The 55,352-nt window shown below is 62.4% G+C and carries 53 protein-coding genes, 1 tRNA gene and 1 pseudogene (1 of these 55 only partly in view); 33 read left to right on the top strand and 22 right to left on the bottom strand.

Annotated features, from left to right (window positions below; genetic code table 11):
• Positions 1-55: 55 nt before the first annotated feature.
• The 3 genes from FQ664_RS09630 to FQ664_RS09620 all read left to right on the top strand — a co-directional run bounded on the left by FQ664_RS09630 (position 56) and on the right by FQ664_RS09620 (position 2,096).
• The gene (locus tag FQ664_RS09630; protein ID WP_144171721.1) at positions 56-1,009 is read left to right on the top strand and encodes a LysR family transcriptional regulator; all 954 of its coding nucleotides are present in this window, start codon (positions 56-58) and stop codon (positions 1,007-1,009) included.
• Between the two features lie 58 nt (positions 1,010-1,067).
• Complete coding sequence (locus FQ664_RS09625; RefSeq protein WP_144171720.1) at positions 1,068-1,526, top strand: MarR family winged helix-turn-helix transcriptional regulator; 459 nt, start codon at positions 1,068-1,070, stop codon at positions 1,524-1,526.
• Between the two features lie 141 nt (positions 1,527-1,667).
• On the top strand, positions 1,668-2,096 hold the full coding sequence (locus FQ664_RS09620) for an organic hydroperoxide resistance protein (protein ID WP_144171719.1): 429 nt from the start codon (positions 1,668-1,670) through the stop codon (positions 2,094-2,096).
• A 218-nt stretch (positions 2,097-2,314) separates the two neighbouring features.
• On the opposite strand, the gene efp is transcribed toward FQ664_RS09620, so the two are convergent.
• Positions 2,315-2,884 carry an elongation factor P gene (gene efp, locus FQ664_RS09615; protein WP_013971530.1) on the bottom strand — a complete coding sequence of 190 codons (570 nt, stop codon included), beginning with the start codon at positions 2,882-2,884 and terminating at the stop codon, positions 2,315-2,317.
• A 48-nt stretch (positions 2,885-2,932) separates the two neighbouring features.
• Complete coding sequence (earP, locus tag FQ664_RS09610; protein WP_144171718.1) at positions 2,933-4,060, bottom strand: elongation factor P maturation arginine rhamnosyltransferase EarP; 1,128 nt, start codon at positions 4,058-4,060, stop codon at positions 2,933-2,935.
• Positions 4,061-4,191: 131 nt separating this feature from the next.
• Between earP and FQ664_RS09605 the strand changes: the two genes are divergently transcribed.
• Entirely contained in the window at positions 4,192-4,590 is a 399-nt protein-coding gene (locus FQ664_RS09605; protein ID WP_144171717.1) for a hypothetical protein, read from the top strand.
• Between the two features lie 2 nt (positions 4,591-4,592).
• Entirely contained in the window at positions 4,593-5,063 is a 471-nt protein-coding gene (locus tag FQ664_RS09600) for a GreA/GreB family elongation factor (protein WP_144171716.1), read from the top strand.
• A 114-nt stretch (positions 5,064-5,177) separates the two neighbouring features.
• On the opposite strand, the gene FQ664_RS09595 is transcribed toward FQ664_RS09600, so the two are convergent.
• A complete protein-coding gene (locus FQ664_RS09595) occupies positions 5,178-6,116 on the bottom strand; it encodes a LysR family transcriptional regulator (protein WP_144171715.1) in 939 nt (312 codons plus the stop codon).
• A 118-nt stretch (positions 6,117-6,234) separates the two neighbouring features.
• On the opposite strand from FQ664_RS09595, the gene FQ664_RS09590 reads away from it, so the two are divergent.
• The 4 genes from FQ664_RS09590 (at position 6,235) to FQ664_RS09570 (ending at position 11,292) form a co-directional block, all read left to right on the top strand.
• On the top strand, positions 6,235-6,984 hold the full coding sequence (locus FQ664_RS09590; RefSeq protein ID WP_144171714.1) for a 3-oxoacyl-ACP reductase family protein: 750 nt from the start codon (positions 6,235-6,237) through the stop codon (positions 6,982-6,984).
• A 236-nt stretch (positions 6,985-7,220) separates the two neighbouring features.
• Entirely contained in the window at positions 7,221-8,408 is a 1,188-nt protein-coding gene (locus tag FQ664_RS09580; protein WP_144171713.1) for an MFS transporter, read from the top strand.
• A 159-nt stretch (positions 8,409-8,567) separates the two neighbouring features.
• Complete coding sequence (locus tag FQ664_RS09575; RefSeq protein WP_144171712.1) at positions 8,568-8,948, top strand: hypothetical protein; 381 nt, start codon at positions 8,568-8,570, stop codon at positions 8,946-8,948.
• A gap of 202 nt (positions 8,949-9,150) precedes the next feature.
• Positions 9,151-11,292, top strand: coding sequence for a TonB-dependent siderophore receptor (locus tag FQ664_RS09570; RefSeq protein WP_144171711.1), 2,142 nt, complete (start codon positions 9,151-9,153; stop codon positions 11,290-11,292).
• 182 nt (positions 11,293-11,474) lie between these two features.
• Here FQ664_RS09570 and FQ664_RS09565 read toward each other — a convergent pair.
• Positions 11,475-11,564, bottom strand: a tRNA-Ser gene (locus FQ664_RS09565).
• A gap of 198 nt (positions 11,565-11,762) precedes the next feature.
• On the opposite strand from FQ664_RS09565, the gene FQ664_RS09560 reads away from it, so the two are divergent.
• The 3 genes from FQ664_RS09560 (at position 11,763) to FQ664_RS09550 (ending at position 14,388) form a co-directional block, all read left to right on the top strand.
• A complete protein-coding gene (locus FQ664_RS09560) occupies positions 11,763-12,452 on the top strand; it encodes a crotonase/enoyl-CoA hydratase family protein (protein WP_144171710.1) in 690 nt (229 codons plus the stop codon).
• 180 nt (positions 12,453-12,632) lie between these two features.
• Positions 12,633-13,352, top strand: a complete 720-nt coding sequence (locus FQ664_RS09555) for a lysophospholipid acyltransferase family protein (protein ID WP_144171709.1) — start codon at positions 12,633-12,635, stop codon at positions 13,350-13,352.
• Positions 13,353-13,416: 64 nt separating this feature from the next.
• The gene (locus FQ664_RS09550) at positions 13,417-14,388 is read left to right on the top strand and encodes a magnesium and cobalt transport protein CorA (RefSeq protein WP_144171708.1); all 972 of its coding nucleotides are present in this window, start codon (positions 13,417-13,419) and stop codon (positions 14,386-14,388) included.
• A 130-nt stretch (positions 14,389-14,518) separates the two neighbouring features.
• Here the strand turns inward: FQ664_RS09550 and FQ664_RS09545 are convergent, their stop codons facing one another.
• A complete protein-coding gene (locus tag FQ664_RS09545) occupies positions 14,519-15,250 on the bottom strand; it encodes an amidotransferase (RefSeq protein WP_144171707.1) in 732 nt (243 codons plus the stop codon).
• Positions 15,251-15,469: 219 nt separating this feature from the next.
• Between FQ664_RS09545 and FQ664_RS09540 the strand changes: the two genes are divergently transcribed.
• Positions 15,470-15,712, top strand: coding sequence for a hypothetical protein (locus tag FQ664_RS09540; protein ID WP_128637193.1), 243 nt, complete (start codon positions 15,470-15,472; stop codon positions 15,710-15,712).
• 66 nt (positions 15,713-15,778) lie between these two features.
• Positions 15,779-16,579 (top strand): cytochrome c, encoded by an 801-nt coding sequence (locus tag FQ664_RS09535; protein WP_144171706.1) that lies wholly within the window; start codon positions 15,779-15,781, stop codon positions 16,577-16,579.
• 114 nt (positions 16,580-16,693) lie between these two features.
• On the opposite strand, the gene FQ664_RS09530 is transcribed toward FQ664_RS09535, so the two are convergent.
• The 4 genes from FQ664_RS09530 to FQ664_RS09515 form a co-directional block, all read right to left on the bottom strand.
• Positions 16,694-17,026 (bottom strand): ribonuclease E inhibitor RraB, encoded by a 333-nt coding sequence (locus FQ664_RS09530; protein WP_003260395.1) that lies wholly within the window; start codon positions 17,024-17,026, stop codon positions 16,694-16,696.
• Between the two features lie 176 nt (positions 17,027-17,202).
• A complete protein-coding gene (locus FQ664_RS09525) occupies positions 17,203-17,439 on the bottom strand; it encodes a hypothetical protein (RefSeq protein ID WP_144171705.1) in 237 nt (78 codons plus the stop codon).
• 201 nt (positions 17,440-17,640) lie between these two features.
• A complete protein-coding gene (locus FQ664_RS09520; RefSeq protein ID WP_144171704.1) occupies positions 17,641-19,716 on the bottom strand; it encodes an LTA synthase family protein in 2,076 nt (691 codons plus the stop codon).
• 159 nt (positions 19,717-19,875) lie between these two features.
• A complete protein-coding gene (locus tag FQ664_RS09515) occupies positions 19,876-20,067 on the bottom strand; it encodes a PLDc N-terminal domain-containing protein (RefSeq protein ID WP_012271091.1) in 192 nt (63 codons plus the stop codon).
• Between the two features lie 125 nt (positions 20,068-20,192).
• Here FQ664_RS09515 and FQ664_RS09510 point away from each other — a divergent pair, with 125 nt between their 5' ends.
• On the top strand, positions 20,193-21,131 hold the full coding sequence (locus tag FQ664_RS09510; RefSeq protein ID WP_178090973.1) for a ZIP family metal transporter: 939 nt from the start codon (positions 20,193-20,195) through the stop codon (positions 21,129-21,131).
• Positions 21,132-21,192: 61 nt separating this feature from the next.
• Here FQ664_RS09510 and FQ664_RS09505 read toward each other — a convergent pair whose 3' ends face one another.
• The gene (locus FQ664_RS09505) at positions 21,193-21,723 is read right to left on the bottom strand and encodes a hypothetical protein (RefSeq protein ID WP_144171703.1); all 531 of its coding nucleotides are present in this window, start codon (positions 21,721-21,723) and stop codon (positions 21,193-21,195) included.
• Positions 21,724-21,783: 60 nt separating this feature from the next.
• On the bottom strand, positions 21,784-22,308 hold the full coding sequence (locus FQ664_RS09500) for an ankyrin repeat domain-containing protein (protein WP_144171702.1): 525 nt from the start codon (positions 22,306-22,308) through the stop codon (positions 21,784-21,786).
• A gap of 265 nt (positions 22,309-22,573) precedes the next feature.
• Between FQ664_RS09500 and FQ664_RS09495 the strand changes: the two genes are divergently transcribed.
• Complete coding sequence (locus FQ664_RS09495) at positions 22,574-22,846, top strand: DUF3509 domain-containing protein (protein WP_144171701.1); 273 nt, start codon at positions 22,574-22,576, stop codon at positions 22,844-22,846.
• Positions 22,847-23,198: 352 nt separating this feature from the next.
• On the opposite strand, the gene FQ664_RS09490 is transcribed toward FQ664_RS09495, so the two are convergent.
• From FQ664_RS09490 to aroC, 3 genes are all read right to left on the bottom strand, one after another.
• Positions 23,199-23,735: an oxidase gene (locus tag FQ664_RS09490; protein ID WP_144171700.1), complete on the bottom strand. Its 537-nt coding sequence runs from the start codon at positions 23,733-23,735 to the stop codon at positions 23,199-23,201.
• Complete coding sequence (locus FQ664_RS09485; RefSeq protein WP_144171699.1) at positions 23,735-24,889, bottom strand: MFS transporter; 1,155 nt, start codon at positions 24,887-24,889, stop codon at positions 23,735-23,737. The genes FQ664_RS09490 and FQ664_RS09485 overlap by 1 nt, the downstream gene beginning before the upstream one ends.
• Positions 24,890-25,021: 132 nt before the next feature.
• A complete protein-coding gene (gene aroC, locus FQ664_RS09480; RefSeq protein WP_144171698.1) occupies positions 25,022-26,113 on the bottom strand; it encodes a chorismate synthase in 1,092 nt (363 codons plus the stop codon).
• A 236-nt stretch (positions 26,114-26,349) separates the two neighbouring features.
• Between aroC and FQ664_RS09475 the strand changes: the two genes are divergently transcribed.
• The gene (locus tag FQ664_RS09475; protein WP_144171697.1) at positions 26,350-27,309 is read left to right on the top strand and encodes an alpha/beta hydrolase; all 960 of its coding nucleotides are present in this window, start codon (positions 26,350-26,352) and stop codon (positions 27,307-27,309) included.
• Between the two features lie 105 nt (positions 27,310-27,414).
• Positions 27,415-28,197 carry a hypothetical protein gene (locus tag FQ664_RS09470; protein ID WP_144171696.1) on the top strand — a complete coding sequence of 261 codons (783 nt, stop codon included), beginning with the start codon at positions 27,415-27,417 and terminating at the stop codon, positions 28,195-28,197.
• A gap of 109 nt (positions 28,198-28,306) precedes the next feature.
• Here the strand turns inward: FQ664_RS09470 and prmB are convergent, their stop codons facing one another.
• The gene (gene prmB / locus FQ664_RS09465; protein WP_015269350.1) at positions 28,307-29,215 is read right to left on the bottom strand and encodes a 50S ribosomal protein L3 N(5)-glutamine methyltransferase; all 909 of its coding nucleotides are present in this window, start codon (positions 29,213-29,215) and stop codon (positions 28,307-28,309) included.
• A gap of 180 nt (positions 29,216-29,395) precedes the next feature.
• Here prmB and FQ664_RS09460 point away from each other — a divergent pair, with 180 nt between their 5' ends.
• The 5 genes from FQ664_RS09460 (at position 29,396) to FQ664_RS09440 (ending at position 32,175) form a co-directional block, all read left to right on the top strand.
• Positions 29,396-29,986 (top strand): cysteine hydrolase family protein, encoded by a 591-nt coding sequence (locus tag FQ664_RS09460; RefSeq protein WP_025338152.1) that lies wholly within the window; start codon positions 29,396-29,398, stop codon positions 29,984-29,986.
• 86 nt (positions 29,987-30,072) lie between these two features.
• A complete protein-coding gene (locus FQ664_RS09455) occupies positions 30,073-30,393 on the top strand; it encodes a hypothetical protein (protein WP_144171695.1) in 321 nt (106 codons plus the stop codon).
• A 173-nt stretch (positions 30,394-30,566) separates the two neighbouring features.
• Complete coding sequence (locus tag FQ664_RS09450; protein WP_144171694.1) at positions 30,567-31,127, top strand: Smr/MutS family protein; 561 nt, start codon at positions 30,567-30,569, stop codon at positions 31,125-31,127.
• Positions 31,128-31,197: 70 nt separating this feature from the next.
• Positions 31,198-31,743: a GTP cyclohydrolase I FolE gene (folE, locus tag FQ664_RS09445; protein ID WP_024086498.1), complete on the top strand. Its 546-nt coding sequence runs from the start codon at positions 31,198-31,200 to the stop codon at positions 31,741-31,743.
• A 60-nt stretch (positions 31,744-31,803) separates the two neighbouring features.
• Positions 31,804-32,175 carry a glutaredoxin family protein gene (locus tag FQ664_RS09440; protein ID WP_144171693.1) on the top strand — a complete coding sequence of 124 codons (372 nt, stop codon included), beginning with the start codon at positions 31,804-31,806 and terminating at the stop codon, positions 32,173-32,175.
• 131 nt (positions 32,176-32,306) lie between these two features.
• Here the strand turns inward: FQ664_RS09440 and FQ664_RS09430 are convergent, their stop codons facing one another.
• Positions 32,307-32,909, bottom strand: a complete 603-nt coding sequence (locus FQ664_RS09430; RefSeq protein ID WP_144171692.1) for a glutathione S-transferase family protein — start codon at positions 32,907-32,909, stop codon at positions 32,307-32,309.
• A 145-nt stretch (positions 32,910-33,054) separates the two neighbouring features.
• On the opposite strand from FQ664_RS09430, the gene FQ664_RS09425 reads away from it, so the two are divergent.
• Positions 33,055-34,245, top strand: a complete 1,191-nt coding sequence (locus tag FQ664_RS09425; RefSeq protein ID WP_144171691.1) for a benzoate/H(+) symporter BenE family transporter — start codon at positions 33,055-33,057, stop codon at positions 34,243-34,245.
• Between the two features lie 142 nt (positions 34,246-34,387).
• On the opposite strand, the gene FQ664_RS28225 is transcribed toward FQ664_RS09425, so the two are convergent.
• The 3 genes and pseudogenes from FQ664_RS28225 to FQ664_RS09415 form a co-directional block, all read right to left on the bottom strand.
• Positions 34,388-35,251, bottom strand: coding sequence for a methyl-accepting chemotaxis protein (locus FQ664_RS28225; protein WP_474707141.1), 864 nt, complete (start codon positions 35,249-35,251; stop codon positions 34,388-34,390).
• Positions 35,249-35,446, bottom strand: a pseudogene (locus tag FQ664_RS28220) (HAMP domain-containing protein); the annotation flags it as partial. The gene FQ664_RS28225 and the pseudogene FQ664_RS28220, both read right to left, overlap by 3 nt.
• A gap of 998 nt (positions 35,447-36,444) precedes the next feature.
• Positions 36,445-37,842 (bottom strand): aminotransferase-like domain-containing protein, encoded by a 1,398-nt coding sequence (locus FQ664_RS09415; protein WP_144171689.1) that lies wholly within the window; start codon positions 37,840-37,842, stop codon positions 36,445-36,447.
• 227 nt (positions 37,843-38,069) lie between these two features.
• On the opposite strand from FQ664_RS09415, the gene FQ664_RS09410 reads away from it, so the two are divergent.
• Positions 38,070-39,245, top strand: coding sequence for an MFS transporter (locus tag FQ664_RS09410; RefSeq protein WP_144171688.1), 1,176 nt, complete (start codon positions 38,070-38,072; stop codon positions 39,243-39,245).
• Between the two features lie 59 nt (positions 39,246-39,304).
• Here the strand turns inward: FQ664_RS09410 and FQ664_RS09405 are convergent, their stop codons facing one another.
• Complete coding sequence (locus tag FQ664_RS09405) at positions 39,305-40,066, bottom strand: SDR family oxidoreductase (RefSeq protein ID WP_144171687.1); 762 nt, start codon at positions 40,064-40,066, stop codon at positions 39,305-39,307.
• Between the two features lie 174 nt (positions 40,067-40,240).
• Between FQ664_RS09405 and FQ664_RS09400 the strand changes: the two genes are divergently transcribed.
• The gene (locus tag FQ664_RS09400) at positions 40,241-41,242 is read left to right on the top strand and encodes an NADP-dependent oxidoreductase (RefSeq protein ID WP_144171686.1); all 1,002 of its coding nucleotides are present in this window, start codon (positions 40,241-40,243) and stop codon (positions 41,240-41,242) included.
• Between the two features lie 270 nt (positions 41,243-41,512).
• Here FQ664_RS09400 and pyrF read toward each other — a convergent pair whose 3' ends face one another.
• Positions 41,513-42,214 carry an orotidine-5'-phosphate decarboxylase gene (gene pyrF / locus FQ664_RS09390; RefSeq protein WP_144171685.1) on the bottom strand — a complete coding sequence of 234 codons (702 nt, stop codon included), beginning with the start codon at positions 42,212-42,214 and terminating at the stop codon, positions 41,513-41,515.
• A 181-nt stretch (positions 42,215-42,395) separates the two neighbouring features.
• On the opposite strand from pyrF, the gene FQ664_RS09385 reads away from it, so the two are divergent.
• Complete coding sequence (locus FQ664_RS09385; RefSeq protein WP_010952850.1) at positions 42,396-42,563, top strand: DUF2897 family protein; 168 nt, start codon at positions 42,396-42,398, stop codon at positions 42,561-42,563.
• A gap of 99 nt (positions 42,564-42,662) precedes the next feature.
• Here FQ664_RS09385 and FQ664_RS09380 read toward each other — a convergent pair whose 3' ends face one another.
• The gene (locus tag FQ664_RS09380; RefSeq protein ID WP_085590160.1) at positions 42,663-42,998 is read right to left on the bottom strand and encodes a ComEA family DNA-binding protein; all 336 of its coding nucleotides are present in this window, start codon (positions 42,996-42,998) and stop codon (positions 42,663-42,665) included.
• Positions 42,999-43,687: 689 nt separating this feature from the next.
• Here FQ664_RS09380 and wecB point away from each other — a divergent pair.
• The 6 genes in view from wecB to FQ664_RS09350 are tightly spaced (at most 42 nt apart) and all read left to right on the top strand, a layout consistent with a single transcriptional unit that may run on beyond the window.
• Complete coding sequence (gene wecB / locus FQ664_RS09375) at positions 43,688-44,830, top strand: non-hydrolyzing UDP-N-acetylglucosamine 2-epimerase (RefSeq protein ID WP_144171684.1); 1,143 nt, start codon at positions 43,688-43,690, stop codon at positions 44,828-44,830.
• Positions 44,827-46,089 carry a UDP-N-acetyl-D-mannosamine dehydrogenase gene (gene wecC, locus FQ664_RS09370; protein ID WP_144171683.1) on the top strand — a complete coding sequence of 421 codons (1,263 nt, stop codon included), beginning with the start codon at positions 44,827-44,829 and terminating at the stop codon, positions 46,087-46,089. Before wecB ends, wecC begins: the two co-directional genes overlap by 4 nt.
• A gap of 13 nt (positions 46,090-46,102) precedes the next feature.
• Positions 46,103-52,378, top strand: coding sequence for a methyltransferase domain-containing protein (locus FQ664_RS09365; RefSeq protein WP_144171682.1), 6,276 nt, complete (start codon positions 46,103-46,105; stop codon positions 52,376-52,378).
• A 4-nt stretch (positions 52,379-52,382) separates the two neighbouring features.
• Positions 52,383-54,185, top strand: coding sequence for a DUF6270 domain-containing protein (locus tag FQ664_RS09360; RefSeq protein ID WP_256675910.1), 1,803 nt, complete (start codon positions 52,383-52,385; stop codon positions 54,183-54,185).
• Between the two features lie 12 nt (positions 54,186-54,197).
• A complete protein-coding gene (locus FQ664_RS09355) occupies positions 54,198-54,611 on the top strand; it encodes a hypothetical protein (protein WP_144171681.1) in 414 nt (137 codons plus the stop codon).
• A gap of 42 nt (positions 54,612-54,653) precedes the next feature.
• Positions 54,654-55,352 carry the 5' portion of a hypothetical protein gene (locus FQ664_RS09350; RefSeq protein ID WP_144171680.1) on the top strand. It continues 1,041 nt past the right edge of the window, so 699 of the gene's 1,740 nt are visible here — the first part of the coding sequence; its start codon is at positions 54,654-54,656; the stop codon falls past the right edge of the window.

Genomic DNA, 55,352 nt, shown 5'->3' with positions numbered 1-55,352 from the left:
GGAAACGCACAGCAGCGCACAATGGCTGTGCGTTTTTCGCAAAAGCAAGGCAGCCATGAACCCCGATACCCTGACCGACCAGCTAAGCCTGTTCCTCGACGTGCTGGAAACCGGCAGCTTTTCTGCCGCCGCCCGCCGCCACCCGTTGACCCCGTCCGCCGTGGCCCGGCGTATCGACAACCTGGAAAACGCCGTGGGCAGCCGCCTGTTCACCCGCAGCACCCACGCCGTGCGCGCCACCCCCGCAGGCAATGCCTTTGCCGAACGGGCCAGGCGCATCATCGAGGAACTGCGCCTGGCCCGCGCCGAAGCGGTGTCGCTGAGCAATGCCCCCGAAGGCCTGATCCGCATCGACGCCCCCGCCGCATTCGGCCGCCGCCACCTGGCCCCGGCCATCGCCGACTTCCTGGTGGCCTACCCGGGCCTGGATGTGCAACTGCGCCTGATCGACAGCTTCGTCGACCTGCAGGGCAGCCACCTGGGCGAGGTCGACCTGGTGCTGCGTGCCGGCCCCCTGGCCGACACCCGGCTGGTCGCCACGCCACTGGCCTACATGGTGCGCATCGCCTGTGCCAGCCCGGCGTACCTGGCCAGCCGCGGCATACCCACCTGCCCCAGCGAACTGCCCGGGCACGATGGCCTGGACTGGGACGGCCTGGCGCCACCATTCGCCTGGCGCTTCACCGTGGCCGGGCAAACCCGCCTGTATCGCCCCTCGCGCATGCGCATGGCCGCCAACAACGCCGAAACCCTACTGTTCGGCGCCCTCGCCGGCTTAGGCATTGCCCACCTGCCCACCTGGCTGATCAGCGAATACCTGCTGCGCGGCGAACTGATCCCGTTGTTTTGCGATGGCGGCTTGCCCGCAGCCGAAACCAGCGGTATCTACGCGCTACGCCTGGAACATGAAACGAACTCTCGCAGCCGTTTGCTGCTCGAATTCCTCAAGAGCCGCTTCAGCCCGATTCCACCCTGGGACCTGGCCTTGCGCAGTGAACTGCGCGAGTAATGCGCGCACTAATGATCAGCGTGCCAGACTTTCCCATTGATTACCTTCAAGGACCTGCATGAACGCCGACACCCAAGCCTCCTCCTGTGACGAGCTACTGCTGGACAACCAGGTCTGCTTCGCCCTGCACTCCACCTCGTTGCTGATGACCAAGGTCTACAAACCGCTGCTGCAGGCCCTGGGCCTGACCTATCCGCAGTACCTGGCCATGCTCGTGCTGTGGGAGCGCGACGGCCTGACCGTGGGCGAGATCAGCCAGCACCTGCTAACCGACCCCGGCTCGTTGACGCCGCTGCTCAAGCGCCTGGAAAGCGAGGGCCTGCTGCAGCGCAACCGCAGTCGCGAGGACGAACGGGTAGTGCTGGTGCAGTTGACCGACAAGGGCCGTGCCTTGCAACAGCAGGCCAGGGAGGTGCCACCATGCATCCTCAAGGCCAGTGGACGCAGCCTGGAACAGCTGCAACAGCTGCAGGCCGACTTGCTGGCGCTGCGCGACAACCTGCAGAAAAACCTCTGACAGCTATGCTGTGCAATGGCCGCTCGGATGAGCGGTGACGATTTATCTTGCGCACTAACTAATTGCGCGCTAATTTAAATCCCACACCAACCCGCGCCCTCCTCCAGACGGGAAGCGCACAGCACATTAGCGAGGCTCAAGATGCAAAAAGTCACTCCGCTGTACATCGCAGAAGCTACCTCCACCGGTGGGCGCGACGGCAAATCCCGCTCCAGTGACGGCAAACTGGTGGTCAACCTGAGCACCCCCAAGGAACTGGGCGGCGCCGGCGGTGACGGCACCAACCCCGAGCAGATGTTCGCCGCCGGTTACTCGGCATGCTTCATCGGCGCCTTGAAGTTCGTGGCCGAGCAAGAGAAAAAAGCCCTGCCGGCGGATGCCTCGATCACCGCGAAGGTGGGCATCGGCCAGATTCCGGGTGGTTTCGGCCTGGACATCGACCTGCACATCAACCTGCCGGGCCTGGCCCAGGCCGATGCCGAAGGGCTGGTGGAAAAGGCGCACAAGGTGTGCCCGTATTCCAACGCCACCCGCGGCAATGTGGATGTACGCCTGCATGTAACCGTATAAGGCTTGCGCGATCCCCTGTGGGAGCGGCCTTGCGTCGCGAATGGGGCGCGAAGCGGCCCCGGAATCTCGGGTACACCTTGATATCGCCGGGGCCGCTTTGCGGCCCTTTCGCGACGCAAGGCCGCTCCCACAAAAGCAAGAGCAAGCACCGAGAACTGCAAAAACGCAGGCATAAAAAACCCGGCCAAGGCCGGGTTTTTTGCGTTTCACAAGAAGGATTACTTCTTGGAACGGCCTTTGAAGCTGTTGTCGCGAGTGTCGATATCGATCCACTCGTCGATCTGGATGAAGTCGGCAACCGAGATCTCGGTACCGTTCTTCAGCTTGGCAGGCTTCATGACCTTGCCCGAGGTGTCGCCGCGTGCAGCGTTCTCGGTGTAGACAACCTGGCGGCTGATGGTGGTCGGCAGTTCAACCGATACCAGACGGCCTTCGAAGAACACGGCTTCGCAGACGTCTTCCATGCCTTCTTCGATGTACGGCAGAACGGCTTCGATGTCCTCGGCGTTCAGTTCGTACATGGTGTAGTCGGTGGTGTCCATGAAGGTGTATTCATCACCGTTGATGAACGACAGGGTCGCTTCTTTGCGATCCAGGATCACGTCGTCCAGCTTGTCGTCCGCACCGTAGACGGTTTCGGTCTTGTAGCCGGTCAGCAGGTTCTTCAGCTTGGTCTTCATGATCGCGCTGTTACGGCCCGACTTGGTGAACTCAGCTTTTTGAACCAGCCACGGGTCGTTGTCGATCCGCAGGACGGTACCGGGTTTCAGTTCTTTACCAGTTTTCATTACGAAGTATCCGAATCTGGATGGATTTATAAAAATCGAGGCCGCGTATCATAGCGAATTTCGGTAAAAGTGTACTAGCGCTGTGGCAAGGTCCGGCTGAGCGGCCTGTCGCGCTGCCCAAAGCCGGGCATGCTGCCGCAGTTCTGGCCAGTGCTGGCGGGCAGCCTGCCACGCCAGGCCCATGTCGCGGTCCATGTTCCAGGCACGCCAAAGGCCAAGCAGGGCGGCATCGGCATCATCTGACAACCCGTGTCGATAATGCGCGAGAAACGCTTCGAGCTTTTCCCAATGGGCATTCTCGTCCTGCACGTAGATGTGCCACAGCATCGGCTGCCCGGCCCACTGCGCGCGCACGAACGAGTCTTCGCCGCGCACGGCGTTGAAATCGCAGCTCCACAGCAACCGGTCGTAGTCGTCCTGGCTGACGAAAGGTAGTACCTGCACGGTCAGCGCTCCTCGCTTGCGCACGCTGCCCACTTGCAGCGCCGCCTCGCCAAGCCACTGGCTGAGCCCCGCGATAACGCGCCCTTGCGGCACCAGCAGGTGACAAGGTTGCTCACCTGAGGCCAAGGCATCGAGCCAGTTGCCCAGTTGCGGGTTTTCGTAGGCGAACAGGGAAATCAGCAACGTTCCCGCTTCAGGGTTTACGCCAAGCCCCTGCAAGAAAGCCTGCCGTGCGCCCTGCTGGAACGCATCACGCCGCGCCAGCAGCGAGCCCTCGCGCAACAGGCCACCGGTTTTTTCGGTAAAGCCGGGAAAGAAAAATACCTTGCGCAAGCCATTGGGCTGCGGCGAAGGCAAGCCATGGCAACCCTCCACCCAGTCCTCGGCACTGAGGTATTCGAGGTTCAGCCACAGCGGCGGCGTGGCGCGAGCACGCATTGCCTCCACATAAGGTGCCGGCAGCTGGCAGGCGAAGGCACCGATTACCACATCAGTCGGCGCCACCGGCAACCAGGTCACCGGCCACTGGCGCACATCCACACCGTGCTGCCACTGCTGCACGGCGGTGGCATCGGCCCCTGGGCACATGGGCGTGAAGGCATTGAGGTCATCCACCCACAGGCGCACTGCCAGCCCGTGCTCGGCCACCAACTGCCGGGCGAGGCGCCAGGTCACGCCTATATCGCCGTAGTTGTCGACGACGCTGCAGAAGATGTCCCAGGTGGCTTTCATGTGCCCTGCCCTCGCCCGGCGGAAAAATCGCGCATTCTGCGCATAAATTGTCGTCGACAAAAGCACCTGCGCGGAAAAATGCCCAGGTGCATGCGACAATGCACCCCGACCCACCCTGCCAGGAGGCTGCCATGCCGCGCCACCGTGAACTGAAGATCACCCTCAAGCCGTTACCGTTGATCCTGTGCGTTGCCTTTGGCCTGTGGCTGGGCGCCGTGGCCATCGCCGCCAGCCTGTGGCTGGCCCTGCAACTGTGGCCACAGCAGGTACAGCCACTGGCCCAGGCCGTGGTCCCCAGCGCGTACCGGCCTGCCACGCCGCCAGCACCAGCCCCTGCGGCGGATGCCCAGGCGGAGATGTTCGAGCGCTACAAGGACATCCTGCACAAGCAGGAACTGCAACAGGCCGCCGAGACCGCCCAGGGCAACCCGCGCAACCTCAACAGCCCCAAGTGCCAGTTCTGGCTGCAGCAGAACCGCACGGCGCCCACTGACAAAAGCCAGGCCAACGTGCTGGAGTTCTGCTACTGACCATGGACAAGCCCCACCTGCTGGCGCAGATCGTCGCCACCCTCGAGCATGACCTGGATGTGCTGACCCGCGCGGCGCAAACCGCGTATGAAGCCGCCACAGCCGAAGAGAACATCGCCGAGAACAAGTACGACACCCTGGGCCTGGAAGCCTCGTACCTGGCCACCGGCCAGGCCCGCCGCAGCGCCGAGATTCGCCTGGCGCTGCTGACCTACCAGCAACTGCTGCTGCGCGATTATGACCCGGCGCGCGGGGTGCAGGTGAGCAACCTGGTGACGCTGGAGGATGAGGATGGCGGGCAACGCCGGCTGTTCCTCGGGCCCGAGGCGGCAGGCTTGAAGATTGGCGAAGGGGATGGGCTGGTGACGGTGATTACCCCGCGTTCGCCGCTGGGGCAGCAGTTGCTGGGCAAGAAAGTTGATGATGAAGTGAGCCTGGGGGCACAGGCATTGTTCATTGTCGATGTTGCCTGAACCGGCCTTTTCGCGGGTGAACCCGCTCCCACAGCCCCCCCACAATCTTCAGGCCTGGGGTATTCCTGTGGGAGCGGGTTCACCCGCGAAAAGGCCGGTTCAGGCAACACACCCCTAACGGGCTTGCAAAGCATCGAACCGCCCCGCCAACCCCTGCTCTTCGAACTGCTCCACCACAAAGTCGATAAACGCCCGGGTCTTGCCCGGCAGTAGCTTGTGCTCGGCGAAATACAGGCTGATATGCCCATCGTCCACATACCAGTCCGGTAGCACCCGCCGCAGGCGCCCGCCCGCCAGGTACGGCACGGCAAACGGCAGGCTTACCAGGGCAATCCCCAACCCCTGCTCGGCCACCGCGCAAGCCGCATCCGAATCGCTCATGGTCATCGCCTGGCGCAACTGCAATGGCTGCTGCACCTGCCAACGGCTGGTCAACGGCCATGAGCGCACCCGCCCGGTCTGCGGCGAGCGGATCAGGATACCGTCATGCCGTTGCAGTACCTGTGGTTCGTCAATCGGCGCGTGGCGGCCCAGGTACGCCGGCGCCGCCACCAGCACCCGGTGCGCCGGGGTCAGCTTGCGCGCCACCACTCCTGGCGGCAGTTCGAAGCCACCGCCAATCGCCGCATCGAAGCCCTGGCCGATCAGGTCGACCTGGCGGTTGTCGAAATGCCAGTCCGGGGTAATGGCCGGGTAGCGACGCAGGAACTCACCCAGCAATGGCAACACATACAAACGCCCGAACACCGTGCCCATGCTCACCCGCAACAACCCGGCCGGCTGGCCTTCGCTGCTGGCCAGGTTAGCCACGGCGTACTGGATGGTACGGAAGCTGTCACTGACTTCACCCAGAAATCGCTGCCCCGCCTCGGTCAGGGTCAGCTTGCGGGTACTACGCTGGAACAACCGCACCCCCAGGCGCGCCTCCAGTTGGGCAACATGCTTGCCCACGGCAGCCGGGGTAATGCTGAGGCGCCTGGCGGCCTCGGCAAAGCTGCCGACTTCGGCACTGCGGATGAAGCACTCCAACGCGTTGAACGATTCCATGGCCATGATTGGCAACCAAAGGTTTACTCTGCTGATAGTGATTGCCATCTTATCAGCAGGTAATCAAGCGCCGATACTGCGCCCATCCAAGGCATTCCGGCCTGGCTTCCAGCAGGAGATCAGCATGTCCAAGCAACACACCCTCGAAGGCAAAGTCGCCTTGGTACAAGGCGGTTCCCGCGGTATCGGCGCAGCCATCGTACGACGCCTGGCCCGCGAAGGCGCACAGGTGGCCTTCACCTATGTCAGCTCCATCGGCCCGGCGCAGGCGCTGGTTCAGGAAATTACCGACAACGGCGGCAAAGCCCTGGCCCTGCGCGCCGACAGTGCCGACGCGGCTGCCGTGCAACTGGCCGTGGATGACACCGTGAAGGCCTTCGGCCGGCTGGATATCCTGGTCAACAACGCCGGTGTGCTGGCGGTAGCGCCGGTGACCGAATTCGACCTGGCCGACTTCGACCACATGCTGGCGGTGAACGTGCGCAGCGTATTCGTCGCCAGCCAGGCCGCGGCACGCTATATGGGCCAAGGCGGGCGCATCATCAACATTGGCAGCACCAACGCCGAGCGTATGCCGTTTGCCGGTGGCGCCCCCTATGCCATGAGCAAGTCGGCGCTGGTCGGCCTGACCCGCGGCATGGCTCGTGACCTAGGGCCGAAAGGCATTACCGTGAACAACGTGCAGCCAGGGCCGGTGGACACCGACATGAACCCGGCCAGCGGCGAGTTCGCTGACAGCCTGATCCCGCTGATGGCGATCGGGCGGTATGGCGAGGCGGATGAGATTGCCAGCTTCGTGGCTTACCTGGCGGGGCCCGAAGCGGGGTATATCACCGGGGCCAGCCTGACGGTCGATGGCGGGTTTGCTGCCTGATTGACAGGTTGCCTGTGCCGGCTTCTTCGCGGGTAAACCCGCTCCCACAGGGATATCACAGGCCCCGAGCCAGTGGTGTACCTGTGGGAGCGGGTTTACCCGCGAAGAAGCCGGCACAGGCTCAACCGCGCCCTCCCGCAACACCCTCCCCTCCCTGCTCTGCCGCACAATGCATTGATGTCGTGCCCGACACGTTACGATAATCCCCCTTCACTCCTGCCCGCCACGAGAACTGCATGAACACCCCCACTCTCAGCCGCGCCCTGATCCTGCTGATGGCCACCGCCACCGGCCTGGCCGTAGCCAGCAACTACTACGCGCAACCGTTGCTGCACAGCATCGCCCAGCAGTTCGGCCTCAGCACCGCCAGTGCCGGCAGCATCGTCATTGCCGCGCAGCTCAGCTATGGCGCCGGCCTGTTGCTGCTGGCGCCGCTGGGCGACCTGTTCGAGCAGCGTCGGCTGATCACCGTGATGACCGCCATTTCCACCCTCGGCCTGGTCATCAGTGCCTGCGCACCGAGCCTGCCCTGGCTGATCCTTGGCACGGCGCTGACCGGGCTGTTCTCGGTGGTGGCGCAAATCCTCGTGCCGATGGCCGCGACCCTCAGCGAGCCGCACATGCGCGGGCGCGCGGTCGGCACGTTGATGAGCGGCCTGCTGCTGGGCATCCTGCTGGCGCGTACCGCCGCCGGTGTCATGGCCGAGCTGGGTGGCTGGCGCAGCATCTACATGCTGGCCGCGGTGCTGATGGCGATCACCGCCGTGGCGCTGTACCGCAGCCTGCCGCAACACCACAGCCATGCCGGGCTGAAATACCCGGCGCTGATCGGCTCGGTGTTCCGCCTGTTCCTCGAAGAACCGGTGCTGCGCCTGCGCTCGCTACTCGGCCTGCTGGCATTCAGCCTGTTTGCCCTGTTCTGGACGCCACTGGCGTTTCTGCTGGCGAAAGGCCCGTACCACTATTCGGATGCAGTGATAGGCCTGTTCGGCCTGGCCGGTGCGGCAGGTGCGCTGTCGGCCAACTGGGCCGGGCGCCTGGCCGACCGTGGCAAAGGCTCGCTGGGCACTACCGTGGGGCTGGTGGTGTTGCTGCTGTCGTGGGTCCCGTTGGGCTTTGCCGAGCAGTCATTGCCGGCCTTGCTGCTGGGCGTGCTGATGCTCGACCTGGCGGTGCAGCTGGTGCACGTGAGCAACCAGAATGCGGTGATTGCCCTGCAGCCCGAGGCGCGTACACGGCTGAATGCCGGGTATATCACCTGCTACTTCATTGGCGGGGCATTGGGGTCATTGCTGGGCACGCAGTTGTTCCAGCACCGGGGCTGGATGGGGATTGTGGTGGCAGGGCTGGTGATTGGCGGGCTGGCGTTGCTGGCGTGGGGGCTGGCCGAGCGCAAGCGCAAGAACGCTTTGCAGACGGCCTGAAAGATTTTTGTTGGATTCTTCGCGGGCGTGCCCGCGAAAAGGCCATTAGCCATGGCGACAATGCACCGCACGACCCTCCGTCGCATGGCCGTTGACTTGCCCGCCCGGGCAGCGCTCAGTAAACGCTGGTCAATGCCCTTTCCCTGACAGGACGACGTTATGACAAGACTCACGGTGCAATCCGGCGATTTCTTGCAAGGTGAAGGCGAGTATCGCAACGGATCGCTCACACTCAAGACCCCGCGCAGCCCCTCACCGGGCGAGCGGATTTCCCTGGCACGCATCAGCGACCTCAGGCTGGCCAGCCTGGAATCCAGCCGTAGCCTGGGCAGCGCCCTGGGCTGGGGCGTGGCCGGGGCCCTGGTGGCCGGGCCGGTGGGGCTGCTGGCCGGGCTGTGGCTGGGTGGCAAGGAGGAAGAAGCCACCTTCCTGGCTACCTTCAAGGACGGGCGCAAGCTCATGGCCATTACCGACGGCAAGACCTGGTCGAAGATCGATGACAACTGGCGACAGCACAGGCGGCCGGCCGGCAAAGGCTGACTGGATATCGCAGGGCCCGGATCGTTTTATGTTGAAGGCGGCGGTAAGATGCCGCCTTTTTCATGGCCTGTACTGGCCTCTTCGCGGGTAAACCCGCTCCCACAGGGACTGCGCCACATTCAAGGGCAGCGCTGTTCCTGTGGGAGCGGGTTTACCCGCGAAGAGGCCGGCTCAGGTGTCGCGCATCCAGGAGCCCCACCGCATGCCCCCGCGTCATCCCCGCCTGCCCCTGAGCCTGCTCAGCCTGGGCCTGGCCCTGCATTGCCCCCATGTGCTTGCCGAAGACAGCGTGATACTGGCCCCGCTGCAAGTGTCCGACACCTACGCCAACGACGGCTACCAGGCACGCCAGGCAGCAGCAGGTGGCTTCCAGCCCGCCCCCTTGCTCGACACCCCTGCCTCGGTCAGCGTATTCAGCGAGCAACTGCTGGAAGACCGCCAGGTGCGCAAGCTCAGCGAAGTGCTGCAAAGCGACGCCTCGGTGGGCGAAAGCTATGCCCCCATCGGTTACTACGAAAACTTCAACGTGCGCGGCTTCGAGCTGAATGCCGCCAGCAGCTACCGCATCAATGGCCAGACCATCGCCGGCGAGCAGAACGTGGCCCTGGAGAACAAGCAGCAGGTGGAGCTGCTCAAGGGATTGTCCGGGCTGCAGAGCGGCGTGTCGGCGCCGGGCGGCCTGGTCAACTACGTGACCAAGCGTGCCGAGGACGTGCGCAGTATCACGGTATCGACCAACGAACAGGGCGAGCGCTACCTGGCTACCGACCTGGGCGGCTGGTTCGGCAGCGAGCGGCAGTTCGGCCTGCGCTCCAACCTGGCCCATGAAGACATCCGCTCCTACGTCGACCACGCCGACGGCAAACGCGACTTCGCCTCGCTGGCCTTCGACTGGCAGATCAACCCGGATGCCACCCTGCAGCTGGATGCCGAATACCAGCACCGCGAACAGCGCTCGGTACCCGGTTACCAGTTGCTCGGGGGCAGCGAAGTGCCCCACGGCATCGACCCGGACGACCGCCTGGCCTACCAGCACTGGGCCAAGCCGGTGCAGAACGACTCGCTGAACCTGGGCGGGCGCTTCGAGTACCGTTTCAACGAGGCCTGGACCGGCACCTTGAGCGGCTCGCGCAGCAAGGTGGTGATCGATGACTACAGCTCGTTTGCCTGGGGCAGCGAAAAAGGCATGCAGTCGCACTTTAGCCCGGAAGGCGATTACGACATCTACGATTTTCGCAGCCCGGACGACACTCGTCGCATTGATGAAGCCCAGGCCATGTTCAATGGCAGGTTTGACGTAGCAAGCACCAGCCATGAGCTGACCGTGGGAACCAGCGCGCAACGTCGCACGGTGGATCAACGAACTTACTACAACGAACTTCTGGAGCATGGCGGCAACATTCACACCGGATCGATAGCCCAACCGCCCTCCGGCAGGCCCATAGGGTCAAGCGAACGACGCCTGGACAGCCGCCAGTACGGCCTGTTCGTCAGCGACCGTATCAGCCTCAACGAACAATGGCAGACCGTGCTGGGCGCTCGTGAAGTGCGCCTGGATGAAAAGACCTGGGACGAAAACGGGGTGGCCGGCCGCCATACCAGACAATACGAGTTGCTGCCCAATGCCGCACTTATCTACAAGCCGCAGCCGGATACCACCTTGTACGCCAGCTATTCCAGAGGCCTTTCAGCCGGCGGCTCGGCGCCCTGGTTTGCCAGCAACGCAGCCGAAATCCTCGCACCCACAACCTCGCACCAGCTGGAACTGGGCCTCAAGCACGACTGGCAAGGCCTGAGCTTCAGCGCCGCACTGTTCCAGATCCGCCAGGCATACCAGTACGCACGCCCGGACGGCGCAGGCCACTTCACCTACGTGCAGCAAGGCCAGCAGAAGAACACCGGCCTGGAGCTGGGCGCCAGCGGTTGGGTGACCTCGAACCTGCAGCTGCAGGCCAGCGCTGCGGCCATTCGCGCGCGGGTGCAGAACAGCGGTACCGATGCCTATGAAGGCCATCAGGCGATCAACGTGCCCAGATTCCGCGCGACGCTGCAGGCGGAATACACCCTGCCGGTACCGGGGCTGGCACTGCTGGGCGGGGCGCGTTACAGCGCCAGCAAATATGCGAGCCAGGCAGGGAATGTGGAAGTTGGCGGGTATACGGTGTTCGATGTGGGTAGCCGCTACCGCACGCGTATTGGTGGGTATGACACGGTGCTGCGGCTGACTGTGGATAACCTGTTCGACAAGCGCTATTGGCGCGATGTGGGGGACTACCTGGGGGACAACTACCTGTTCCAGGGGGCACCGCGGACGGCTCGGCTGTCGGCTTCGGTCAGCTTCTAGATTTTTCGGGCCGCTTTGCGGCCCATCGCTGGCAAGCCAGCTCCCACAGGGACGGCACAGATCTCAGGCATTGTGCGGCCCCTGTGGGAGCCGGCTTGCCGGCGATGGGTTTGCGTAGCAGCCCCAAAGGCCCAGAAACAAAAAGCCCCCGGCTTTTCAGCTCGGGGGCTCTTCGTAGAATGTGGCGGTGAAGAAGGGATTTGAACCCTTGATACGATTTCTCGTATACACACTTTCCAGGCGTGCTCCTTCGACCACTCGGACACTTCACCGTTTCTCTTCAAGCCTTGCAGCCTGTCGAGGTGCGCTAATTTAGTGAAAGAGCTTCCCTTTGGCAAGCATTTTTTTCAATTTTTTCATGCATTTGCATTAGAGCCCCGGCGAACGCTGACCGACCGGTCAGCCTTACTGCTTTACCTCGCACCTGGCGCTGGGTAACGTCGTCGCCACGCCAACAAAAGGACTCTGCCATGAGCGAGCTGATTACCTACCACGCCGAAGACGGCATCGTTACCCTGACCCTGAACAACGGCAAGGTCAACGCTATCTCGCCGGATGTCATCACCGCCTTCAACGCCGCGCTCGACCGCGCCACCGAAGAGCGTGCGGTGGTGATCATCACCGGGCAGCCGGGCATTCTGTCTGGCGGTTACGACCTGAAGGTGATGACCAGCGGCCCGAAAGAGGCAATCAGCCTGGTTACCGCCGGCTCCACCCTCGCCCGCCGCCTGCTGTCGCACCCGTTCCCGGTGGTGATCGCCTGCCCGGGTAACGCCGTGGCCAAGGGCGCCTTCCTGCTGCTGTCGGGCGACTACCGCATTGGCGTCGAAGGGCCGTACAAGGTGTGCCTGAACGAAGTGCAGATCGGCATGACCATGCACCATGCCGGCATCGAGCTGGCCCGCGACCGCCTGCGCCGCTCGGCTTTCCACCGCTCGGTGATCAATGCCGAGGTGTTTGACCCGCAGGGTGCGGTGGAGGCTGGCTTCCTCGACAAGGTGGTGCCGGCCGAGCAATTGCAGGAAGCGGCACTGGCGGCGGCGCGGGAGTTGAAGATGCTGAACATGCTGGCACACAAGAACACCAAGCTGAAGGTGCGCAAAGGGCTGCTGGAAGCCTTGGACAAGGCAATCGAGCTGGACCAGCAGCATATGGGTTGAGCGCACCAGCCCTTTCGCGGGTAAACCCGCTCCCACAGATATGTGGTAATCCTGTGGGAGCGGGTTTACCCGCGAAAGGGCCAGTACAGGCAACATATCAGCAACAGACATACACCCAGGTTTGCCCCAACCAGTGCACATCCGTACACTGGCCGGCGACTGTCTGGTGTGAGTCGTACCATGCTTTATTCATTGCGCATGTTCCTGCTGGCGCTGCATTTCCTTGTGGTTGGCACCCTGGGCCTGGTCATTGGCCTGTGCCGCCCCTTCAACCCCGACAACAGCCGCGTGTTTGCCCGCCTCTACAGCCTGCCGGCCACCTGGCTGATGCGCATCAGGGTCAAGGCCGAGGTCGGCCCGTTGTGGGACCAGCCGCCCGGCTGCGTGATCATCGCCAACCACCAGTCCAACCTCGACCTGTTCGTCCTGGGCCAGGTGGTGCCGCCACGCACCGTGGCCATCGGCAAGAAGAGCCTGGGCTGGATCCCGCTGTTCGGCCAGCTGTTCTGGCTGGGCGGCAATGTGCTGGTCGACCGCAAGAACGCCTACCAGGCACGCAAGGCCATGCAGAAGACCACCCGGGTGCTGCAGGACGACACCTCGATCTGGATTTTCCCCGAAGGCACACGCAATGCCGGCGAGCATCTGCTGGCATTCAAGAAAGGCGCGTTTCACATGGCCATCGAGGCCGGCGTACCAATCGTGCCGGTGTGCGTCAGCCGCTATGCAGGGCGCCTTGGCCTGAACAGCTGGCGCCAGCGCACGGTGATCGTGCGCTCGCTGCCACCGATCGCCACGGCAGGCATGACCCTGCAGGACCTGCCAGCGCTGATCGAACAATGCCGGGGGCAGATGCAACAGTGCATCGACCGCATGGAAGGGGAACTGGCCAAGGGCTAGGTTGCTCTTGAGCCCACTACAGCCCAAGCTGTAACCCGTGTCCAACCGGAATAAGCGAACAACCATGGGTCGAGTCGTGGCATCGGCGGTGTACAGCGCCGGCAGAAAGGTCACCAACATCAGCATCGATGAAGGCAGCGAGTGGGCGCGCAAGCCGGGGCATTTTGTGTGGATCGGCCTGGAAGAGCCCAACGCCGAGGAACTGGCCAACCTGCAGCGCCAGTTCAACCTGCACGAACTGGCCATCGAAGACGCCCTGGAAAAGCACAGCCGGCCCAAGCTGGAAACCTTCGGCGATGCCCTGTTCATCGTCACCTACTCGCCGGTGCGCCACGAAGGCAAGCTGGAGTTCATCGAAACCCACATCTTCGCCGGCAATGGCTACATCATCACTTGCCGCAACGGCCACTCCAAGTCCTACGCCCTGGTGCGCCAGCGCTGCGAGGCGCGGCCGTTGCTGCTGGAGCACGGCGAAGACTTCGTGCTGTACGCCCTGCTCGACTTCGTCACCGAGAACTACCAGCCGGTCAGCGAAGCCATTCATGGCGAGATCGAAGAGCTGGAGCAGAGCGTGCTTGGCGGCTCGCTGCAGGAGGATGATATCCGCCGCCTGCACAGCTTGCGCCGCGACATCCTGCGCCTGCGCCGCTACGTGGCGCCGCTGGTTGAGGTGAGCGAGGAACTGCAGCGCCTGAGCTTCCCGTTCATCGACAAGAACATGCGCCCGTACTTCCGTGATGTGCAGATCCACGTGACGCGGCAGATGGAAGACCTGGCCGGCATCCGTGACATCGCCAGCCAGACCATCGAGATCGGCATGCTGCTGGAGTCGTCACGGCAGAGCATCGTGCAGCGCAAGTTCGCGGCCTGGGCGGCGATCCTGGCGTTCCCCACGGCAATTGCCGGGGTTTACGGGATGAACTTCCAGAACATGCCGGAGCTGGGCTGGCATTACGGGTATTTCGGGGTGCTGGGGGTGATTGCGGCGGGGTGTTCGGGGTTGTATGCCAGCTTCAAGAAGTCTGGCTGGCTTTGAGATTGTCGGGGCCGCTTGGCCCAATCGCCGGCAAGCCAGCTCCCACAAGGACCGCACAAGTCTCAGGCCTGTGATGACCCTGTGGGAGCTGGCTTGCCGGCGATTGGGCTGCAAAGCAGCCCCCGGGCCCTCACGCCGTGTCGTGCTTGCCCACCGGCTGCTGGATAAACCGTAACATCCACTCCCCCACCAGGTCGCCCTGATGCTCGGTGGCCAGGCTGGCCACGGCCTTGTGGTACACCTCATCGCCCAGATACGCCTGGCGCGCATCGAGCAGCGCACGGGAGTAGTCGTGCACGAACTCCGGGTGCCCCTGGAAGCACAGCACCTGGTCACGAATGTGGTACGCCGCGTTCGGGCAGAAATCGCTGGAGGCGATTACCGTGGCGCCTTCCGGCAGCTCGGTCACCTGGTCCTGGTGGCTGATCAGCAGGGTCAGCTCCGACACCTCCGGGTCCATCCACGGCGCATGGGCCGCCAGCGAATAGCGGTGGATACCCACGCCCCAACCCTGCTCGGCACGCTCGGCCTTGCCACCCAGGGTCAACGCCAGCAACTGATGACCGAAACACACACCCAGCAGCTTTTCGCCACGCTCGTACAGCTTCAGCAGGTAGGCCTTGAGGGTCTGGATCCACGGGTCGGAACCAAACGAATCGGCCTTGCTGCCCGTCACCAGGTAGGCATCGAACACTTCGTCGTCGGCGGGGTAATCGCCGTTCATCACGTTGTACACACGAAACTCGGCGGCGATCGGCTGACGCGAGAAGAGCTGCTCGAACATCCTGCCGTAGCCCTGGTACTGCGCGGTCAACTCCGGTCGCAGGACATCGGTTTCAAGGATGCAGATGCGTAACGACATAGGGATAGTCCTGAACGACATGGGTGGGAATCTGCTGTAGAGACTGACGCGAAAGGCACGTACAAGCAAGTAGGCCGCACTGACGAACGGTCACATTCCGTCGGCGCCCTGCTGGCACTTGCGCCACCGTCTAGCGAGAGCATGCCAGCCGGCTGGCACTTGGCCTCATAGCCAGACGAAATCAACGGACCACAGCATTAGAACAAAGGGTTCTCAAACATGGATGACGCACACCCTACTGTTGGTTGTATATCCACTTTCAAGAGGCAGGCAGTTCAGGCGTCACGCAACGCCACTGCGATCGACCCGAAGCGCGACAGGGAAGCCAACGGGTATTCAGGAATAACAACAAGAAGGCGGTCCGCCATGTTCAGACAATCGAAAATTCGCCAAGCTGGGCTCATTCTCTTCGCCACGACTTTGCTGCTGATCCTGCCGAACCTGACACGTTTGTTCGGCTGACTGCCGCTGTGGCGCCAACAGGCAACGCACAGGTAACCTGCTGGCCTTGATGGTCGGAGATTACCCATGCGCCACTGCCTTGCACTGTTAGTGTTGATCCTGAGCCTGCCGCTGTCGGCGGCGCAACTGCAGCTTGAACTGGGCGCCACAACGCGCCAGTGGAGCAGTGCCGAACTGCTCGAGCACCCGCAGGCCCGGGACATCAGCATCGACCAGGACGTATCCTACAAGCGGCCCATGCACTATCGGGCGGTGCCGCTGGCCATACTGCTGGAAGGCGTTAGCGCCAGCGACCACCTGCAGGCGGTGGCGCTGGACGGTTTTGCCGCCGAAATGCCCGCGGCGCCACTGTTGCAGCACGGGCCGGCACAGGCCTGGCTGGCGGTAGAGGCCCCGGGCAGACCATGGCCGGCACTGGGCCAGGGCAAACCGAGTGCAGGGCCGTTCTACCTGGTGTGGACTGCGCCGCAGGCCAGCGGCATCCGCCCGGAGCAGTGGCCGTTCCAGATTTCCACGATTCGCAAGCTGGCTTCTGTCGAAACGCGTTTTCCGGCGCTCCTGCCCGACCCGCAGCTGCCGGTCGACAGCCCGGTACGCCAGGGCTTTGCCTTGTTCCAGCAGAACTGCCTGGCATGTCACCGCTTGAACGGCGCAGGGGATGCGCAGTTGGGGCCGGACCTGAATGTACCGCACAACCCGACCGAGTATTTTCAGCCGGGGTATCTACGCAAATTGATACGTGACCCGCAGAGCCTGCGGCATTGGCCGCAGGCGAAAATGCCGGGGTTTGCGGAAAGTGTGTTGAGTGAGCAAGAACTGGATGCGTTGCTGGCTTATCTGGGGCATATGGCCAAGCGCAAGCATTGAGAACCTGGGGCCGCTACGCGCCCCATCGCCGGCAAGCCAGCTCCCACAGGGACACAGGTGAGCCCAGGCCTTGTGCAGTACATGTGGGGATGGGCCGCACAGCGGCCCGCTTTTCTAAGCGATCGGCCGCTCCTGCTTGACCCCCCACCCTTCCACCTCACCACCATAAGGTGTTACCAACTGCTCGAAGGCCTCTTCGAAGTCGCCAATTCCACCGTGGGTGGCGTACATGACCTTGCTCAACTCCAGATGCCAGGCACCGTCACCCAGTTCCTTCACCTGGGCATTCAGCGATTCACCGCGAAACTGCCCGGCCGCACGGCGGGCGCCCGCTTCGTCGGGGAATATGGCGTAGAACTCGATGGGGTGGATCTGGGTGAAGTCGAAACCGCCTGCTTTCATCTGGCGCAGGACGTTGCTGCTGATATCGTCGTTCTGGCTGCTCATGAAACGTCCTCCTGAATAATGCGATGGATAGACTTTCCGTGCACTACGCACCTGCCGGCAGCGGCCGGGCAGTTCGAGCTGATGCAAGACGCGAAGGGATGCGGCGCCAACCCGCAGAATAGGCTGGCACCTTCATGCAGCGTAGTGCCTGCCAGGGCGCCACGCAAACCTGCGGTTCAGGGCGTTTCGTGGATGCTGGTGATGGTCACGCCGCTCTGCTCCTTGAGCCAGCGTGCAGTGGGGGAAACGGCGCGGTCCTGGAAGTCGTTGAGGTCCAGCTCGTCCATCACCGGGAACAGGTGCGAACGGATGGCCCGCGCGGCGTCCTCCTCGCTGGGGCACTGGTCACCGCACAGCGTCAGGGTGGTGAGCACGCCTTTCTGGTCGGCAAAGATGACTTCCCACTCTTTCATTGAACGAACCCTCTCAGTCAACGAACACCGGGTGTGTGATGCCTGAACAAGTGACCTTGGGGCGGGAAGAATGTTCAGTCTGTGCCGGCCTCTTCGCGGGTAAACCCGCTCCCACAGGGATCACAGGGTCTGAGGACGGTGATATCCCTGTGGGAGCGGGTTTACCCGCGAATGGGCCGCAAAGCGGCCCCTGTTGCAGCCTTACTTCGGCGTGCCGTGTACTACACCGGCAGTGTTATCCAGCAGGCTCTTGGTCGCCGTCTGGATGTACGCCTCCAGCTTCTTCAGCATTTCCGGCTGGTCCGGGCTTTCGATCAGCTCGGCCTTGAACTCGCTGCCCAGCTGGTAGCGGTACATGCGCGGGGTCATGTCCTTGGACTCGATCAGGATGCGGTCGCCCTGCACCAGGCCGACGATCTGTTCGCTGCCCGACGGCTTGATCATGCCCATGCCCTGGTCGCCCTCAGGCAGGTTGAGCAGGTCGCGGCCCCAGCACTGGTGACGGGCCTGGCCACCCAGGCGGCCCATGATGGTCGGCACGATGTCGACCTGGGTACCCACGGTGTGGTTGAGCGCACCGAACTTCTCCTGGATGCCCGGGGCAATCAGCAGCAGCGGCACGTTGAAGCGGCCCAGGTCCAGCTCGGTAACCTGCTGGTGGTTGCCAAAGCCGTGGTCGCCAACGATGACGAACAGGGTTTCCTTGAAGTACGGCTCCTTGCGCGCCTTCTCGAAGAACTGCCCCAGCGCCCAGTCCGAATAGCGCATGGCGGTCAGGTGCTCGTCCAGACGGCCCTGGCCGGTTACCGGTTCTACCGGCAGGTCCTTGGGCAGCGCGTACGGGGTGTGGTTGGACAGGGTCTGCAGCAGCGCGTAGATCGGCTTCTTGCCGTCGTGCTTGGCCAGCTCTTCGGCGCCACGGTCGAACATGTCCTGGTCGGACACGCCCCAGGTCGGGTCGGAGAACACTGGGTTGACGAAGTCCTTACGGCCAATGAAGGTGGTCATGCCCTGGTTGCCGAAGAACCCGGACTGGTTGTCCCAGGCAAAGTCGCCGTTATAGACGTACACGTCGTCGTAATTGCGGGCACTTAGCAAAGCCGGCAGGCCGGACAGCTTGTGGCCGCCTTCCGGGGTCTGCATCAGGTATTCGAAGCCTGGCAGGTTGGGGAAGCAGGCCATGGTGGCGAACATGCCCTGGTGGGTATGCGTGCCGTTGGAGAAGAAGCGGTCGAACAGCAGGCCCTCTTTGGCCAGCTTGTCGAAGTACGGGGTGATGTTGCCGGAGCTGCCCAGCGCGCCCACCGAGTGGCCGGCGAAGCTTTCCATCAGGATCACCACCACGTTCTTGATCGGCAGGGTGCGCTCGGCCGGCGGCACGAAGTCGCGGCGGATGGCAGCCTCATCGGCATCGACCAGGGTATCGTTGGCAGTCAGCAGCTGCTCGCGCACGCTCTGCGTGGCCACATCCTGCTCCAGCACCGGCTTCCAGATGTTGGCGCGGTCTTCGCCGAAGCGGCTCTTGGCGGCATCGATCAGGGTCAGGGTACCGTTCAGGCCCAGCTGGTTGACGAAGTTGGAATCGGTGGTGAAGGCATCACCCCAGCGCATCGGCGGGCCCTGGCGCAAGGTACCACGGGCGGCAACCACGGCCACCAGCAGGATCACCATGAACACCGCCAGGCGGTTGTACCACGGCACCGCGCGGCGCTGCAGGGTGACCTCGCCGGCACCATTGCCACGGGTCATGCGGTCGATGCCCTTGAACAGCAGGCTCAGCAGCCAGGTGCCGAACAGCCAGGCCAGCAGGTAGCGCACCACCGGGAAACCGTACCAGAGCATGCTCAGTACGGTTTTCGGGTCTTCCTTGATGTACTGGAATACCAGGCCGTTGAGGCGTTGGTGGAACTCGCGATAGAAGTCCATTTCCATCAGGCCGAGGAACATCACCACGCTCGAGGTGAGGGTCAGCCAGAAGCGGAACAGGCCACGCCGGGCCATGGCCCAGGGGCTGAGAATGGCCAGCAGCAGCGGAATGCTGATGTACACCACCACCCGCAGGTCGAAGCGCAAGCCATTGAGGAAGCCCTCGGCGACGGTCGCGTTGGGGGTATCGCCGATCATGTCGCTGTTGTAGGCCAGCAGTGCCAGGCGCACGAGGCTGAGCATCAGCATGATCACCAGGCCGCTGAGCAGCGTGTAGGCCAAGTGAGATTTCAGGGTCGGCGAGAATGACGCTCGCGCGCCCCGTTGCTTCAAGGCGTCCGGGTTAGCCATGAATGGGAAGTTCCTAGGATTGCGGGTTTGCGAAGATGGCGCAGGTGTATACCAACGCAGCATTGTGCGGGTGCGGATTCTGTTTAAACCAATGTGAAAATTTTGTCACGGGGGTGTTGCCGCTTTTGTCTGTTTCGGCCGCTTCGCGGGCACAGCCATTCAGATCCGCACATTCCCCCGCGGCCCGGCAATCGCCCAGATCACCAGGCCCACCACCGGCAGCAAGGCGATCAGCAGGATCCACAACACCTTGATGCCCACCTCGCTGCCACTCTTGATCACATTGAGGATGGCCCAGATATCCAGCGCCAGGATGATCAGCCCGACCAGGCTGTTGAACGTCGACCCCATGCCAAAACTCCTGTCAAAGGCTTTGCTGCACAGCATAGTCAGCTATCAGGGCAATAGAAGGGAATCCTTGGCGATTGACGCAGGTCCCTGAGTAGACTGCCGGTATCCACTGATTCGAGGTTCGCATGCCCCCCGCCCACACCCAAAGCGCCGCCCCACCCTCACTGCTGAACGCCTGGCGCCAGCAGGCCGTGAACACCCCTTGGCTCAGCGCCGGCCTGGGGCTGAGCCTGCTGGCAGTGGTGCTACTGCTGGTCGCCAGCCTGTGGAACGCGGTGAACGGCGACCACGCCGACAACCTGCACCTGGCCATGCTGGGCGGGTTGTCCGGTTTTGGCGCCACGGCGCTGGGCGCGGTGCTGGCGGTGGTGCTGCGCGATGTCAGGGCTCGCACCCAGGATGTGATGCTGGGTTTTGCCGCCGGCATGATGCTGGCGGCCAGTTCGTTCTCGCTGATTCTGCCGGGCCTGGATGCCGCCCGCGAAATTACCGGCAACGGTCCGACTGCGGCCTTTACCGTGGTGCTGGGCATGGGCCTGGGCGTGCTGCTGATGCTGGGCCTGGACCGCTTCACCCCGCATGAGCACGAAAGCACCGGCCCGTGCGGCCCGGAGGCCGAGCGTATCAGCCGGGTGTGGTTGTTCGTGCTGGCGATTACCCTGCACAACCTGCCTGAGGGCATGGCCATTGGCGTGAGCTTTGCCAATGGCGACATGAACATCGGCCTGCCGCTGACCAGCGCCATTGCCATTCAGGACATCCCCGAGGGGCTGGCCGTGGCGCTGGCCTTGCGCGCAACCGGCTTGTCGAGCCTGAAGGCCGCGCTGGTGGCGATCGGGTCAGGGCTGATGGAGCCGCTGGGCGCGGTGATCGGCCTGGGGATTTCGACCGGTTTTGCCCTGGCCTACCCGGTGAGCATGGGGCTGGCGGCAGGGGCGATGATCTTTGTGGTGAGCCATGAGGTGATTCCCGAAACCCACCGTAATGGGCACCAGACGGCGGCGACCCTGGGGTTGATGGGTGGGTTTGCGGTGATGATGTTCCTCGATACCGCGCTGGGCTGAGCTTGCAGCTGCCTGTGCCGGCTTCTTCGCGGGCATGCCCGCGAAGAAGCAAACGCTGAAATCAGATGTGTACGGCGACCTTCAGGGCTTCCAGGGCCGGCTCGACCTTGATGCCCACCGCTGCCCCCAGCTCCAGCACCCGCGCCAGGTCGTTCTGTCCCACCATCACCATCTGCAGCTCGTCATCCAGCAACTGGCTGAAGTTGAGCAGCACATAGCCGCCGGCCTCTTTATTCAACGCACCCATCTGCACCTGGATACGATTGAGCGCGGTCAGCGGCTCGGTGCGGGCCAGTTGCTTGGGCTTGAGGGTGAACGGCACGCTCTGGTCGAACGAATCGCTGATCTGCTGAAACAGGTCCTGGTAGCTGTCGGCCTGGAACACCACGGTGTCCGGCAGGCTGCCCAGCACCACCCATTCGCCCAACGGGATGGGGAAGCTGTCGTCGTAGTTGATGTCGGGGTTGGCCGCCAGGAAGGCGGCAGGATCGGCGTAGGCCTGGGTGGCCTCGGCGGCGATGCGCTCGATGTCTTCCTCGCGCATGCAGCCAGCGCCAATGAGGCTGATGAATTCGAGCAACTGAGTTTTCATGAAAGGGGGCCTGCGACGGGTGAAAAGTCGCCAAGGATAGCCGCAAATGCCCCCTTGCGGTTAGCCGGCCAGCGCTTGCAGGCGTGCTGCGGCGTCCACCGCTCCCATGGTTTGCGCCGCCATCAGTGCGGTGGCACCGCGGGCATCCTGGCGGGCCGGGTCGGCGCCCTGGGCCAGCAGGTAGTCAAGGATTTCGCTGCGGTTGAACATGGCCGCCAGCATCAGTGCGGTGCGGCCATCCTGCGCGGCGGCGTCCACTGGCACGCCGTGCTCCAGCAACAGGCGGATCATGGCCAGGTCCCCCTTGAAGGCGGCACCGGCAATGGGCAACTGGCCGTTGTCGTTGGCAATCAGCGGGTCGGCGCCGTGCGCCAGCAGCACGCGCACTGCGTCGTGATGGCCGTGGTAGCTGGCCAGCATCAGCAGGGTGTCGCCCTTGTGGTTGCGCAAGTTGGCCGGCAGGCCACTGGCAAGCAGGCGGCCGAGCATCTCGGCATCGCCCTGGCGGGCGCGCTCGAACACCTGCTCGGCGAAGGCGGCGGTTTCGTCGTCGGTCATGGCGACGGGCGTGGGTTGGCTGGACATTTGGAACCTCCTGGCAGAAATCGTTGCCCAAGTTTTTGTCAGGCAAGGCGGCCGGGTCAAAGGTTCAGATTCTATCGGGTCGATAGCTAGCCAGCGGACCGTGCAATTTGCACTGTGCAAAATGCACGACCGTGCAGACTGCACGATAGCGCTCCGAAAACATAACCGTAAACGACTGAATTTAAAGAGTTTTTTATAGAAAACATCCTGGCACGGTCACTGCAACGATCGACTTACGTCTGACACGCAACAGCCAGGAGTTGATATGGACCTCATCCAGGAAAAGTTCGTTTCGGTATTTTCGGCCTACCAGGTAAACACCCAAGCCCGCCCCGACGGTGGTGTGCTGCTGACCCTGCGCGCTGCTGATGGCAAGATTACCCGCCGGGTGCTGACGTACGCGCAACTGCACAGTGCCGAGCAGCTTTCCTGGGCGATCAGTGCGATTCGCCGGGATTTGGCCGAGCAGGCCAGTGAGTTGCCGGTAATTTCGATGCTGCAGAGCCAACAGCGGTTTGCCTTGCCGACTTATCGCTGAGGGTTGTATTGCCTGTACTGGCCTCTTCGCGGGTGAACCCGCTCCCACAGGGATCTCACTGCCCTCAGGCTTGGTGTTGCACCTGTGAAATCACCGGTTGACGCTACCCTCAGGCCTGGTGTTGCACCTGTGAAATCACAGGTTGAACACTACCTTCAGGCCTGGTGTTGCACCTGTGAAATCACAGGTTGAACGCTACCCTCAAGCCTGGTGTTGCACCTGTGAAATCACAGGTTGAACACTACCTTCAGGCCTGGTGTTGCACCTGTGAAATCACAGGTTGAACGCTACCCTCAGGCCTGGTGCTATACCTGTGGGAGCGGGTTTACCCGCGAAGAGGCCGGCAAGGCCATCACAACTCGTCGATGCCAAGGAACGCCCGCGCCGTCGCATCCCCGGTAAACCGCGGTTGCACGCCCTGTTCGCTGCCATACAGCCGCAACGCCAGGCAAAACGGCGCATCACCCAGCTCGACCCAGCGCCGGGTCCCTGCCGGCACCACCAACTGGTCACCCTTCTCGCACAACACCGAATACACCCACTCCCCCACCCGCAGGCCTACCTGCGCCCGCCCGCTGACCACGGCAAACACCTCGTCGGCGTCATGCACATGCTCATCGCGCACATCCACCTGCGCCGGGGCTTCCCCATCACGGTTGAGTAGCACAAAGGCCTTGCTGCCATGCGCCGTCATCAACTGGTCCAGGTGCCCCCGACAGGCGCCCAGCACCTCGTCCTGGGCCGTGCCCGGGCGCACCCGCAGGCCATGCTCGGCATGGGCAAAGCGCACGCCGTGCTCGGCCAGGGTGGCGGCGATGTCGTCGTGGTGGGTCAGCACCTTGTTCGGCAGTTCCGGGCTGGAGGGGTGGAAAACGCTGAGAATGCTCATCAGGGACGGGTCCTGGTCGGTTGCGAACAAAGGGCAATGATAACGGCTGCAGCCAAGGCTGCGGCACTGGCCATACCAAAGGTGAAGGTGGGCCCCAGCAGTTTCCAGCTGTAGCCCGAATACAACGCCCCCAGCGCCCCCCCGGTGCCCGACAGCGCCGCATACAGCGCCTGGCCCTGGCCCTGCTGGCGGGCGCCGAAGCTGGCCTGGACGAATGCGATGCTGGCTGCATGGAAGCAGCCGAAGGTGGCCGCGTGCAGCACCTGGGCGAACACCAGCACCGCCGGCTCACCGGCCAGGTTACCCAGCAACAGCCAGCGCAGCGCAGCCAGCACGAAGCTGGCCAACAGTACCCGCTGCACGGAAAAGCGCGCGAAGATGCGGCTCATGGCCATGAACACCAGTACTTCGGCCACCACCCCCAGTGCCCACAGCAAGCCGATGGCACCCCGGGCATAGCCCAGGTGTTCCAGGTGCAGGGTGAGGAAGGTGTAGTACGGCCCGTGGCTGAGCTGCATCAGCGCCACGCAGGCGTAGAACGCGATCACCCCCGGCGCCCGCAACTGCTGCAGGAAACCGCCCGCGCCGCTGCGCTCGCCCTGCTCCACCGGCTGGGCATTGGGCACGAACAGGCTGGCGGCGACGATGCCGGCCATGATCGTGACCAGCGCCACCGGGTAGATATCCAGGCTCAGCCACTCGAACAGCCGGCCCAGGCCGACCACGGTGAGAATGAAGCCGATCGAGCCCCACAGGCGCACCTGGCTGTAGCGCGCGGTTTGCCCGTGCAGGTGGGCCAGGGTGATGACCTCGAACTGCGGCAGCACCGCATGCCAGAAGAACGCGTGCAAGGCCATGACCAGCGCCAGCCAGGCGTAGCTTTTGCCAAGGAAGATCAGGGCGAAAGTGGCCAGGGTCGACAACGCGCCCAGGCGCACGATCAGCAGACGCTGGCCGGTGCGGTCACCCAGCCAGCCCCACAGGTTGGGGGCGATGCAGCGCATGAGCATGGGGATGGCCACCAGCTCGCCGATGCGCGCCGGGGAGAAGCCCAGATGGTCGAAGTACAGCGCCAGGAAGGGGGCGGTGGAACCGAGCAGAGCAAAGTAGAACAGGTAGAAGCTGGACAGGCGCCAGTAGGGGATCGGTTGCATGGGGTGGCCTTGTGGGGACCTGAGCCGGCCTCTTCGCGGGTGAACCCGCTCCCACAGGGAGCGTACGAAGCCTGAGGGCAGCGCTGTACCTGTGGGAGCGGGTTTACCCGCGAAGAGGCCGGTACTGGCGGATCAGAGCTGGCCCAGCACCGGGGTATTCACTTTCACATCGGCATTCTGCGCACGGTGGCGCAGCAGGTGGTCCATCAGCACGATGGCCATCATCGCCTCGGCGATCGGCGTGGCGCGAATGCCCACGCACGGGTCGTGACGGCCTTTGGTGATGACGTCCACCGGGTTGCCGTCGATGTCGATGGAGCGGCCCGGGGTGGTGATGCTGGAGGTCGGCTTCAGAGCCAGGTGGGCAACGATCGGCTGGCCCGAAGAAATACCGCCGAGGATGCCGCCCGCGTTGTTGCTGAGGAAGCCTTGCGGGGTCAGCTCGTCACGGTGCTCGGTGCCGCGCTGGGCCACGCTGGCGAAGCCGGCGCCGATTTCCACACCCTTGACCGCGTTGATGCTCATCAGCGCATGGGCCAGTTCGGCGTCGAGGCGGTCGAAGACAGGCTCGCCAAGGCCCGGCATCACGCCTTCGGCGACCACGGTGATCCTGGCACCCACCGAATCCTGGTCACGGCGCAACTGGTCCATGTAGGCCTCCAGCTCCGGCACCTTGCCCGGGTCAGGGCTGAAGAAGGCGTTCTGCTCCACCGACTCCCAGGTCTTGAACGGGATTTCGATCGGGCCCAGCTGGCTCATGTAGCCGCGCACGGTGATGCCCTGGGTGGCCAGGTACTTCTTGGCGATGGCACCGGCGGCCACGCGCATGGCGGTTTCGCGGGCCGAGCTGCGGCCACCGCCGCGGTAGTCGCGGATGCCGTACTTGTGGTGGTAGGTGTAGTCGGCGTGGGCCGGGCGGAACAGGTCCTTGATCGCCGAGTAGTCCTTGGACTTCTGGTCGGTGTTGCGGATCAGCAAGCCGATCGAGCAGCCGGTGGTGCGGCCTTCGAACACGCCGGAGAGGATTTCCACCTCATCGGCCTCCTGGCGCTGGGTGGTATGCCGGCTGGTGCCGGGCTTGCGCCGGTCGAGGTCGTGCTGCAGGTCGGCGAGGGAGATTTCCAGGCCCGGTGGGCATCCATCGACAATGGCGACCAACGCCGGGCCATGGCTCTCGCCAGCGGTGGTGACAGTGAACAGCTTGCCGTAGGTATTGCCGGACATGGACGCTCCGCGAGATCTGCCTGAAGTGAACGAAAGGGGCAGTATACAGATGGATGGGCTGCCTGTACTGGCCTCTTCGCGGGTAAACCCGCTCCCACAGGATCAGCACAGGCCGGTGTATTGTGGGGGACCTGTGGGAACGGGTTTACCCGCGAAGAGGCCGAACCTGCCATGCGCAGCCCGAGAACCTTCCCGCAAACACCGGGTCAAACCGTCATCTCCCCATGAAGTACCGCATGATGTCGCGCCTGGTCGCCCTCCTCTTCCTGCTGTGCACCGGCCTGGCCCAGGCCGCCCCCACCGTGCTGCAACGCCCGATCGACCTGGACACCGGCCAGGGCGTGCTGCACGGCAGCCTGCTGCTGCCGGAGCAGGCCACCCCGCCACCGGTGGTGCTGATCATCGCCGGCTCCGGCCCCACCGACCGTGACGGCAACAACCCGGCGTCAGGCCGGGTCGACAACCTCAAGCGCCTGGCCCTGCTGCTGGCCAACGAGCACATCGCCAGCGTGCGCTATGACAAGCGCGGGGTGGCCGCCAGCCAGCCGGCCACGCCCGACGAGCGTGACCTCAGCGTGGAGCGCTACGTGGCCGATGTGGTCGCCTGGAGCCACAAGCTCAAGGCCGACCCGCGCTTTGGCCCGCTGATCCTGATCGGCCACAGCGAGGGCGCACTGATCGCCAGCCTGGCCGCCGAACAGGCCGGCGCCAGCGCAGTGATCACCCTGGCCGGCAGCGGCCGGCCGCTGGCCGAGGTGCTGCGCGAACAGCTGGCCCAGCGCCTGCCGCCGGCACAACTGGCCGGTGGCAGTGCCCTGCTCGAGCGCCTGCAGGCCGGGCAGACCAGCCTGGAGGTGCCGGCGCCGCTGCGCCAGGTGTTCCGCCCCAGCGTGCAGCCCTACCTGATTTCGCTGTTCCAACAGAACCCGGCGGCGGCCTTTGCCCGCCTGCCCATGCCCGCACTCATCGTGCAGGGGCGCAACGATGTGCAGGTGGGGGTGGTCGACGCCGAACGGCTGAAGGCGGCCAAGCCGGATGCGCAGCTGGTGCTGATCGATGGCATGAACCACATGCTGCGCATCAGCCCCAAAGCGATGAGCCAGCAACGCGACAGCTACCTCAACCCCGAACTGCCGCTGGCGCGGGAGCTGGGCGAGCAGATTGTGACATTTATCCAGCATTTGCCTTCTGCCTGACCCTCAGGTCTTGGCCGGGACGGCCGATAATTTCGGTATTAGCGGAACTTTGGGGGCGCTGGCGCGCCCCATCGCCGGCAAGCCCGTACCCAAGGACAAACCCTGATGACAACCACTCCCGTCGCCGCAGAGCCGGCCGAAGAACCTCAGGAAAGCCCTGCCCTTCCTTGGGCCGAGCTGACCGCCGAACACTTCCAGCTGCTGCGCCTGGCCGCCCTGCCCACTGACCGTAGCACCGGCGCACGGCCGCTGCGCTTTGTGCAATTTGGCTATGCCGAGCGCCACGACAAGGCTCACAGCCTGCTGCGCATGGAAATCAAACTGCCGGGCCAGAAGGTACACAAGGAACAGAACCGCCTGGACATCCGCGTCGACCATGCCGAACGCCTGGTGCGCATCGGCGGTGATCATGGCCTGCACCTGGAACCGTTGAACCGTGGCCTGGGCCGCTTCCTGCTGGCCCAGGCCGCGCAGTGGCTGCAGCGCAAGTGGTCGCACTACCGGGTCGAGGGCATGGCGTTGCCGAGCAAGGATGCGCTGAACGAAGACTCGCGCCTGCGCCGAGACCACTGCCTGCGTGGGGTGGGTATCGAGGTGGAGTATGAAGACAGCCAGCACCTGAAGGGCCGTACCGTGGAAATGACGGTGGGCCAGCTCAAGGGCGCGTGGAACAGCGAGCGCCTGCAGCGGGTGGAGATACTGGATGCTGCCAGCCTGCTGCAGCAGGCTGACCAGCAGTTGCAGGAGAAGGAAGGGCAACTGCGCGAGCGCGATGAGCGGATGGCCAAGTACCGGCGTGAAGACAGCGGGTTGCGCTTTACCATTACCTGCCTGGTGGCGTTTGCGGTGTTCCAGGCGGGGTTGCTGATCTGGATTGCTACACGCTGATACCGCGTCGCCTGCTTCGCGGGTAAACCCGCCCCCACCGGGATCGCGTCGCACCTGAGGGCAACGCTATACCTGTGGGGGCGGGTTTACCCGCGAAGAGGCCCTGGAATCAGACCCGGGCCTTGAACAGCTCCTGATGCTGGCGGCACTGCTCGGCGGTGAGCATGAACACCCCATGCCCGCCGCGCTCGAATTCCAGCCAGGCAAAGTCCACCTCGGGGTACAGCGCCTCGACATGCACCTGGCTGTTACCCACCTCGACAATCAGCAAGCCCTTGTCGGTCAGGTGGTCAGCTGCTTCGGCCAGCATGCGCCGTACCAGGTCCAGGCCATCGTTGCCGCAGGCCAGGCCCAGCTCGGGCTCGTGGTGGTACTCGGCCGGCATGTCGTCGAAGTCCTCGGCATCGACATACGGTGGGTTGGACAGGATCAGGTCGAAACGCTGCCCCGGCAAACCGCCAAAACCGTCGCCTTGCACGGTGTACACGCGGCCGTCCAGGCCGTGACGTTCGATGTTCTGGTTGGCCACCTCGAGCGCCTCGAACGACAGGTCGGCCAGCACCACCTCGGCCTCGGGGAACACGTCGGCGGCAACGATGCCGATGCAGCCAGAACCGGTACACAGGTCGAGAATGCGCGCCGGCTCGCTCGCCAGCCACGGCTCGAAGCGTTTCTCGATCAGCTCGCCAATCGGCGAACGCGGCACCAGCACGCGTTCGTCGACGATGAACGACATGCCGCAGAACCAGGCTTCGCCCAGCAGGTAGGCGGCCGGCACGCGTTCTTCGATACGGCGCTTGAGCAGGTGCTGCAGGCGTACCCGCTCGTCGTCCTCGAGCATGCAGTCCAGGTAGCTGTCGGCCACTTCCCACGGCAGGTGCACCGCCCCCAGCACCAGCAGGCGGGCCTCGTCCCAGGCGTTGTCGGCACCGTGGCCGAAGAACAGATCGTGCTCGTGGAAGCGGCTGACCGCCCAGCGGATATAGTCGCGCAGCGTGCGCAGGCGGGATGTGATCACGGGGTACTCCTAATTCAGACCGGACAAAAGTCTAACAGCCCCACCCGCACATTTGTTCCTTTGCCTTGCCCAATGGCTAGCCACAAGCCAGTAACCATGCAGCTTACGTTGTCAACCATTCCCATTGGCGCCAAGGCAGGGGAGAATAGGTATACAAAAGCCCTATCCAAGGAGCCCTTGATGTCCGTTCCAACCACGATGTTCCGCCTCACTGGCCGCGACTACCCGCCGGCCAAGCTGAGCCACGCCAGCCTGATCATCATCGATGCGCAAAAGGAGTACCTCAGCGGGCCCCTGGCGCTGTCGGGCATGGACGAGGCCGTGGCCAACATCGCCAGGTTGCTCGACGCCGCGCGCAAGAGCGGCCGTCCGATCATCCACGTTCGCCACCTGGGCACTGTCGGTGGTCGCTTCGACCCGCAAGGTCCGGCCGGCCAGTTCATTCCGGGGCTGGAGCCGCTGGAAGGCGAAATCGTCATCGAAAAGCGCATGCCCAACGCATTCAAGAACACCCAGCTGCATGAGACCCTGCAGGCGCTGGGCCACCTGGACCTGATCGTCTGCGGCTTCATGAGCCACTCCAGCGTCAGCACCACCGTACGCCGTGCCAAGGACTATGGTTACCGCTGCACCCTGGTGGAAGACGCCTCGGCGACCCGCGACCTGGCATTCAAGGATGGGGTGATCCCGGCCGCGCAGATCCATCAGTGCGAAATGGCCGTGATGGCCGACAACTTCGCTTGCGTGGCCCCCACCGCCAGCCTGATCTGAGCGGCTGGGCACAACCGCCCGGCAGCCGGGCGGAACCCGATGGACGGCAGCAAGTCGAATTCCGGATATCCACAGAGGAGAGCGGAATGAAGCTCAAAGGCAGTTTCGACGCCAAGCGCCTGCGCCCGCGCCAACCGCGTAACTGGGGCGCCCGGCTGGCGGCCGGCCTGTCAGCCCTGGTGGCGACCCTGGGCGTGCTGCTGGCGATGGCCGGCATCGCCGGCCTGCTGGGCAACTACCCTGCCCTGGCGGAACTCAATGCCAACAAACCGCTGGCCGGCATCCTCACCGGGGCTGGCTTGCTGCTGCTGTGGCTGGGCGTGCGCTTCTGGCGGCGCAGCCGTATTCGCCTGCGCCGGGGGCGCGAGCTGAACCTGTCGCCGCATCTGATGAAAAAACACGATTGATGGTTTTGTGTCGCCTGTGCGGGCCTCTTCGCGGGTAAACCCGCTCCCACAGATACCCCACGTCCTCAGGTCCGGTGATATCCCTGTGGGAGCGGGTTTACCCGCGAAAGGGCCCGCACAGGCTGCACACCGCCCCACAGTCGCGTAAACTACGCCGCCCACGTGGAGGCATCATGCAAGACGACGATTTTTCCCTGTTCAAGGCCGAAGTGCGCGGTGTCAAACCGATCAGGCACGACCGCGCCGAAGTCGGCAAGCCCAAGGCCGACCGCCAGCAGCTGGCCGGCCTGCGCCAGGCGGCGAGCGTGCGCAGTGACAAGGCGCTGGTGATCGACGGCATGTCCGACCAGTTCGTCATCGACGTTGGCGCCGAAGACGAGCTGCTGTGGCGCCGCGATGGCGTGCAGGAAGGCCAGCTGCGCAAGCTGAAGCTGGGGCAAATCCCGTTCGAGGGCAGTCTCGACCTGCACGGCATGACCGTGGAAAAGGCCCGCGAAACCCTGTGGGATTTCATCGCCGAAGCCACCAGGCTGGAGGTGCGCTGCGTGCGGGTTACCCACGGCAAGGCCGCGCGCCTGGATGGCAAGCGCCCGATGATCAAGAGCCACGTCAACACCTGGCTGCGCCAGCACCTGCAGGTGCTCGGTTTTGCCTCGTGCAACGCCCGCCACGGCGGCACCGGTGCGGTGTATGTGATGCTCAAGCGAACCATGCTCGAAGGCCGCGACGAGTAACGTCGAGCTTGCAGCGCCGCCCTCACCGCCGTACCCTTCGTTTTTGCGATTTTTTCCCACAGGTAGATCCATGTCCCTGGAACAGAACTACACCGAGATCCTCAGCCAGATTGGCGAGGACGTCTCCCGTGAGGGCCTGCTCGACACGCCCAAGCGGGCTGCAAAGGCGATGAAGTACCTTTGCCGCGGTTATGAGCAAACACTGGAAGAAGTCACCAACAACGCGCTGTTCAGCTCTGACAACAGCGAAATGGTGCTGGTCCGGGACATCGAGCTGTATTCGATGTGCGAACACCACATGCTGCCATTCATCGGCAAGGCGCACGTGGCCTACCTGCCCAAGGGCAAGGTACTGGGCCTGTCGAAGGTGGCGCGCATCGTCGACATGTACGCCCGCCGCCTGCAGATTCAGGAAAACCTCAGCCGCCAGGTTGCCGAGGCCGTGCAAAAGGTAACCGGTGCCGCCGGTGTGGCCGTGGTCATCGAAGCCAAGCACATGTGCATGATGATGCGCGGTGTCGAGAAGCAGAACTCGACCATGATCACCTCGGTGATGCTGGGTGAGTTCCGCGAAAACGCCGCCACCCGCAGCGAGTTCCTCAGCCTGATCAAGTGATTGGCTGCTGTGACCCAAGCCGACCCTCCCGGGTCGGCTTTTTCATTTCAGGAGTTGCCCATGATCGTCAAAGCCCTGCGGGTTGGCCTCGGCCAGCTCATCGTATTCGGCGACTGGATCAGCCGCCCGGCCAAGCGCAAGCGCGACGCCGCCGCCCAGGCCCGCGTCGAGCAAGCGGCCAGGGACCTGGCGCTGTACCAGTTCCACGCCTGCCCGTTCTGCGTCAAGACCCGCCGTACCCTGCACCGGTTGAACGTACCGGTGGCGCTGCGCGATGCCAAGAACGACCCGGTGCACCGCCAGGCCCTGCAGGAAGGTGGCGGCCGGGTGAAAGTGCCGTGCCTGCGCATCGAAGAAGCGGGCAAGGTGACCTGGATGTATGAGTCCAAGGCCATCATTGCCTACCTCGATGAGCGGTTTGCGTCGGCCTGACAGCTTGTAGATTTCCTGTACCGGTCCTTTCGCGGGTAAACCCGCTCCCACAGGTACTCCACTGCCCTCAGGTCCTGTGATGTCCCTGTGGGAGCGGGTTTACCCGCGAAGAGGTCGGCACAGGCTAAATACTACCCCACCATCGGCACATGCCGCGGGTGGCTGCCGACCCGCTCCAGCCAGGCCCTCACTGCCGGATAATCGGCCAGGTCGAACCCACCCTGCTGCGCCACATGGGTGTAGGCATACAACGCCACATCGGCAATCGAATACTGCTCGCCGACCAGATACGGCGTCATCTGCAGCTGCCGCTCCATCACCCTCAACGCCTTGTAGCCGCCCTTGTGCAGTTTGCGGTACTCGTCCAGGCGCTCGTCCGGCAAGCCCAGGTAAAACTGGATGAAGCGCGCCACGGCAATGTATGGCTCATGGCTGTACTGCTCGAAGAACTGCCACTGCAACACCTGGGTACGCAGGCGCGGCTCGGCAGGCAGAAACTCGCTGCCATCGGCCAGGAAGTTGAGAATGGCATTGGATTCCCACAGGTAGCTGCCGTCTTCCAGCTCCAGCACCGGCACTTTGCCATTGGGGTTCATCGCCAGGAACTCGGGCGTTTCGGTCTCACCCTTGAGGATGTCCACCGGGTGCCATTCATACGGCCGGCCCAGCAGGTTCAACATCAGCTTGACCTTGTAGCAGTTGCCCGACTGGTAGTCGCCATAGACCTTGTACATCGCCCTTCCACTCCCAAGCAGTTCTGCATTTGCGCCCAATAGTTGGCGACTGTACGGCTAAAAGCAATGGCCGCTGTATGGCAAGGATCAACCTTGCTCGCTGTAGTCTGAAAAAACTGCTTACACCTTTACAAGGATTTTGTTCATGACCGATGCCACTTTCGCACGCCTGCGGCCCCTGGCGGACAGCTCCCCGTCGGCGGTTGTCGCCGGCTTTATCGCCATGCTCACCGGCTATACCAGCTCGCTGGTGCTGATGTTCCAGGCCGGCCAGGCAGCCGGGCTGACCAGCGCGCAGATTTCGTCATGGATCTGGGCGTTGTCGATCGGCATGGCGGTGTGCAGCATCGGCCTGTCGCTGCGTTACCGCACGCCGATCACCGTGGCCTGGTCCACCCCCGGCGCCGCCTTGCTGATCACCAGCCTGGGCGGGGTCAGCTATGGCGAGGCGATCGGCGCCTACATCACCTGCGCCGTGCTGGTGCTGATCTGTGGCCTGACCGGCAGCTTCGAGCGCCTGGTCAAGCGCATCCCGGCCTCGCTGGCCTCGGCGCTGCTGGCGGGCATCCTGTTCAAGATCGGCAGCGAAATCTTCGTTGCCGCCCAGCACCGCACCTTGCTGGTACTGGGCATGTTCTTCAGCTATTTGCTGGTCAAGCGCCTGTCGCCGCGTTACTGCGTGCTGGCCGCATTGCTGGTGGGCACGGCGCTGTCCGGCGCGCTGGGCCTGCTGGACTTCAGCGGCTTCCACCTGGAAGTGGCCAAGCCGGTGTGGACCACGCCAAGCTTCTCGCTGGCGGCGACCATCAGCATTGGCATTCCGCTGTTCGTGGTGGCGATGACCTCGCAGAACATGCCTGGCGTGGCTGTGCTGCGTGCCGATGGCTACCAGGTGCCGGCTTCGCCGCTGATTTCGGCCACCGGCTTTGCCTCGCTGCTGCTGGCACCGTTTGGCTCGCACGGGGTCAACCTGGCGGCAATCAGCGCGGCGATCTGCACCGGGCCGCATGCCCATGAAGACCCGGCCAAGCGTTATACTGCGGCGGTGTGGTGCGGGATTTTCTACGGCATTGCCGGGGTGTTCGGCGCGACCTTGGCGGCGCTGTTTGCGGCGTTGCCGAAGGAGCTGGTGTTGTCGATTGCGGCGCTGGCGCTGTTCGGCTCGATCATGAACGGGCTGACCGTGGCCATGAGCGAAGCGCGTGAGCGGGAGGCAGCGGTGATTACCTTCATGGTTACCGCTTCGGGGCTGACCTTGTTCTCGATTGGCTCGGCGTTCTGGGGGATTGTGGCGGGGGTGCTGGCCTTGATGATCCTCAACCCGCGCAGGGCTTGAGTTTTTTATAGCCTGAACAGGCCTCTTCGCGGGTAAACCCGCTCCCACAGGGCTCACACAACATTCACCCCTGTGGTATTCCTGTGAGAGCGGGTTTACCCGCGAAGAAGCCGGTACAGGCAACACAAAGCCCAGGCCCGGATCACAATCTGAAATGCCCCACCATCCCCTTCAGGTCGGTACCCAGCTGCGCCAGATCGATACTCGACCGGGCATTATCCTGCATCGCCAACGCCGCCTGATCGGCACTGCCGCGAATCTGCGTGACGCTGCGGCTGATCTCTTCCGCCACCGAGCTCTGCTGCTCGGCCGCCGCGGCAATCTGCTGGTTCATCTGCTGGATCAATGATACCGCCGCCGCAATGCTGCCCAGCGCGCTTTCGGTCTGCAGCGCATCGGCCACCGCCAGGCGCACCAGCTCGGTACTGCCGCGAATCTGCGCCACCGACTGTTGGGCATTGCCGCGCAAACTGGCCACCAAGGTCTCGATCTGCTCGGTAGACTGCCGGGTACGCCGCGCCAGCGCCCGCACCTCATCAGCGACCACGGCAAAGCCGCGCCCCTGCTCACCCGCCCGGGCAGCTTCGATAGCGGCATTCAGCGCCAACAGATTGGTCTGCTCGGCCACGCTCTTGATTACTTCCAGCACGTCGCCAATGGTGTGGATCTCGGCACTGAGGCTGTCGATACCGGCGCTGGCCGTCTCCGCCGCCGCCGCCAGTTGCTCGATGCGCTGCATGCTCTGGCGCACCACCTGCTGCCCGGAATCAACCTTCTCATCCGCAGCCTGGGCCGCCTGCGCGGCCTCCTCGGCATTGCGCGCCACATCGTGCACGGTGGCGGTCATCTGTTGCATGGCGGTGGCCACCTGCTCGGTCTCTTCCTTCTGGCTACCCACCTCGCGGTTGGTCTGCTCGGTCACCGCCGACAGCGCCTGCGCATTGCCGGCCAGTTGCTCGATGCCCTGCTGCAAACCGCCGACAATGCCCGACAGGCCCGCCGCCATCTGCTGCATGGCCTGCATCAGCTGCCCTACTTCGTCACGGCGTGGCGCCTGGGCGTCAAAGCCCAGCTCGCCGGCAGCAATGCGCTGGGCGCGGGCAATCACATGCTTGAGCGGCCCGACCACGGCGCGGGTGATCAGCCAGGCGGCCAGCACCCCCACCAGCAGTGCCAATGCCGTGGCCAGGCCGATGGCCATGGCATTGCGTTGCAGTTCGCCCTGCAGGGCCTGCTCCTGCCCCAGGTAGGCCTGGTCGACCCGCCCGGTGACTTGCTCGGCACTGGCCTGCAACTGCGCCTTCAGGCCCTGCTCTTGGGCCAGCTGGTCGGTGTACTCGTTGAGTTTCTCCGAGAAGCTGCCAATGTGCCCGGCGACTTCGCCCAGCACACTCTGGTAGCCGGCATCGCTGACGGCGCCCTGCAACTGGCTGACCAGGCTGGCGGCCTCGATGGTCTGGGCGATGCGCTCCTGGCTGACGCCCTCTTCGCCCTTGCGGCTTTTTTCCAGGCGTACCCGCGCTTCGTCCATGGCCTGCAGCATCAGCCGCGACACCTGCGCCACCTGCGCGGCCTGTTCAAGGAACGCGCCGCCCTGCTGGCCCTGAGACTGCTTGAGGGTGTACACGCCGTCATCGGCCAGGCCGGCCTGCAGTACATCGAGGTTGTTGGCCACGCTGGACACCGACCAGCTGGCCATGTCCAGCGCCAGCTCCTTGGCCTGCACCGCCTCGACAAAGGCCTCGAACGCCTGGCCATAGGCCGCCAGGTCGGTTTGCGCCGCCGCCAGCGCCGGCAGGCCACGGGCGCGTTCGGCCAGGCCCTTCAGGCCGTTGCGCAAGGCCTCGGCCTGCTGCAGGTCGGAGCGTAGGGCAAAAGCCTGCTCGTGCTGGCGCAAGCGCAGCAGGTCGGTATTGAACTGGGCCAGCTGGCGCAAGCTGTCGAAGCGCTGGCCAACGCTGTGCAGCGCGGCAATGCCTATGGCCGCCACTGCCAGGGTCAGCACCAGCACCAGGGCAAAGCCCAGGCCAAGTTTGCGGGCCATGCCCAGGTTGGCCAGCACACCGTGCTTGCTCGCGCCCATGCCGATTCCCCTTTTGCGTGCGAGGTTATCCCGAAGGCCAAGGGTGGCAACGTTGCCAGCCGATGAACAAGGGCCTGGCCGCAGAATAGTGTCAAATAGCTATGAGCGTGTCGCTATCAGCTTGGCAGAGGTCGCCCTGCATGCCGAATGAAGGCCTGGGCGCGGGAATCCTGCCCGTAGGCGACATTGATGCGCAACCAGGTGCTGCCCGCGCCCTGGTAATCGAAGGCGCTGCCGGGGGTGAGCAGCAACTCGTGCTCCAGGGCCAGGCGCTCCAGGCTGGCGAAATCCCGGCCCGGCACGCGGGCCCAGACGAACATGCCACCGTAAGGCTCGCAGAACACCTGCCAGCCCGCCTGCTCCAACTGGCCGAGCAGCCTGGCCATGTACTGGCCCAAGCGCACGCGCAGGCGCTGCACGCTCTTGCGGTAGCTACCGTTGGCCAACATCTGCCCGACGACCTGTTCGGCAAAGCGCGAGGTGCCGATGCCGCTGACCATCTTCAACTCGGCCAGGCGCGCCAGCAACGCCGGGTCGGCAACCAGGTAGCCGACCCGCAGCGAGCTGCTGAGGGTTTTCGAGAAACTGGCCATGTAGATCACCCGCTGCTCGCTGTCGAGGGTAGCCAGGCGGGTGGCCGGGCCCTCCTGGAAGTCGGCGTAGATATCGTCCTCGATAATGCGCAGGTCGTACTCGCGGGCCAGCTCCAGCAGGCGGTAGGCCACCTTTGGCGTCAGGCTGCTGCCGGTGGGGTTGTGGTACAGGCTGTTGACGAACAGGCAGCGCGGTTTGTGCCTGGCCAGCAGGGCTTCGAAAATGGCCAGGTCCGGGCCGTCGACGGTACGCGGCACCGGCAGCATGTGCACCTGGTGCTGGCGCAGCAGGTTGTACAGGTTGTAGTAGCCGGGGTTTTCCACCAGCACCGTGTCGCCCGGGCGCAGCAGGGTGCGCACCAGCAGGTCGAGGCCGTGGCTGGCGCCATGGGTGGTGAGGATGTGTTCAGGACCGGCGGCAATGCCCAACTGCGCCAGGCGCTTGTGCAATTGCTGGCGCAAGCTGGCCAAACCCAGGGGTGGGCAGTAGTCGAACAGGTCCTGCGGGGCGCCGCGACTGACCTGGCGCACTGCCTGGGCCAGCTCGGTGGCGGCGCGCCAGCTGCTCGGCAGCCAACCACAGCCTAGTTTCAGCAATTGATCATGGCCCTCGCGGAACTGCCGCCAGCTGCCGTCGCCGGCCTCGCCCCAGGGTTGAGCGTCGTCCATGGTCAGGCCGGGTTTGCGCTCGGCGACGAAAAAACCGGTGCCGTGGCGGGCCTCCAGCCAGCCGCTGGCGACCAGGCGGTCATAGGCCTCGATCACACAGGACGCGCTGACCGCCTGGCTGCGGGCCAAGGCCCGGATCGACGGCAGGCGCGCGCCGGGGCGCAGGCGTTGCTGGTCGATCCAGGTTTGCAGGTGGTCGGTGAGTTGCTGCACCAGTGGGGTGGGGCTGGTGCGGTCGAGGGGTAGGTACATGGGGTAAGTGTTCGCTAGTTTTTAGCGAACAGTTAAGCATAAAAGGGTTGGTGGTGTGTCTGGTGGGCGGGGTGGGCCAAAGATCAAAGTGAGCAGGCCCGGCCCTTTCGCGGGTAAACCCGCTCCCACAGGGATCGCACCCAGCCCGAAAGCAGTGCAGTAACTGTGGGAGCGGGTTCACCCGCGAACAGGCCGGAACAACCATCAGAAAACCAGGACCCCCAACCATGCTCTGCGCCCCGGCCCGCCTGGCCTTCGCCCTCTGCCTGATCACCCTGGCCGTCAACCTGCCAGCCCCGCTGTACATCACCTACGCCGACCTTTCCGGCCAAGGCGCCGCCGCCACCGCAGTGGCCTTCTCCGGCTATGTGCTTGGCGTGCTGCCGGTGCTGCTGGCCCTGGGTGGCCTGGCCGACCGGGTCGGGCGCCGGCCGCTGATTCTGGCCGCCCTGGCCCTGTCGATGGTCGCCACGGGGCTGATGTCATTGGCCCCCAGCTTGCAAACCCTGGGTCTGGCGCGCATGTGCCTGGGCCTGGGCACGGGCCTGGCCACCGCCACGGCAACCGCCTACATGGGCGAGCTGATGGGCAGCGCGCATGGCCCCCGCGCCGCGACATGGGTCACCGCCAGCACCTCGCTGGGCTTCGGCCTGGGCGCGGCGCTGACCAGCCTGTTTCTGCTGCGCGGCCCCAGCCTGACGCCGGGCAGCTTCCACCTGCAACTGCTGCTGGCGGCGCTGGCCATGCTGCTGGTATGGCGCCTGCCCGATCCACGCCCGGCACAACGCACCCCCATGCTGCGCCTGCCCTGCTACCCGCGTGGCAGCGTGGGTTATGGCCTGGCCATTTTGCTGGCGTGGGCCTGCTCGGGGGTGGTTATCGCCCTGCTGCCAGGCATCCTGCGCCAGCATGGGCTGAGCGCCTGGTCGGGGTTCTCGACCTTCTGCGTGATCAGCTGCGGGTTGATCTTCCAGCCAATGGCGCGGCGCCTGAGTAGCCGAACGGCCGCGTTGCTGGGGTTGCTGATACTGCCGTGTGGTTATGCCGTGCTGGCCTGGGGTGCCGACCGCGGGCAGCTGGGGGCGGTGTTGCTGGGCGCGGTGGCGGCCAGCAGTGCGTGCTACGGGTTTATCTACCTTGGCGGGCTGGCGGCGGTGAACGAGCTGGCCGGTAACGAAAAGACACGGGCCTGTGCCGGCTTCTTTTTGCTGGCGTACCTAGGGTTCAGCTTGCCGGTGATCTTTACCGGGTTGCTCAGTGACCGGTTGGGGTCGCGGTTGGCGCTGCTGGTGTTTGGTGTGGTACTGGTGATGGGGTGTTTGGTGGTTGGGCTGGCATTGTGGTGGTCTGCCAGGGCCCCTTCGCGGGTAAACCCGCTCCCACAGGGGTATCACCAGCCCTGAGGCCAGCGGGGTACCTGTGGGAGCGGGTTTACCCGCGAAGAAGGCCACACGGCATCAGGTCAGATCGCCGTAGCCCCACCATCCACCGTCAGGCAATGCCCGGTGGTAAACGCCGCGCCGTCGCTGCACAGGTACAGCACGGCGCTGGCAATTTCCTCGACCTTGCCAATGCGCCCCAGCGGGTGCATGGCGGCGGCAAACTCGGCCTTGCGCGGGTCGGTCTGGTAGGCGCGGCGGAACATGTCGGTGTCGATCACCGCCGGGCACACCGCATTCACTCGAATGCCCTTCTTGGCGTACTCGATGGCCGCCGACTTGGTCAGGCCGATCACCGCGTGCTTGGAGGCGCTGTAGATGCTCATCTTCGGCGCCGCCGCCAAGCCCGCCACCGAAGCGGTATTGACGATGGCCCCAGCGCCCTGGGCCAGCAGCAGCGGCAGCTGGTACTTCATGCACAGCCACACACCCTTCACGTTAACGCCCATGATGGCATCGAACTCCGCCTCGCTACCCTCGGCCAGGCGGCCTTGCTCTATCTCGATACCCGCGTTGTTGTAGGCATAGTCCAACCGGCCATAGGCGGCGATCAGGCGCTCATGCAGCTGGCGCACCTCGGCGTCGCGGGTAACGTCACAGGCAATGAACTGCGCCTCGCCGCCCGCCGCACGGATCAAGGCCACAGTAGCCTCGCCACCGACCGGGTCGAGATCGGCCACCACCACTTTCAGGCCCTCCTGGGCGAAAGCCAGGGCGGTTGCCCGGCCGATGCCGGCAGCACCGCCGGTGACCAGGGCTACCTGGCCGGAAAAGGTCATGCTCATCGCGTGCTCCAAAGCGTGCTTGATGGGGCTCAGAGCATAGTCAGGCAGCATCCGACCGGGCAGCATCATCACCCCACCGGTTGGGCTACCATGCTTGTCAGTGATGTTAACGACCTGCCTACATCAACAGGGTAGATTGAACACCTACCCCTCCACTGCCCACAAGGATCCGCCATGACCCACACCAACCGCCGCTTCCTGCTCGCCAAACGCCCGGTCGGCGCCGTGCGCCGTGACGACTTCAGCTTCGAGAGCGTGCCCGCCGAACACCCCGGCGAAGGCCAGGTACTGGTGCGCAACCTGTACCTGTCGCTGGACCCGGCCATGCGCGGCTGGATGAACGAAGGCAAGTCCTACATCCCGCCCGTGGCCCTCGGCCAGGTGATGCGCGCGCTAGGCGTTGGCGAAGTGGTCGCCTCCAACCACCCCGCCTACAAGCCGGGCGATCATGTCAGCGGCGCCCTTGGCGTGCAGGACTACTTCACCGGCGAGGCTCAGGGCCTGCACAAGATCGACCCCAGCCTGGCCCCCCTGCCCCGCTACCTGTCGGCGCTGGGCATGACCGGCATGACCGCCTACTTCGCCCTGCTGGACGTCGGCCAGCCCAAGGCTGGTGATACCGTGGTCATCTCCGGCGCGGCCGGCGCGGTGGGCAGCATTGTCGGGCAAATTGCCAAGATCAAAGGCTGCCGCGTGGTCGGTATTGCCGGCGGCGCCGAGAAATGCCAGTACCTGAAGGACGAACTGGGCTTTGACGGGGTGATCGACTACAAGGCCGAAGACGTGCTGGCCGGCCTGAAGCGCGAATGTCCTAAAGGCGTGGACGTGTACTTCGACAACGTTGGCGGCGACATCCTCGACGCCGTGCTGACCCGCATCAACTTCAAGGCACGCATCGTGATTTGCGGCGCAATCAGCCAGTACAACAACAAGGAGGCGGTCAAAGGCCCGGCCAACTACCTGTCGCTATTGGTGAACCGCGCGCGCATGGAAGGCTTTGTGGTGATGGATTACGCCAAGGACTATGGCAAGGCTGCGCTGGAGATTGCCGGGTGGCTGGCCAGCGGGCAGGTGAAGAGCAAGGAGGATGTGGTGGAAGGGTTGGAGACTTTCCCCGAGACCTTGCTGAAGCTGTTCAGTGGGGAGAACTTTGGCAAGTTGGTGCTCAAGGTTTGAGATTGAGGTAGCCAACACTGGCCTCATCGCCGGCAAGCCAGCTCCCACAGGTAAAGCACCACCCTTGAACCCGACGCTGTACCTGTGGGAGCGGGTTTACCCGCGAATACCGGCGCAGCCGGTGCCATGTACCGTGTTGCATTCTTCGCGGGTGAACCCGCTCCCACATGCATCGCACTAGCTCCAAAGGTTGTGTGCTTCTGTGCCAGGCAGGCAGAAACAAAAAAGGCCAGCACTTGCGTACCGGCCTTTCTCAATAATGCAGGCTGGTTACCCACGAATCTCCGCCACCACCGCAGCCAGCGCTTGCGCCGGGTCGGCGGCCTGACTGATCGGGCGACCGATTACCAGGTAATCCGAACCCGCATCCAGCGCCTGGCGCGGAGTGAGGATACGGCGCTGGTCATCCTGCGCACTGCCCGCCGGGCGAATGCCCGGGGTCACCAGCTGCAGTGACGGATGGGCCGCCTTCAGCGCCGGGGCCTCCAGCGCCGAGCACACCAGACCGTCCATGCCAGCCTTCTCGGCCAGCGCCGCCAGGCGCAGCACCTGCTCTTGCGGGTCGACATCCAGGCCGATACCGGCCAGGTCTTCACGCTCCATGCTGGTCAGCACGGTCACGCCAATCAGCAACGGCTGCGGGCCGCTGCGCTTGGCCAGCTCTTCGCGGCAAGCCGCCATCATGCGCAAGCCACCGGAGCAATGCACGTTCACCATCCACACACCCATCTCGGCCGCAGCCTTCACCGCCATGGCGGTAGTGTTGGGGATGTCGTGGAACTTGAGGTCCAGGAACACTTCGAAGCCCTTGTCGCACAGGGTTTCGACAATGCCCGAAGCGCTGCTGGTGAACAGCTCCTTGCCAACCTTCACCCGGCACAGCGCAGGGTCAAGCTGGTCAGCCAGCTTCAGGGCGGCCTCACGGCTAGGGAAATCCAGGGCGACGATCAGGGGCGTCTGGCAGGCGGACATGGGCAGGGTCTCTTGGCAAGTCGAAAACGGCGCGCATTGTAAACGAAGTAGCGCAGGCTTTGGGGCCCGCGGGTCATGGAATTGGCCCGACAGTAGCTGGCTCCTATAATTGAACCAACGGAACGGGCAATTGCTCAATATTCGTACAAGCGCTGCCCATCAGCAGCAAAGGAGAACGACAATGCCCTGGTATGCCTGGCTGATACTCATCATAGCCCTCGGCTCGATCGTCGGCGGGCTGATGCTGCTGCGCGATACGGCCAAAAAACTGCCACTGACCGAAGAACAGCTGCGCAAGGTGCATGAGCGCAATGCCGAAGCGGATGCCAAGGACGCGCAAGACCGCTAGGCAGCGAACTCAGTTCTCTACGCGACAGCGCAGCCCAAAGGGCTGGGCGATCTCCTGCATGGTCAGGGCCAGGGCATAAGCCCCAGCCCCTTTTCCCGCTTACTCCACCATCACCTTGTCCCGGTTGCGCTCCAGCAACGCATTGCCAATGCCCTTGATCTCCAGCAGTTCATCCACCGAAGCAAACGGCCCATTGGCCTCCCGGTAGGCCACGATGGCCTCGGCCTTGGCCTTCCCTATACCGTTCAACTCCTTCTGCAAAGTCAGCGCATCAGCCGTGTTCAGGTCCAGCCGCTGCGGCTGCTGGGCCTGCTGCTGGCTCACCACCGGCACTGGTTCGGGCACCGCCGTGGCGCTGGCCGGGGCGGCGCTAAGGGAAAAGGACAGGCTGGCGAACAGCGGCAGCAGCAGGTACGACAGAACGTTGTTACGCATGGTGAACACTCCTTGGGTTGGTCATTTTCCAGCAGCCGTTTTCCTTCGGCTGCGCAATCAACCCTAGCGGTTCTGCCTTTTTGCAAACAGGTACTTGGCCCGGTTAATCGTTACCGAATCCGACATTAAAAATGCAACTTCGGCTTACCCAAAAACAATGGCATTACGCCATATTTCAGGGTACCTTCATGAAACAAAGATGATGGCAAATAGCCTTCAGGTAAATTCCCGTTTAACCTAGGTTTCATTCAGACCAAACGCTGTTGTTTTTCTCACAAGCCTTGCCGAGCAAGGCCACTGCCCGTTCGTCGCATGCCTCAGTCGAATTGACTTTATTGGCATGATGCCTGATTAACATCAAACAATCGTTTTTCCTGATGCAACTTACAAATATAGGATCCAATCTGTCGATACATATGGGCAAAATTGGCCGCTCAGGGGAAAAAAACGTGCCAGACGGGATGCCATATTGATGACGAAGTGATAAATTTGCGGCAGTCGGACAACCGCTACGCTTGAAGGATCCAAGCTAAATGAATTTTTTTTCACCACCTTCAAAACTCCCCGCTCGCGCTTGCGTGTGTGGAGCGCCCCAGGCCAATCCCCCCGGCCGATTTGCGTAATACCCGCGATTCGCACCTGTAGCACCTGATCCAACAGCCTTCAATCACACAAAGAAGACCGTCGCCGTGCCCCTCAAGACCCTCACTGTATTTGGCACCCGCCCTGAGGCCATCAAAATGGCCCCCTTGGCCCTCAACCTTGCCCAGGACGACCGTTTCGAGTCGCGCGTCTGCGTAACTGGCCAGCACCGCCAGATGCTCGACCAGGTACTGGAGCTGTTCGAGATCACGCCCGACTACGACTTGAACATCATGAAGCCAGGCCAGGACCTGACTGATGTGACCACTGCCATCCTGCAGGGTCTGAAACCTGTGCTGGCCGAGTTCAAGCCCGACGTGGTGCTGGTGCACGGCGACACCGCAACAACCCTGGCCACCAGCCTGGCCGCGTACTACCAGCAGATTCCGATTGCCCACGTGGAAGCCGGCCTGCGCACTGGCAACCTGTATTCGCCATGGCCGGAAGAAGGCAACCGCCGCCTGACCGGCGCACTGGCCGCCCTGCACTTCGCGCCCACCTCCACGTCGCAGGACAACCTGCTGCGTGAAGGCACCGACGCCGCGACCATCCACACCACCGGCAACACCGTGATCGACGCGCTGCTGGAAGTGGTCCGCAAGCTTGAAAGCCCCGCACTGAAAAGCCAGTTCGAAACCCAGTTCAGCTTCCTGAACCCCGAGCGCCGCATGGTGCTGGTCACCGGCCACCGCCGGGAAAACTTTGGTGACGGCTTCGAGCGCATCTGCCAGGCGCTGGTACAAACCGCGCGCCAGTTCCCTGATGTGGACATCGTGTACCCGGTACACCTCAACCCGAACGTGCGCGAACCGGTCAACCGCCTGCTGGCCGACGTCAGCAACATTCACCTGATCGAGCCGCTGGACTACCTGCCGTTCGTCTACCTGATGACCCGTTCCTACCTGATCCTGACCGACTCCGGCGGCATCCAGGAAGAGGCCCCCGCCCTGGGCAAGCCGGTACTGGTCATGCGTGACACCACCGAGCGCCCGGAAGCCGTGGCCGCCGGTACCGTCAAGCTGGTGGGCACCGACGTGGCATCGATCACCGAACACCTGGCGAAACTGCTCACCGACGATGCGACCTATCGCGAGATGAGCTTCGCCCACAACCCCTACGGCGATGGAAAAGCGTGCGCGCGAATCCTCGACGCACTTTCCGCCTTCTCTAACTCCAAGGACGCAGCATGAGCTTCAATAAAATTTCCGTCGTAGGCCTGGGCTATATCGGCCTGCCAACCGCCGCCGTTTTCGCCGCACGCAAGAAGCATGTCATCGGCATCGACGTAAACAAGCATGCAGTCGACACCATCAACCGTGGTGAAATCCACATCGTCGAGCCTGAGCTGGACATGGTGGTACACGCGGCCGTAACCGAAGGTTTCCTGCGCGCCTCCACCGTTCCGGAAGCTGCCGACGCCTTCCTGATCGCCGTGCCAACCCCGTTCATGGATGACCACCAGCCGGACCTGAGCTACATCGAGTCCGCCAGCAAGGCCATCGCGCCCGTGCTGAAAAAGGGTGACCTGGTCATCCTCGAATCCACCTCGCCGGTTGGCGCCACCGAGCAGATGGCCTTCTGGCTGGCCCAAGCCCGTCCGGACCTGAGCTTCCCGCAAACCCACGGCGAAGACTCCGACATCCGCGTTGCCCACTGCCCTGAGCGCGTACTGCCAGGCCACGTACTGCGCGAGCTGGTGGAAAACGACCGCATCATCGGCGGCATGACCAACAAGTGCTCCGAAGCGGCCGTACGCCTGTACCGCACCTTCGTTGAAGGCGAGTGCATCGTCACCAACGCCCGCACCGCAGAAATGTGCAAGCTGACCGAAAACAGCTTCCGTGACGTGAACATTGCCTTCGCCAACGAACTGTCGATCATCTGCGACAAGCTGGACATCGATGTGTGGGAGCTGATTCGCCTGGCCAACCACCACCCGCGCGTCAACATCCTGCAGCCTGGCCCAGGCGTGGGCGGCCACTGCATCGCCGTCGACCCATGGTTCATCGTCAGCCAGACCCCAGAGCAGGCGCGCCTGATCCGCACGGCCCGCGTGGTCAACGACAGCAAGCCCGAGTGGGTGATCGACAAGGTCAAGATGGCCCTGGCCAACTTCCTGATCAAGAACCCGGGCAAATCGGCCCAGCAAGTGAAAATTGCCTGCTACGGCCTGGCCTTCAAGGCCGATATCGACGACCTGCGCGAAAGCCCGGCCCTGAGCATCGCCGAGCGCCTGGGCAATGAGCTGGAAGCGACCCTGCAACTGGTCGAACCAAACATCGAAGCCTTGCCGCAGCGCCTGGCGCGCCACGAGCACGTGGACTTCGACTTTGCCAAGGACAGCGCCGATATCCACGTACTGCTGGTGAAGCACCGCGAATTCCGCGGCACCTTCAACATACGTGACGCAGCATTCGTGATCGACGCCGCTGGCGTTACCCAGGCTTGATGGATCAAACCGCATGAACAACCCCACGCTTGAGAAACCTACCGTGAACACAGAGCTGCCGTCACCTTTGGCCGATATTCATGACCGCGTGATGGAAGCCTATTACGGCAAGCTGGGGGATCAGTTCATGCGCGAAACGCAGTCCCGCATCCACTGGATCTGCGCCCAGGTCAAAGGGCGCCGGATCCTGGATGTTGGCTGCTCGCAGGGCATCGTGCCCCTGCTGCTGGCACGTGAAGGCTGCCAGGTCACTGGCGTGGACACCAGTCCGCAGGCCATTGAAGAGGCCAAAGGCTACCTGTCCGCCGAGCCTGCACACATCCAGCAGAACGTCACGTATATCAATTCAGACTTCCTCGCGCTGGACACGCTCGAGGTTGAACCGGACACCATTGTCATCAGCGAAGTGCTCGAACACCTGGTACGCCCGGAGTTGTTCGTAGAAAAGGCCCACGACCTGCTCAAGCAGGGTGGCCGGCTGGTGATCACCGTGCCGTTCGGGGTCAACGACTTCATTGACCACAAACACACGTTCTACCTGATGGAACCGTTCCGGCTGCTGGCCGAGCACTTGCAGATCATTGATGTGAAGATGCTCGGCAAATGGCTGGGCATCGTTGCAGTGAAGAGCGACACGCACAAGCCAGGTGCCATCGACTCGCTGACCATTGATCGTGTTCGAGAGCTGGAAAAGGCGTTCGAATCCATCGAGCGCACTTTGCGCGAGAATCTCGCGGCAATCGGCAAGCGTCTGGAAGAGGCGAATAAAAAGTATCGCGGTGCTACTGAGCAAATCACTCTGCTGAAGCCAGAAGTGCAAAAAGCCGAAGCGCTTTTCAAACAATTGCAAACGCGCGAAGCAGACATCGCAACGCTGCAAAAATCCAACCGGGAGATCCTCGAAGCCAAGGCACAGCGTGTCCGGGAGCTTGAAGAGACCACGCAGCGACTGGTGGAAGCCAACAAAAAGTATCGTGTTGCGACTGAGCAGTATGGCCAACTTGAACAGCAGTTAGTGGCGGTTGAGGAAGCTCGCGCACAAAGCCTGGCTGACGCGAAGCTGCAACTCGACGAGTTGCAGAATCAGTACGCCAAAACTCAAAAGCAATTGACTGAGGCAACTGCCGAGCTGCGTGGCTCTGCAGAGAAGCAACGGGCGCAGGAAGAGCAGTGCAAGGCTGTAGCCGACCAGTTGTCTCAGGCGAAGGAAATCATCGATAGCCATATCGCCACCATCACCGACCTGCGCGCCTATCAGGCAGCATTGAAAGCCGAACAGGAAAGCCAGCAGCAACAAGCAGCTGAACTACTGCTCGATGAACAACAGAAAAACGCAGAGCATATCGACGCGATCACCGCGTTACGCGCCCAACAGGCGGCACTGCTAGCCGAACAGGAAAGCCAGCAGCAACAGGCGGCTGAACTACTGCTCGATGCTCAGCAGAAGAACGCAGAGCATCTAGAGACAATCACTGCGTTACGTACCCAACAGGTGGCTTTGCAAGCCGAACAGGAAAGCCAGCAGCAACAAGCGGCTGAACTACTGCTCGATGCACAACAGAAAAACGCAGAGCATATCGACACAATCACTGCGTTACGTGCCCAGCAGGTGGCTTTGCAAGCCGAACAGGAAAGCCAGCAGCGACAAGCGGCTGAATTACTGCTCGATGCACAACAGAAAAACGCAGAGCATATTGAAGCGATCACTGCGCTACACACCCAACAGGCGGCATTGCAAGCCGAGCTGGTAAACCAGGCGCAGGCAATGAGCGACTATCAGGCTCAGGCTCAACGCGCAGAGGCAACACATCTGCAGACTATTGCTGAGTTGCAAGCCCAGAAAACGGCGCTGGAATCCGACCTTGAACGCCATTTGCAAGCAATGAGCGAGCTTCAGACCCAGGCTGACCAAGCCAACACTGCCCACCTTGAAACCATCGCAGGATTGCACGAACAGTTGGCGACGATGGGTGCTGAATTGCAAAACCAGATTGATGCAACGACCCGTCTGCAATCCCAAAGCAAGCAGGATATTGCTGAGAAAGACAACACGATCACCACGCTGCGCATGCGCCAAGCGGAACTGGAAGCCGAACTTGAAAGCGAGTTGGAGTATATGAACGAATTGCAGGCCCAAACCCAACGGGCCGACGCTGCTCAGGCAGAGACCATTGCCCTGTTGAAAGCACGTCAAGCTGAACTGAAGGCAGAGCTGAGCAAGCAGCGGCAAGCCATGAACGAACTGCAATTTCAAAGCCAGCAGGCTAATGCAGCTCATGCCGAAACGGTCATTGCACTGCAAGGCCGGCAGACTGAACTGGAAGTTCAGTTGCAGCTGATGAATGACGCTCAAGCCCAAAGCCAGCGTGAGCATACCGCCCAGGCAAACTCCATCAAAACCTTGCTTGAACAACGTACCCAGCTGGAAGACCAACTGCTTAAGCTGACACCTGCCACCACTGAATCTGAGGAAGCGCGGGTGGCCATGGCAGAGACCATTGCGTCGCTCAACCTGGCCAAAGAAATGCTCGAAGAACAGCTGATGCTTGAAAGGGCCAGCCGTCAGGCAGCTGAAGCCAGCCTCAGTGCCACCAATGAAGAGTGGCAAGGTCTGCGCGAGCAACTTGAAACCGAACTCAACTCGTCCAAGGCTGGCCTTGGTGCGGCAAACATGAAGTACCGCGCCCTGACCGGCGAACAAATCCCGCAATTGAAGGCCAGCCTCAATCAATTGCTTGAACGCAGTACCGCTCAGCAGCGCAAGATCGACGAGCTCAATGAAAATCTGGAGCGCGCTAACACCCAGCGCCACCTAGCAGAGCAGCGCCTGGTGAAAACCCGCGCAAGCATGACCTATCAGCTCGGCTACCAGATCAAGAACAGCGCGACCTCGCTGGGCGGCTTGGTCAAGCTGCCAATCCGCCTGCTACGCCTGTATCGCAAAGCCAGCCAGCAACGCCAGCAAAACGAGCAGAAGCTGCTGGCCAACGAACCGCGCAAGGCGCTGCTGCCGCCGGCACCGGTACAAGATGAAAACTACCTGAAGCTGCCAGCGGCCCTGCCGACCAGCGAGCAGAGCCGCACTACCCTGCTGCGTCAGGCGGACCAGCCTGTCAGCCGCCTGAAAGTGGCGTGCGTGATGGATGAGTTCACCTTCGGCTCCTATCGTTACGAATGTGACCTGATGCCGCTCACCCCAACCAACTGGAAAGCGGAAATCGAAGGCTTTGGCCCGGAATTGCTGTTCATCGAGTCCGCCTGGCGCGGTAAGGATGACCTATGGGGCAGCAAAGTCGGCCACAACGGCCAGGAGCTGCAGGACATTCTGGCCTGGTGCCGTCAGAACAAGGTACCAACCGTGTTCTGGAACAAGGAAGACCCGGTTCACTTCGAGACCTTCCTGACCACCGCCAAACAGTTCGACCACGTGTTCACCACCGATATCGACTGTATTCACCGCTATAAAGGAGCACTCGGTCACGACCGCGTCTACTTGCTGCCGTTCGCCTGCCAGCCTGCGCTGCACAACCCGGTCGAGCTGTACGAACGCAAGGACGCCTTCTGCTTTGCCGGCGCTTACTACGTTCGTTACCCCGAACGTACCCGCGACTTGGGCAACTTCGTCTGCGAGCTGCCAAAGTTCCGCCCGCTGGAAATCTTCGACCGCAACTTCGGCAAGAACGATGCGAACTACCAGTTCCCCGAGGAATACCAGCCCTATATCGTCGGTACCCTGCCCTTCGAGAAGATCGACACGGCCTACAAGGGCTACCGCTATGCGATCAACCTGAACTCGATCAAGCAATCGCAATCGATGTTTGCCCGTCGCGTCTTCGAATTGCTCGGCTGCAACACCCTGACCGTGAGCAACTTCTCGCGCGGTGTACGCCTGCTGTTCGGCGATCTGGTCGTTACCACCGACAACGGCGAGGAAATGCTGCGCCGCCTGCAATTGTTGGCCGAAGACCCACTGAACAGTGACAAGCTGCGGCTGGCAGCCCTGCGCAAAGTGATGCAGGAGCACACCTACACCCAGCGCCTGGAATACGTGATGAGCAAGGTCACCGGTACCGCGAGGGCCCAGCGCCTGCCGGAAATCGTAGTGATCGGTGAAGCCCAGGACCGCGAACAGTTCGACATGCTGCGCGCCCATCTGAACCGTCAGACCTACAGCCAGGTACGCATGGTCATCATCAGCGATGCCTACCAGAGCAGCATCGTCAGTGATGACCCGCGCATCCTGGTGCTCAAGCCGGCACAGCTGAAAAAGACCTCGCTGGGCGAACTGGTTGGCAATACACCTTGGGTCGCCGCCTTTGTGCCTGGCGACTACTACGGCCCGAACTATCTGCTCGACCTGGCGCTGGCTACCCGCTACAGCCGCGCCCAGCTAGTCGGTAAAGCGGCCCACTTCACCTGCAAGGGCCACAATGCCGAACTGCAGTGGAACGAACAGGCCTATCGCCCGACCCAGACCCTGAGCGCCCGCCGTTCGCTGGTTGCTACCGAAATCGTTGCCGGACAACCGCTGCGCAATTGGCTGAAGAACCTGCCGTCGCTACAGTACACCCATGCCCAGGGCCTAGCCATCGACCCGTTCAACTATTGCGAGAACGGCGCTGCACAGCATGAAACCATTAGCGCCAAGGTCGACGACCTCGAGCTGAACCTCGGCATGACCATCGACCAGTTGCAGGCGCGTGCGGAGTCCATTGCCCCGCTGCAGATCAGCCACGACGCACCGGAGATCACGGGACGCGGTTTGGCCGAGATGTTTGGCGTCGTTCGCAACAAATTCGTTGACCTGGTCGTCGACGGCGATACCTGGCGCGTGCACTCCAAGCTGGCCGATGGCAAGCATGAATATATCTATGCCCAACAGGAAGTCCGTGTGGATGAACTGGGCTGCGAAGATGGCCGCCTCAAGCTGTTCGTTGACTGCACTCCTGGCCTGAACCTGCAGCTGGTCGTGCTGTTCCTGGATGCCGACAAGCAGCGTATCAGCCATGTGATGCAGTATGCCAATCGCAACCAGACTGCCGACATTCCACCGGAAGCCGTCTACATTCGCTTCGGTCTGCGCGCCTATGCTGCAGGCAGTGCCGAACTGAAGGCACTGGTCTTGGGCCACCGCAACCTGCAGCCATCTGAAATGATGGGCCGCGGTGAGCACTTGCTACTGACCAACCACTACCCGACCTATTCTGACCTGTACCGCAACAAGTTCGTACACACCCGGGTCACGGCATACCAAGAGCGTGGGGTCAACGTAGACGTATTCCGGCTGCGACCGAACGAAACGGTCAGCTACCACGAATTCCAGAACGTCGACGTGGTTACCGGCTGCACTTCGACCTTGACAAAAATGCTCGAGAAAAATCGCTACAAGTCGATCCTCGTGCACTTCCTCGACGAGCAGATGTGGAACGCACTGCGTCCGTTCCTGAATAGCACGCGCATCACTGTCTGGGTACATGGTTCAGATATCCAGCCTTGGTGGCGTCGTGAGTTCAACTTCACCACTGATGAGCAACTGCGCCTGGGCAAGCTCGCCAGCGAAAAACGCATGACGTTCTGGCGCGAACTGCTGCAGCCGATGCACCCGAACCTGAAACTGGTGTTCGTATCGCGCTACTTCGCGGAAGAAGTGATGGAAGACCTTGGATTCCGCCTACCGGAAGGCCAGTTCGAAATCATTCACAACCCGATCAACACCGACTTGTTCGACTATCGCGAAAAGTCGGTCGAGCAGCGCAAGAAAGTGCTGTCCATTCGTCCATATACCTCGAAGACCTATGCCAACGACCTGACCGTGAAAGCGATCCAGAGCCTGGCGGGCAAATCCTGGTTCAACGACATGGAGTTCTGCCTGATCGGTGACGGCCCACTGTTTGACGAAACCCTGAAACCGCTGCGCAACTTCAGCAACGTAAAGATCCAGCAGGGCTTCCTCAATCACACGGAAATTGCAGATACGCACAAGGACTATGGCATCTTCCTTTGCCCGAGCCGTATGGATACCCAAGGGGTATCCCGCGACGAAGCCATGTCGTCAGGCCTGGTGCCGGTCACTACGGCTGTAGCCGCCGTTCCCGAGTTCGTCGACCACACCTCCGGCTACGTGGTCGAACCAGAAAACTACGAGCAACTGGCTCAAGCGATTGAGGAGATGTACCTCAATGGCGATACCTTCGTGGAAAAATCCAAGGCTGCGGCCAATCGAGTTCGCGGGCAGAGCACCAGCCACAAGATGGCAGAGCGGGAAATCGCCGTGATTCAGAACCATTGAAGATATGTTGAAATCCGCTTTGAAGCACTTTGTTTTCACCAATTTTGGTATCGGCATCAAGGATGAACTGTGGCTGTCGTACAGGCTGGAGATCTTTGCCAACACCGTTCTCCCATCCTTGGCCAACCAAAGTAATCAAGGCTTCGAGTGGATCATCTTCATTGATGAAGCATTACCGGTCCTGCACCGCACGCGCCTTGAGCAGTTACTGCGCAACACTGACCTGAATGCCCGCACGCTTCAGGTCAGCGACTACAGCATGGTCAGCCGCGAAGTCATGCTTCTGCTCAAGGGGGTCAATGCGGCGACACTGGTCACGTCACGCATTGACGACGATGACTGTATCCATGAAAGCGTCATCGACCTGATTCAGTCCGAGGCCACCTCCGAGCACAATATCTCGGAGGTGTTATTGATCTCGCTGAAGAATGGACTGGAATTTCTGCCTTCGGACCAATGCTATCGCCCAGTGGATTACGACACGCTGGCTCTGGCGCTGACGATGGTCGACAAAACCAGTGGCCCCAAGACACATGCGATTACCCAGTATGCGCATCATCTTGTCGTCACCACCCTGGAGCAGCAGCAGATCTCTGCCGAGCACATTCACCTCACACGTGAAGAGCCACTGTACCTCTATACCAAGCATCCACTTAGCGATTCCTACTTCTTTGGCGCTCGGGCGCGCATACTTGGCACCCCCGAAAGCGTCAAAGGTTTCGACCCAGCCCTGTTTGCACGGTTTGGCCTGCAACAACCACGGCTCGACTACCTGAGCCAACTACTCAGGCAATCGCCGCTGGGCATGCCTCACAAGTACCTGGAGAAACTCAACAACGTACGCCAACAGCTCAAGGCTGAGCAAAAGAACATTGACGGCCCCGATACAGAGGTGGTGAACAGCCTCTTGTCACAGAAGGCCAGGCTTGAAAAAAAGGCATCGCGGCCGAACCCCGTCAAAACGGGGTCAGGCAAGATACGCGTCGCAATTCTTGGCTCAAGCGCTTCCCATAATCTGTTCAAGTTCCAGAAAAAGACGCTGGAGCGCTTTGAGGTGTGTTTCTACATGTCTCAATCGTCGGTGATTTCGTACATGGCGCCGCCATGTCTCGATGCACGGTTCAGCGTTGAAGCAGAAGGCGCAGAGGCCAAGCACGTTGAGTGGGATGCGTCGAAAGAGCATTGGCAACAACTCGAACAATCTCGCCCCGACATCGTCATTGTGGATTTTTTTGACGAAAGCATTGGCATTGCCACATTTGGCACCTCGATCGTGACGGCCAGCCCGTTGATGCTCAAGACGCTGGCTAAATGCGGTATCGAATACACCGTGCAAGCCCCTTGGAGTGAACAGGCAAAGCAACTGCGCGCCTGGGCCCTGCCCATGTTCCTGGATCGCGTGGCCAGCCTGTGCCCGAACATTTTTGTGCATCAGGCCAACTGGGCGAGCCAGTACAAGAGCAAAGAGGCCGTTGCCAGCTTCGCTGGCAGCACGTTCCAGGGCCTGATCGATCTGAACAATGCAATCATCGACCCGATGCTGGATAGCCTGGAAGACTTGACAGTCCCGGTAGAACGAATTGGTGGCAAGGATGCCGGGCTGATAGCTGGTGGCGCCCCGCGTTGGGCCTATTGCCCCTATCACTATGACAGTTCGTATTACAGAACCATTGCCAAACAAGCCTTAGCGAAGATGGTGCAATACGTCTCGAAAAACGAGCACAAGTGGGCATTCTGCCCCTACTACTACCATGGCACCTACTACAGCACCGTTGCCAGGCAATTGCTGGCACGGATCATCAATTGAAGTGACCACACCATGAAGCCATACGTTTTCATTATCGCGCTGCTGACAATGCTGACCGGTTGCGAACAACCACCTGCAGCGGATGTAATGGCAGATGCAAAGTCTGCCAATGCCCTGCATCTGAGTGACTCCACGTACGTGCTACTCAGAGGGACGCATCAGAAATCGCACAGGAAACCCAACAATGCGGGCTTCCTAAGCATGCATGAATTCGTTTACTCCGGCGTGGATAAAATTGCCGAAAATGATGTCTACGCGGTGCTGAAAGCCAATGGCTATACCCGCAAGATCATCGTCAACGACGCCAATCAGTTCAAGGTACAGTATTACAAAAAGGCTGTACCTCCGATTGGCGCAATCTTTACCACACGAAACAAGGACGACGATTACGAAACTCTCGCCAGCATTTATTGGCAGGAAAAGTAATGGACACAAGCACGAAATTTGCGCTTACGCTTGCGGTTTGATATGAAACTCCAACAGCAGATCAAAGCAACTGTCGGCTGGTGCATTTCCCTGGGCGTAAAATTCGTCCGGGTTGTACCCATTATTACGCTTCTGGTACAGATCAGCACGTTAGCGAGCCAGATATTTCTTCTCCTGGCGTTTTTCCTGCCACTCAAAGTCATCATTCTGCTGGGCTCGGAAAAAACACCCGCCTATTTCCCGTCCATTTTGCATACGCTCGAAAAAGATCATCTGATCTATTCACTAACCGCAGCGGCAGCGCTTTGCTACATCGCCTACCTGTTATCAGAACTGGCCAGCGCACTGCTTTGCCGCAACGGTACGCGAAAACTTCTAGCACGCACTTCGAAGCTGAACCTGTTCGAAAACCAGGACAAAATTGCCACCAATGCTTACTCACGCTTCAATCGTGCCATGGCCGGCGCAGCTTTCTTCAGCCTGAGCGCGCTGGCATTATTGTATGTGTACCCAAGCTTGCTGCTGGCGATTCTTGTTTACCTGGTCATTGCCAGCAGCGTTAGCGTCCTGGCCTACAACCACGTTAGAAGAGTCCGCGAGAGCTTTCATCATCATTACGGCCCGATTCTCAACGCCCTGGCCGCAACCGGCTTTCTCCTGAGCTTTTTCTTCCTGGTTACCGACTTCCTGTACTACCAGCACAGCAAGATTTTCAATGCAGTGATTGCCGTGCTGATTATG

This window comes from Pseudomonas persica (assembly GCF_900291015.1).
Lineage (GTDB): Bacteria > Pseudomonadota > Gammaproteobacteria > Pseudomonadales > Pseudomonadaceae > Aquipseudomonas.
This window is presented reverse-complemented; position numbering and strand designations above follow the sequence as displayed.

Coding starts and splice junctions, on each gene's coding strand:
- FQ664_RS09440 (WP_144171693.1), top strand. CDS start 31,804: ATGATCGTCAAAGCCCTGCGGGTTGGCCTCGGCCAGCTCATCGTATTC.
- FQ664_RS09575 (WP_144171712.1), top strand. CDS start 8,568: ATGACAAGACTCACGGTGCAATCCGGCGATTTCTTGCAAGGTGAAGGC.
- earP (WP_144171718.1), bottom strand. CDS start 4,060: ATGAAAGCCACCTGGGACATCTTCTGCAGCGTCGTCGACAACTACGGC.
- FQ664_RS09360 (WP_256675910.1), top strand. CDS start 52,383: ATGTTGAAATCCGCTTTGAAGCACTTTGTTTTCACCAATTTTGGTATC.
- FQ664_RS09600 (WP_144171716.1), top strand. CDS start 4,593: ATGGACAAGCCCCACCTGCTGGCGCAGATCGTCGCCACCCTCGAGCAT.
- FQ664_RS09405 (WP_144171687.1), bottom strand. CDS start 40,066: ATGAGCATGACCTTTTCCGGCCAGGTAGCCCTGGTCACCGGCGGTGCT.
- FQ664_RS09355 (WP_144171681.1), top strand. CDS start 54,198: ATGAAGCCATACGTTTTCATTATCGCGCTGCTGACAATGCTGACCGGT.
- FQ664_RS09580 (WP_144171713.1), top strand. CDS start 7,221: ATGAACACCCCCACTCTCAGCCGCGCCCTGATCCTGCTGATGGCCACC.
- FQ664_RS09500 (WP_144171702.1), bottom strand. CDS start 22,308: ATGTCCAGCCAACCCACGCCCGTCGCCATGACCGACGACGAAACCGCC.
- FQ664_RS09605 (WP_144171717.1), top strand. CDS start 4,192: ATGCCGCGCCACCGTGAACTGAAGATCACCCTCAAGCCGTTACCGTTG.
- efp (WP_013971530.1), bottom strand. CDS start 2,884: ATGAAAACTGGTAAAGAACTGAAACCCGGTACCGTCCTGCGGATCGAC.
- FQ664_RS09625 (WP_144171720.1), top strand. CDS start 1,068: ATGAACGCCGACACCCAAGCCTCCTCCTGTGACGAGCTACTGCTGGAC.
- FQ664_RS28225 (WP_474707141.1), bottom strand. CDS start 35,251: ATGGCGGCGGGCCTGTCGGGCATTGTCGGCGGTTTGCAGCAGGGCATC.
- FQ664_RS09365 (WP_144171682.1), top strand. CDS start 46,103: ATGAACAACCCCACGCTTGAGAAACCTACCGTGAACACAGAGCTGCCG.
- FQ664_RS09510 (WP_178090973.1), top strand. CDS start 20,193: ATGCCCCCCGCCCACACCCAAAGCGCCGCCCCACCCTCACTGCTGAAC.
- FQ664_RS09455 (WP_144171695.1), top strand. CDS start 30,073: ATGAAGCTCAAAGGCAGTTTCGACGCCAAGCGCCTGCGCCCGCGCCAA.
- FQ664_RS09590 (WP_144171714.1), top strand. CDS start 6,235: ATGTCCAAGCAACACACCCTCGAAGGCAAAGTCGCCTTGGTACAAGGC.
- FQ664_RS09415 (WP_144171689.1), bottom strand. CDS start 37,842: ATGTACCTACCCCTCGACCGCACCAGCCCCACCCCACTGGTGCAGCAA.
- FQ664_RS09380 (WP_085590160.1), bottom strand. CDS start 42,998: ATGCGTAACAACGTTCTGTCGTACCTGCTGCTGCCGCTGTTCGCCAGC.
- FQ664_RS09515 (WP_012271091.1), bottom strand. CDS start 20,067: ATGGGGTCGACGTTCAACAGCCTGGTCGGGCTGATCATCCTGGCGCTG.
- FQ664_RS09400 (WP_144171686.1), top strand. CDS start 40,241: ATGACCCACACCAACCGCCGCTTCCTGCTCGCCAAACGCCCGGTCGGC.
- FQ664_RS09550 (WP_144171708.1), top strand. CDS start 13,417: ATGGGTCGAGTCGTGGCATCGGCGGTGTACAGCGCCGGCAGAAAGGTC.
- FQ664_RS09530 (WP_003260395.1), bottom strand. CDS start 17,026: ATGAGCAGCCAGAACGACGATATCAGCAGCAACGTCCTGCGCCAGATG.
- FQ664_RS09535 (WP_144171706.1), top strand. CDS start 15,779: ATGCGCCACTGCCTTGCACTGTTAGTGTTGATCCTGAGCCTGCCGCTG.
- FQ664_RS09425 (WP_144171691.1), top strand. CDS start 33,055: ATGACCGATGCCACTTTCGCACGCCTGCGGCCCCTGGCGGACAGCTCC.
- aroC (WP_144171698.1), bottom strand. CDS start 26,113: ATGTCCGGCAATACCTACGGCAAGCTGTTCACTGTCACCACCGCTGGC.
- FQ664_RS09555 (WP_144171709.1), top strand. CDS start 12,633: ATGCTTTATTCATTGCGCATGTTCCTGCTGGCGCTGCATTTCCTTGTG.
- FQ664_RS09520 (WP_144171704.1), bottom strand. CDS start 19,716: ATGGCTAACCCGGACGCCTTGAAGCAACGGGGCGCGCGAGCGTCATTC.
- FQ664_RS09460 (WP_025338152.1), top strand. CDS start 29,396: ATGTCCGTTCCAACCACGATGTTCCGCCTCACTGGCCGCGACTACCCG.
- FQ664_RS09595 (WP_144171715.1), bottom strand. CDS start 6,116: ATGGCCATGGAATCGTTCAACGCGTTGGAGTGCTTCATCCGCAGTGCC.
- FQ664_RS09475 (WP_144171697.1), top strand. CDS start 26,350: ATGATGTCGCGCCTGGTCGCCCTCCTCTTCCTGCTGTGCACCGGCCTG.
- FQ664_RS09545 (WP_144171707.1), bottom strand. CDS start 15,250: ATGTCGTTACGCATCTGCATCCTTGAAACCGATGTCCTGCGACCGGAG.
- FQ664_RS09485 (WP_144171699.1), bottom strand. CDS start 24,889: ATGCAACCGATCCCCTACTGGCGCCTGTCCAGCTTCTACCTGTTCTAC.
- FQ664_RS09450 (WP_144171694.1), top strand. CDS start 30,567: ATGCAAGACGACGATTTTTCCCTGTTCAAGGCCGAAGTGCGCGGTGTC.
- FQ664_RS09495 (WP_144171701.1), top strand. CDS start 22,574: ATGGACCTCATCCAGGAAAAGTTCGTTTCGGTATTTTCGGCCTACCAG.
- pyrF (WP_144171685.1), bottom strand. CDS start 42,214: ATGTCCGCCTGCCAGACGCCCCTGATCGTCGCCCTGGATTTCCCTAGC.
- FQ664_RS09505 (WP_144171703.1), bottom strand. CDS start 21,723: ATGAAAACTCAGTTGCTCGAATTCATCAGCCTCATTGGCGCTGGCTGC.
- folE (WP_024086498.1), top strand. CDS start 31,198: ATGTCCCTGGAACAGAACTACACCGAGATCCTCAGCCAGATTGGCGAG.
- FQ664_RS09570 (WP_144171711.1), top strand. CDS start 9,151: ATGCCCCCGCGTCATCCCCGCCTGCCCCTGAGCCTGCTCAGCCTGGGC.
- FQ664_RS09620 (WP_144171719.1), top strand. CDS start 1,668: ATGCAAAAAGTCACTCCGCTGTACATCGCAGAAGCTACCTCCACCGGT.
- FQ664_RS09490 (WP_144171700.1), bottom strand. CDS start 23,735: ATGAGCATTCTCAGCGTTTTCCACCCCTCCAGCCCGGAACTGCCGAAC.
- wecC (WP_144171683.1), top strand. CDS start 44,827: ATGAGCTTCAATAAAATTTCCGTCGTAGGCCTGGGCTATATCGGCCTG.
- FQ664_RS09385 (WP_010952850.1), top strand. CDS start 42,396: ATGCCCTGGTATGCCTGGCTGATACTCATCATAGCCCTCGGCTCGATC.
- FQ664_RS09560 (WP_144171710.1), top strand. CDS start 11,763: ATGAGCGAGCTGATTACCTACCACGCCGAAGACGGCATCGTTACCCTG.
- FQ664_RS09525 (WP_144171705.1), bottom strand. CDS start 17,439: ATGAAAGAGTGGGAAGTCATCTTTGCCGACCAGAAAGGCGTGCTCACC.
- FQ664_RS09470 (WP_144171696.1), top strand. CDS start 27,415: ATGACAACCACTCCCGTCGCCGCAGAGCCGGCCGAAGAACCTCAGGAA.
- FQ664_RS09430 (WP_144171692.1), bottom strand. CDS start 32,909: ATGTACAAGGTCTATGGCGACTACCAGTCGGGCAACTGCTACAAGGTC.
- FQ664_RS09630 (WP_144171721.1), top strand. CDS start 56: ATGAACCCCGATACCCTGACCGACCAGCTAAGCCTGTTCCTCGACGTG.
- FQ664_RS09540 (WP_128637193.1), top strand. CDS start 15,470: ATGGATGACGCACACCCTACTGTTGGTTGTATATCCACTTTCAAGAGG.
- FQ664_RS09410 (WP_144171688.1), top strand. CDS start 38,070: ATGCTCTGCGCCCCGGCCCGCCTGGCCTTCGCCCTCTGCCTGATCACC.